Raw genomic sequence first — 56,139 nt, 5'->3', positions numbered from 1 at the left:
CTCAGTCGTGAACAATATTGCTCCGGTCATCACCATCGATGGGCCAAGCGGCTCGGGCAAAGGCACCGTAGCCGGGATTCTGGCCAAGCGTCTGGGCTGGAACCTGCTGGATTCCGGTGCGCTGTATCGCCTGCTGGCGTTTGCTGCGCACAACCATGGTGTTGACCTGACCAATGAAGAGCTGCTGAAGAAACTGGCCGCTCATCTGGATGTGCAGTTCATCGCGGCGACCGACGGTCAACTGCAACGCATCATTCTGGAAGGTGACGAAGTCAGCGATGTCATCCGCACTGAAAGCGTCGGTTCCGGCGCTTCTCAGGTGGCTGCATTGCCGGCCGTGCGCGAGGCGCTGCTGCAGCGCCAGCGTGCTTTTCAGGAGTCGCCGGGGCTGGTGGCCGATGGTCGCGACATGGGCACGGTGGTATTTCCGAATGCGCCCTTGAAGATTTTCCTGACCGCCAGTGCCGAGGAGCGGGCGCGCCGTCGATATTTGCAGTTGAAGGGCAAAGTCGAGGGTGTTAGTCTGTCGAGTCTGCTAGATGAGATCCGTGCGCGCGACGAGCGTGATACCCAGCGAGCGGTGGCCCCGCTCAAGCCGGCGGCCGACGCCATACAGCTGGATTCCACGGAGTTGTCCATCGATCAGGTGCTGGAACGCATCATGAGCGAGATCGCCATTCGCGATATCGCCGGGTGACCAGGAAGGCCGCAGGGGACCAGTCATAGTCCTGCGGTGGCTTCCTTTAAATGAAACTGACCCGCATCGTCTGGGATGTGGAGACGGGCGTATTTTTCGCCCTAATCAACAGGAATTAAAATGAGCGAAAGCTTTGCGGAACTCTTTGAAGAAAGCCTAAAGACCCTGAACCTTCAGGCAGGCTCCATCATCACCGGTGTTATCGTTGATATCGATTACCAGGCTCGCTGGGTAACCGTTCACGCTGGCCTGAAGTCCGAAGCACTGATCCCGCTGGAGCAGTTCTACAACGACGCTGGCGAACTGAACATCAACGTCGGTGACGAAGTTCACGTTGCGCTGGACTCGGTTGAAGATGGTTTCGGTGAAACCAAGCTGTCCCGTGAAAAAGCCAAGCGCGCTGAATGCTGGATCGTTCTGGAAGCAGCCTTCGCAGCTGAGGAAGTGGTCAAGGGCGTTATCAACGGTAAGGTTAAAGGCGGCTTCACTGTCGACGTTAACGGCATCCGTGCGTTCCTGCCAGGTTCCCTGGTTGACGTCCGTCCAGTGCGCGACACCACGCACCTGGAAGGCAAAGAGCTGGAATTCAAGGTCATCAAGCTGGACCAGAAGCGCAACAACGTTGTCGTTTCCCGTCGCAGCGTCCTGGAAGCCGAGAACTCCGCCGAGCGTGAAGCTCTGCTGGAATCCCTGCAGGAAGGTCAGCAAGTCAAAGGTATCGTCAAAAACCTCACCGATTACGGCGCATTCGTCGATCTGGGTGGCGTGGACGGCCTGCTGCACATCACCGACATGGCCTGGAAGCGCATCAAGCATCCTTCCGAGATCGTCAACGTTGGTGACGAAATCGATGTCAAGGTTCTGAAATACGATCGCGAACGCAACCGTGTTTCCTTGGGCCTGAAACAACTGGGCGAAGATCCATGGGTTGCTATCAAAGCCCGTTACCCAGAAGGCACTCGTGTTACCGCTCGTGTAACCAACCTGACCGACTACGGCTGCTTCGCTGAGCTGGAAGAAGGCGTTGAAGGTCTGGTACACGTTTCGGAAATGGACTGGACCAACAAGAACATCCACCCTTCGAAAGTCGTACAAGTCGGCGACGAAGTGGAAGTCATGGTTCTGGACATCGACGAAGAGCGTCGTCGTATCTCCCTGGGCATCAAGCAGTGCAAGTCGAACCCATGGGAAGACTTCTCTGGCCAGTTCAACAAGGGCGACAAGATCTCCGGCACCATCAAGTCGATCACCGATTTCGGTATCTTCATTGGTCTGGACGGCGGCATCGACGGTCTGGTTCACCTGTCCGACATCTCCTGGAACGAAGTGGGCGAAGAAGCCGTACGTCGTTTCAAGAAGGGCGACGAGCTGGACACCGTTATCCTGTCGGTTGACCCGGAGCGTGAGCGTATCTCCCTGGGTATCAAGCAACTGGAAAGCGATCCGTTCTCCGAGTACGTCTCGGTTAACGACAAAGGCGCAATCGTTACTGGCACCGTGAAAGAAGTTGACGCCAAAGGCGCCATCATCGTTCTGGCCGATGACATCGAAGCGACTCTGAAAGCCTCCGAAATCAGCCGTGACCGCGTTGAAGACGCGCGCAACGTTCTGAAAGAAGGCCAGCAAGTAGAAGCCAAGATCATCAGCGTTGATCGTAAGAGCCGCGTAATTCAGCTGTCGATCAAATCGAAAGACGATGCTGAAGAGAAAGAAGCCATCCAGAGCCTGAAAGCAGCTCCGGAAGGCGAAGCAGCAGACACCACCATGGCGGCACTGCTGCGTCAAGCAATGGCCAAACAGAACTGAGTTCTGTCTGATCATTAAAAAGGGCGACTTCGGTCGCCCTTTTTTGTGCCTTCGATTTGGTAAGCCTCGCTCTCTGGTTATACGGGTGAAACCATTTCCTTTGCCGGGCGGTCTGTTTCTTTAATCGGATCAATCGTCTATTCGCGTCTAGGCTTAGTCTGAAGATCGCAGTAGTCGGGCAGGCGCCTGGCATAAGGATGTGAATGAACAAGTTTATAGTTCTGTTGGGTATGTTGGTGTTGGCAGGCTGTACGACTAGCGCCAAGACTCATGCGGTGCGCGGAGTCAGCGGTATCGAGGTTGACTGCTCCGGCTTGGGTTCGGGCTGGGAGAGGTGTCAGAAGCGCGCAGCCAAGGAATGCAAGGGGGCGGGTTACAAGGTGATCACGCGATCTGATGATGCGCGGGATGAGGATGAGTTTCCCTTTGGTTTCAATCCTGCCGGCTATGTCACTCGAACCATGCTGGTGATTTGTCGGTGAGTGAGCGTTGGCGTGCATGCGATCCGATGCCCTGAAAATGGGCGTTTCGGCGAGCGGAAAGATATGTCAAGCCCTGGGCTGTTCAAAATCTTCCGGGCGTGCTAAAACCTTTCAAGCGCTGATCTAGCTGCTTGAAAAAGAAGGGAAAAATATGACGAAGTCGGAGTTGATCGAACGAATTGTCACCCATCAGGGGCTGCTCTCATCCAAGGATGTTGAGCTGGCCATCAAGACCATGCTCGAGCAAATGTCCCAGTGCCTTGCCACAGGTGATCGTATCGAGATCCGTGGCTTTGGCAGCTTCTCCTTGCACTATCGTGCGCCGCGAGTCGGCCGCAACCCGAAGACAGGGCAGTCTGTCAGTCTTGACGGAAAGTTCGTTCCCCATTTCAAGCCAGGCAAAGAGCTTCGGGATCGAGTGAATGAGGAAGAGGATGAATAGTAGATATGACCAGGGAAGCAGTTTATGACTAATCTCAAACGAATCCTCTTGGGAGGATTTCTACTGCTGCTGGTTCTGGTAATCCTGGCATTTGTACTTGAAAATCAGCAAACAGTATCCCTGCTGTTTCTCGGTTGGGAAGCACCTCATTTACCCGCTTCTGTCGTAATGTTGGCGGCACTCTTGGTCGGTATGATCATAGGTCCTCTGTTACGTCTGTTATTGGGTCGTGCTCTACGCGCTCGGCGCAAACCTTCGATTTAGATTTTTTAAGTTTCCTGAGCAGAATGAAAGAGGGGAAGCCATGGCTTCCCCTCAATTGTTTCTGCAACAAAATACTAAATCACCACTGGCTTATTCCTTGCCTCCAGCATTGAACTTCACTGCCAGCGCTGCTAATGGCACATAAGCAATCAGAACCCCCAGCAGACCGTCCAGGTAACCGTTAGCCACCAATAGCGCAATCGGCAACAGCCAGCAAAGATTGATCGCGGCAACGCCCAGCGTGACGGGCAGGTGCTTTTTGTATTTTCGAGAAGCGAATTGATAAGCATGGCTACGGTGAGCTTCGTAGACTTTTTCTCCCCGTAGCAGCCGGCGGAACAAAGTCCAGGTTGCATCGACGATAAACACGCCCAGCAGAATCAGCCAGCTCCACAGCAATTGTGGTGCGGCCCAGGCAGCCTGCAGGGAGAGGACGCCCAGAGTGATCCCGAGGAAGCCGCTACCAGCGTCCCCCATGAAGATGCGAGCTGTCGGGAAGTTCCAATACAAAAAACCGGACACTGCGAAGGCAAGCAGAAGCGGGAGGAGGGCCAATACACCATTGCCCGTCAGCCAATAAAGCAACGTTGCACCCAGGCAAACAAAAATCGCCTCGACGCTGGCAATGCCATCAATACCATCCATGAAGTTATACAGGTTCAGCAGCCAGACCAGATAAAACGCGGCCAATACATTGCCAACCCAACCCAGGTCAAATACGAATCCGAAGACCGTCAGGGGTGGTAAGCCGCCTATCCAGTAAAGTGCCCAAATGGCTGCAATGAAATGACCCAGCAAGCGCCAGCGGGCGACGATATGGCCGTGATCATCCAGAAAGCCCAGTACTGCGATGCCGACACCTGCCCCCATCAATGCCCACATCGTCGGCAAGGTGATGGCACCCATGCTTGTCGCCAATATCAGTGCGACCAGAAAGCTCACAACGATCGCAACGCCGCCACCTCTTGGGGTGGGGACGGCGTGGGAGCTTCGGGCGTTGGGCACGTCTATAAGGCTTTTAGCCAGCGCATATTGCCGTAGGGCTCCGGTCAGAAACAGTGCAACGACGGCGCAAGCCGGTAATAACCACCACATATTCATTTGATTCGCAGGTCCAGAAAGTGTTTAGCCGTTTTACGCAGCGCCTCATCGACAGAGACGGGCGGGGTCCAGTTCAAAAGGGTACGTGTTTTTTCAATATCTACCTGAAGTGAACCGCACAGTCGTTGGGCCAGGGCTTGCTTGCCCAGCATCGATGCCCCGGTTTCAAGTACCCAGCCGGGGATTGGCAGCATTCGGACAGGTTTGCCCAACGCAGCGCCCATGCGCCGAAGAAGCATGGTAGTCGATAGGTCTTCGCCATCGCTGACCATGAAAGTCTGGTTCGCAGCAGCAGGATGGACTACGCAAGTCGCAATCAGGTCAGTGAGATTGTCCAGTGCGACGAGGCTGCGGCGGTTGTGAAGTGCGCCGAATGGCAGCGGCACGCCTTTGTGGAGCCAGCGCATCATGCTGAGAAAGTTGGCCTGTACGCCTGGCCCATAAACCAGTACGGGACGGATGATGACTACTTCCATCCCGGTTTCTGTGGAAAGCGCACGTAGTCCCTGTTCGGCCTCAAGTTTTGAAATCCCATAGGGATCAAGAGGCACAGGTTGGCTTTCAGCGCTGTAAGGGTTGCCTGGGGTTGTGCTCTCGCCGTTGACTTTCACTGAGCTGATGAAGATGAATCTTCGGATGCCTGCTTCAGCCGATTGCCGGGCGAGATTCAACGTGCCCTCGACATTGGTCTTGCGGTATTCGGCAAGAGGGTCGGATGACTCGTCGCTCATGACATGCACGCGGGCAGCCGAATGGATGACGACATCATGTCCGCTCAGCACCGACATCCAGTTCTGCTCGCTGGACAGATCGCTGATCAGCGCCTGAGTTGCACGGGAGTCGAGCTCATTCGAGTTTTTGCGAACGGCAGCGGTAACCTCATGACCCTGCTCCAGCAGCAGAGGTGTCAGGCCGCGTCCCACAAAGCCCGTTGCGCCTGTAAGTAGAATTCGCATGATCAGGAAACTTCCGATGTGGAGATTACATCTACAGCCATGTCGCGCATGATATTCGCTCTGGAGAACCGATCGATAAAGGCCGCGCGTGGGGTCGTGGAGATCGTCAGTCTTTCGAAGGATTCGACCGCCGCATCGACATCACAAGGTGCAAATACCGATGCATTTTCGATGTGCTCGGTCACAAACTCTGCCGCGTAGCCTGCAATGCCCGCCCAGATCGGTTTTCCCAGGGCAGCATATTCGAACAGCTTGGACGGCAATACTTTACGAAATGCATCGTAGTCATTCAGGTGCAGAAACAATATGTCCGCTGATTGGTAGACGCCGATCAGTTCGTCGCGTTTGACCGGGCTCAGCAGGTCGACATTGTTGCACTTGGACGCATTGATGGCGTCTTTCAATGCAGCCAGTCGGCCGCCATCACCGATTACCTTGAATCGCACCTTTCCTTCAAGGCGTTTTGCCAGTTGAGGGATGATGTTGTGAAGGCCCTGACCTTCCCCGAAGTTTCCTGCGTACACCACATCCAGAATGCGGTCCTGGTTGTCTTCGGTGTTCACAATCGGCAGGTTGAGGAATTCGTCATCGATACCGTTGGTAAACAGCGAATACTTCTGGTCCGGGTATCTGGATTTGAAGTAAGGAAGAAAGCCTGCTGAGACCAGGTTGACTTTGCGCGCCGACTTTATCGTGAAGCGTTCGAGCAACGAGAGGATCGGTTTGATGAACCGCACCATCTTCCCGGATAGAACGTCCTTGATGGTGTCCACGAAAATGTCACGGATGTCGAGGTACAGTGGTGTTTTCTTGCTGCGGGCAATGACGGCTCCAAGTGTTGCGGTCATCAGGCGTGAAGACGTTGCATAAACAAGGTCGTAGTGCTTGCCGCGAGCGAAGTTGCGCACATGTCTGGCGTAGACCAGAAACGCTTTTGCCTGATCGACCATCCCGCTTTTGTGAGCGGGCAGGGCGATACGGCGTATGGTCAGGCGCGGATGTTCTTCAAGCTCGGGCGCTTCGCTGCTGAATGAGCTGTAGCGATTGGGCAGTGTCGTGATCAGTTCGATATGGGCATCAGCCGGCAATTTATCCAGCAATGCCTTTACCAGTGCCGTGGTGCGGAATGAGCCGGCGGACAGATCCGGCTGATAATAAAAACTCAGGACTAAAAGTTTCAAATAAGCCTCACCACGTTACGCGGGTAATAAGTGTGTCTGACGATAGTTCGACAACGATGCATTGGTTCGCCACGGACTTGCCGAACTCCGGGTGCCAGGTTGTGTTCGCAATGCTGATGCATGCCGCGCCCGAGATGGAGACAGAGACTGTCTCTCCAGAAGCCAGGGTGATTGTCAGGCCGTTGTCATTCTGAGTCACTGACGCCTCGGGGTGCAGGTGGAATCTTGCGATCGACTTGTCAAAGGCGCCCGTTACCGAATCGTTGATCTGTAGCGTGTTCCTGGTGGCGTTCCACTCCCGCGTGTGAAGGTTCTTGCCCTTCAGGCGCTGGTAGCCGTCATGTGAGCAAACGATGCGAACGGATTCACCGGTGCTCTCGAAGGTGCTCAGGCTGACGCGGGCGCGGCGGGCGACCCTGAAGCCGGCCCAGACCTCCGAGGAGTTTTCGCCATCGATCTCTACGGTGTTATGAGCGGCGGTACTGCGTTGACGATGACGCTCGCTGTCCTCGCCGTATTGCGATGTGCCGGAGTTAACGAATACTCGCTGCCCGAATACGCTCAACTCGAAGCTCAACGTATCTGCGTGAGTATGGCCGGGCTGATAAACGGGAGCGACTTGTGCAAAGTTCAAGAGTGCTTTGCTGCCCTCACCGAACGCTATGTGCGCAAACCCGCTTTCGGCATGGCAAATGGCACCGATCGAAGAAGTGTCCGCTGCGTCTGCCGTTGGCTGGCAACCCAGCAAGGCGGCATAACCTTCGATGTCGCGCAGGGCAGGAGCAATGCCGAAGGCGCAATCATTGAAGAAGGGGATTTCGCCATCAGGATGCTGCATGCTGCGCAGCCAGATGATTCCTTGCTCGATCACTCGGCGCCACTCGGGTGCACGGCTTTTCAGTGCGTCGATTTTGGCATTGAGTGCCAGATTGAGCAGGTCGCACATGTCCCAAAGCAACGAGGCGTGGTACATGGGCGACAGTTCGAAATGCGCCCCATCTGTCAGGAATTGCTCCTTCACCTCTCTGTCCAGAATCTTCAGTCCGGTTTTCAGCCAGTTCTCGGCCTCCCCGGTCTGCAGAAAGCTGCCCGCGAAAACCAGCGCCTTGCCATTCACGAACAAGTGATTTGCGAGGATGTGATATTCAATCCGTTGTGACAGTGCGTGTGTCTGCACTGCCAGGCTTTCCAGCCAGCGCTGATCCAGATGCGGCTGCATTTGCAACCACTTGACCAGGTTAACGATCCTGAGGGACAGCGTATAAGGTTCCCAGCCACAGCCGGCGAACGGCGGGTTGGCCGTGATCCAGCTGTTGACCAGATCCGTTTCCGACAGGGATGAATCATGTTCCTGGCGGGCGGTCAGGTGATCCAGATAATGCAGATTGTATTGCCAGATCTTTGGCAGCGCCTCGTTGTGCCATTCGATGGCCGCCTTGCTGCCCATGAAGTCGAACTGCCCGTCTTCGGTTATGCGCGATGAATTCCAGCGAGGTGGATTGGCCAGATCAAAGGACGGGTTCTTGCTCGCCGGTGTTGCGGCATACGGTTTGATCTTGGCAAAACGATAGTAGATTCGATAGAGAATCTGCTCCGGTCGCAGCACTTTGGCAGTGTGGTAGAGCTTTGTGAGCCGGGCTATCCGTGCGTTGCGCATATGAGTCACTGATTCAAATGGTTGATTCGTTGTAATGTATTTTCGAGCTACTCAAGCGAAGTTGAATTTGAGCCAGCGTTCAAAATACAGAAGTTGCCAGAGTTTGTAGGTGTTATTGGCGACACCGGAAAAGTGACTCTTTATCAGCCGCTCAACTTCCTCGCGATTGAGGAATTGATAGATTCGCTGGAATTCAGATGCCAGGCGTTCCGCACCCAGGCGCAGAATGATCCCGTCCAGAGGAGGGTTGAACCCGGTTTTCGGACGGTTGACCAGCGTGGAGGGGAGCAGGCTTTTCAAGAGCGTCTTGAGCGGTGCTTTAGGCGCGCCGTCTTTCAACAGATCGGCACTGGAGGTTGCGAACCCGTTGGCAACGACGCGCTCATCCAGCAACGGCACTCTGAGTTCGATGCTTGCCAGCATGCTTGCCTTGTCGGAAACGCCCAGGTTGTGACTCAGGAACCCGGTCATGTCGAAATGCTGTGCGCATTTCACTTTATCGTCCACATCGCCTTTGTACTGGGTCAGCACATTGTCCAGGCGCTGTTTGTACGTGTTTTCCAGTGTCGAGTAGTTGGAGAAGAAATTGCTGAGTTCCTGTTTTGAGAAATAGCCGAGCATCCGCGAATACGCCAGCGGCCAATAACTTTCCTGGGCGTACGAGACGAGTCGCTCGAACTTCTTGTCGAGTTTTTTCGGGAAAAGATTGAGCTTCAGCAACGATTTGAGCAGCGGGTAGACCGCGCGGATCAGATTGTGGTGCTTGAGGACCTTGTATCGGGGGTATCCGGCAAACGCTTCGTCGCCACCCATTCCGCTGAGCATTACGGTATATCCGCTCTTCCTGGCCTCGTCGGACAGTCGATAGGTGGCCCAGAACGTATAATCCGACACTAGCTCTTCAGTATTTTTGGCGACGAAGTCGATGGATTCAAACGGATTGTCGTTCGCGTCGAGAATTTCGGTAACTTTAAGTTCTTTGCCCAAGTGCTTGGCGATCTCGGCAGAAAACTTCATGTCCACCGCGGAGTCTTCGGTTTCTTCGTATTTCGCGAAAAACAGGTCCGCAGCTCCTGTGTAGTTCGCAAGAATGCTGGAGTCGGCGCCGCCGCTGAAGAACACCCCTACCGGAACATCAGCTTCCAATTGACGGGTGACCGCAGACTCGATGGTGTCGGCAATGGACCGTTGAGTATTGAAGTTGATGATGTCCTGGTAGCGTACGGTTGTACGGGCACCGGTGGTCAGGTCAAATTCGATATAGGTTCCCGGCTGTACTTTCTTGATTGCCTTGTAACCGGTGTTGGGCTCGTAGATGAACCCATTGTTGAAGAACTCGAACACGTCATCGTTATCGATCTCAGCAACAACCTCTGGATAGCTTTTCAGACCGCGTATTTCCGAGCAGGCATAAAAACCATTGGCGCTTGAATAGTAATAAACCGGCTTGATGCCCACGACATCTCTGACCAGAAAGAACTTCCTGGCATTCTCGTCAAGAATGACCAGCGAAAACATTCCTTGCAGTTGCTTGAATGCCTGTTCCTTGTATTCGACATACAGCTTCAGGATGACTTCGGTATCGGACGTGCCGTTGAAGGTATAACCCTTCTTGACAAGGTCGTCCCTCAACTCGTGATGGTTGAAGACTTCGCCGTTGAAAATGATGCTGATGCCATTCCCGGCATGCATGGGCTGGCTGCCGGCGGCTGTCAGATCCAGAATGCTCAGTCGGTTGTGACCGAGTCCTATCTGGAAGTCCGCAACGGTAGTGAAGTATGTTCCAGAGGCATCCGGTCCACGATGTTTTGTGACGGCAAGACTCGCTTCCAACTGGAGGTTGGTGTCGGACGCGGACTGCTTAACACAAAAGAAACTTAAACCGCACATTATGCCTTGAGCTCCATATTTTCTTGATTGGCGGTGTTTTGCACAGGCGACGACGGTGAGGGTGAAGCCTCGCCTGTATCAACACTCTTCCTGTCGTTTTGAACTTTCGGCGCTCGCGAGAGCGCTTGGGTGAGAATCAGGCCCCAGGCTGTAGCGAGCAGCAAGTTGAAGGTGATCAGGCGGAAAACGGCGAAAAACAAGCCGTAGATGGCCATGGTCAATACCACGGATCGCAGTATCGTCCAGTGGGCTGGCTCGACTCTGAGCGAGGTCACTCGAAGGACAATCGGGCCCAGCAGGACCAGCGCATAAGTAATGATTCCCAGCAGGCCACCGACCATCAAGGTATAGAGCGGCCAGTTGTGAATATAAGCGACCCATTGGGTAAACGATTCCCCGCTGGATGTTTCCCAGCGCATTTCGTGTTTGATGCCCAGTCCGTTACCCGCTACCGGGTGCGACTTAAACATGTCCCATGCAATGCCATACTCTACAACGCGCGAAGAGACGTTGAAGTCGGCATTTTCCTTTGTTGGAACGATGGGTTGCAACATGCCATCGTCGCCGGCTTTTGATTCTTCACTTGGCTTCCAGTTAACGATTGTCTCTATGCCAGACTCGATCAGCAGGCTCATCCTGCCGAGCCAGATCTGCTGCATGCCTGTAGCGAAAATGAACAGCAGCGCGCAGATGCCCAGAGCGGTGGCGCTCACCATCAATTTTTTTCGCAGTTGGGCGTGAAACACAAAAACGAAGGCGGAAAAAAGCATCATCACCAGCAGTGCGCTCAACAGCATGCTGCGGGTGAAAGTGATCAGTACGGCGGTCATGCAAAGCAGAGACATCAAGGCACCGACAGCGGTGATCTGCTTTTGCCGCGACAGGATGCAAGTGACAAATCCGGCCGCCATTCCCACGGGCAGCAGACTGTCGGTCGCTTGCGCCAGAACCATGGTTATACGGTCGCGCATGGGGCCGATAGCATTGGCATTGTGCAAGGCGGCTTCTTTTGTAAGTTTGATGGCCTGAGCGTCTGCAGGGTCGATCCAGTAGGGTCTCCAGATGCCTTGGTAGAAGTAGTAAAAAACGATATATCCGGCGGTCAGAAAGACCAGCGTCGCTACTGAGCCGCCTACCCAGTGAATACGCGTTTGATCCTGACTGACCAATATGCAGACAGGGATCAATGCGTAGATGAACAGGAAGGGAATGACGCCCCTCACCCAGTCGGCGAGGGGAACGTGATTGTGCATGGCAACTGCCAGGTTGGTGCCCAATATAAGGAGACCGACCAGCAGGGGAGCTGCGAATACCTTCAGTGCATCTTTTAACGTGTACGTGCGCAGGAGCTGCAGCAGGCTGCCTGCAAAAACGGTGGCCAGCAATGCTGCAAATGATAGCTCCTGCAGGCCCAGTGAGGGTGGCGCCGGACGCATGGCAAATGCCATTGGAAAGAGCGCCAGCAAACCGTGCCAAGGCGATTTCAGTGCCATGAGAATAAGGAGAAGAACGCCGGCGGTACCGATGTAGAACGCAGCGCCAGGATCTTGTGAAAGAAGAATGGCAGTGCCCGCGCCGGCAGCAATCGCGCAACTGTTTTTATTAAAATATGATTCTTTCATCATTATTCTCCGGCCATCTTCCGCGGACGAATTGCTTTGAAATCAGCAGATGTCTGGCCAACAATTCGAGCGGGAATTCCAACAACCACGGAGTTGTCTGGTACGTCCTTCAGTACGACGGCGGACGCGCCAATCTGGCAGTTGTTCCCGATCTTGATGTCGCCGATTATTCTTGCGCCTGCACTGATATAGCAGTTGTCGCCAATCACGGGGCACTTGTTTATTTCGCTGGATGCAAAGCCTTCCGCCGCACCGATCGTGATGCCCTGGCCCAGCACGCAGCCGCTACCGATCCTGGCGTTTGCGTGAAGCACAACGCCGATGGCGCCATAAGCGAAGATCGAGCCTTTGCCAATGCTTGCCGAAACGGGGACATACGAATTGAAGATCAGGAAAATGAAATTTCGAATGAGCATCGGAATAACCGGGATCTTTCGTTGATAGAACCAGTGTCCAATACGATAAAGCGTGACTGCGTTCATTCTCAAAACCTCAATTTACGGAAATCTGCCAGGCGCAGACGGAGAGTCCAGGTTGCGATGATCAACAGGGAGCACATATAGAAAATGCCCCAGATCAGGCTGACGTTGGCCATGACTATAGAAAGGGGGGAAAGTATTGCCACCCAGAAAATCACCGGAAGCTGGATGCCGGGGCGACAGAACAGGTGCAGTGTCAGCAGGTAAGCGGAGAACCCCAGTGCATAGAATACTTTTGCGGCCTCAAGTCCCTGCACGAAAAAGACCATGCAGACCACAGCGATACAACCCAGTGATACGTTTATCGCGATGACCCTGCGGTGAAATCCCGAGGCAATGAGATATCGCTCCGTCACCACCGCCCAGTAGAGAACCGGCAAGCAGGGGAGCAGGGCCAGATAGCCCGAATATTTGGGAAAGAGCCACGATACGAAATAACCGAACAACCCCACGAGCGCGAAGTACATCACGGCGATCGACATGATGATCCGGTATTGCTCCTGGCGCTGCCCTCCGGATATGAACGAAACAAATACTGCCCTGACGTTGATGGGGAAAAGACTGGTTGCGGATTGAATGATCGACACAATCACGCGAAACAGTCCCAGCTCACGAACCGGCAGGATCTTCGAGAGTATGTAAGGTAGTATGTTGGTGAACAGGTTGAAGAACAGCGTGATGGAGATCATGCGCGGCAGAAGGGTAATGACCTGCCAGAGCGTTGAGCCCAGCTGCTTGCCAAGCGGTAGTTTTGCTCCGTGAGTAAACAGCGCAACCAGTGCCAGCAGACAAGGGATCAGGTTGGTCAGGCACAGGATGTCCACGATGCTCAGCGGCCAGATGTTCTGATGGCTGACAAACAGGGCGGCGAAGAAAACCCCCAGAAACAGAATCAGATACCCGACGATCCAGCGGTAGAGTCGCAGTCCGAAAAGTGACAGCAGGCAGGCTGAACTAAGCAGCATGACGCTGAGCAGCAAGGGATTGCCCAGATCCGTCAACTGACTTAGTCCGCTGAAGAGCAGGAAGATCAGGCTTGCCATAAATAAGGAAGTGACAAGGATGTGTTCAGGTTCAACGCTTGCAAGAAGTTGTTCGTTGATGATGTCCAGCAGTTTCTGAAATAAAAAAACCAGCACGTTGGCTTTGATGAACTCGCCATAGGCTTCAAGTCCATATAAACCAGGAATAACAAAGTTTACTACCAGGCCACTAATCAGTGTCAGCGCCTGAATCAGCAGATTGACCATGTCTCAACCTTCTTCAATCTCATCATGACTAATTCGAGCACATGATCATCGGAGTTTTCATCGAAGCAACGAAGTGCGCAGGACCCGGTGACTCATGGAGACACCTGGTCCTGCGCTCAGTTTCGATAAGTGGTCAGTTCCAGATACCGCGCGTATCGACTCGCTCTGCACGCGCCAGGCTGCTTTGCGGGATCGACTTGAATTGCTTGTGGTCGACAAGCAGAACAATCACATCTGCTTGAGCCAGTGCGCTGTCGATATCGCAGAGAGTGACTTTGCCTTCCATGTTGGCAGGCAATTGATCGATATTGGGTTCGACGGCCAGTACCTTGCCCGGATGAGCATCGGCAATTTTCAAAGTGATTGCCTTGGACGGGCTTTCACGCAGGTCGTCGATATCCGGTTTGAAGGCCAATCCGAAGCAGGCGACTGTAACGTCCTTGGCCGTCTTGTCCGGGTTTGCCTGCAGGTGCTTGCCGATGGCTTGCTGGACCTGGTCGATCACCCATTGCGGCTTGCTGTCGTTCACTTCACGAGCTGTGCGGATCAGGCGCGCCTGCTCCGGAGTCTTGCTGACAATGAACCATGGGTCCACGGCGATGCAGTGGCCACCGACACCCGGGCCGGGTTGCAGAATGTTCACTCGTGGGTGGTGATTGGCCAGACGGATCAATTCCCAGACGCTGATACCCAGCTTGTCGCATATGATCGAAAGCTCGTTCGCAAATGCAATATTCACGTCACGGAAGCTGTTTTCGGTCAGTTTGCACATTTCGGCGGTGCGGGCGTCCGTGATGATGCACTCGCCTTCAACGAAAGTTTTGTACAGTTGCACGGCAGCTGCGGAGCATTTCGATGTCATGCCGCCAATGATGCGATCGTTCTCGATCAGTTCACGCAGTACGTGACCCGGCAGAACGCGCTCGGGGCAGTGTGCGATACGAATGTCGGACTCTTCGCCATGGGTTTGCGGGAAGGTCAGGTCCGGGCGGGCCTCTGCCAGCCACGCGGACATCTGTTCGGTCGCACCCACTGGAGAAGTGGACTCGAGAATGACCAGATCGCCTTTCTTCAGAACCGGAGCGATGGATTTGCTGGCGGATTCGATGTAGGCAAGATCGGGCTCATAGTCGCCTTTGAAAGGCGTAGGAACGGCGATCATGAACGCATCTGCCGGTTCGGCGACGGTGGTGGCCCGCAGGAAACCTTCGGTCACGGCTGCGTGGACGACGATATCCAGGTCTGGTTCGACGATATGGATTTCACCGCGATTGATCGTTTCGACAGCGCGGGGGTTTACATCGACGCCAATCACCTTTTTCTTGCGGGCGGCGAAAACGGCTGCCGTTGGCAGTCCAATGTAGCCGAGACCGACCACAGAAACAGTTTCAAAGCTCATACGTTGGCCTTATTGGATTTTGGAAAGAGTTTCGAGAATGCGAGCACAAGCCTTCCCATCACCGTAGGGATTGTGAGCGTAGCTCATCTGCTCGTAGGCATCAGAGTCAGTCAGCAGGCGGCTCAAGTTGCTTGTAATTGCGTCTACGGCAGTACCGACAAGTTTTACGGTACCTGCCTCAACAGCTTCCGGGCGCTCCGTTGTATCACGCATCACCAGGACCGGCTTGCCGAGCGAGGGGGCTTCCTCTTGAATGCCGCCCGAGTCGCTGAGGATCAGGTAAGAGCGATTCATCAGCCAGACAAACGGCAAGTATTCCAGAGGCTCGATCAGGTGGATGTTTCCGATGCCTGCCAGAAGACGATTCACAGGCTCCCGTACATTCGGATTCAGATGCACAGGGTAGACAATCTCGACGTCCGGAAAGGCTTTCGCGGTAGTGGCCAGTGCCTTGCAGATGTTCTCGAAGCCGTCGCCGAAGCTTTCACGGCGGTGGCCGGTGACGAGGATTACTCGCTTGCCTTCACCGATGAACGAAAACTGCTCGTGGAAAGCCTGTTGCAGAGAGGCTGTGTTGCTGACGCGTGAAACAACGTCCAGCAGGGCGTCGATGACCGTGTTCCCGGTCACGTGAATCGAAGCTTCCGCTACGCCTTCCTTGAGCAGGTTTTGTCTGGAGGTCTCGGTAGGAGCGAAGTGGACCGCTGCCAGTGCGCCGGTAAGTTTGCGGTTAGCCTCTTCCGGCCAAGGCGAATAGAGATTGCCGGTACGCAACCCCGCCTCGACATGAGCAACCGGGATCTGCTGGTAGTAGGCCGCCAGTGTCGTTGCAAACGTGGTTGCCGTATCGCCATGTACCAGAACGATATCCGGCTTGTATTCGGCAAAGACCTTTTTCATGCTTTGCAGGATTGCCGTGGTGACGTCGGTCAGATCCTGGCCCGGCTTCATGATGTTCAGATCAAAGTCGGGCTTGATCTCGAACAGATCCAGTACCTGGTCGAGCATCTGGCGATGCTGACCGGTCACGCACACTTTGGCTTCGAAGCGTTCGTCGGCAGCAAGGCTCAGCGCCAGGGGAGCCATTTTGATCGCTTCAGGGCGCGTGCCGAACACACATAACGTTTTCAAAGTCATCACAACACCGCTATTGAAAATAAATGAAATTTACCGCGTGTACATGCCGTACCACTTGTCCGCAGAGGGACGATTGGATAACTCACTGAGCCGTTCTTCCTTGGTTTAGCCTAATGACGCGTAATTCAACCGGCATGCTGAAGCCCGCAGGTCTTATATAGGTTCATCGGGTTTATTGATGTTCTGTACATGTTGCGCTCAAGGGGTAATGGGCTTTCTGGTCGGGATTGATTCGTTTCCGGCATCTTGCACTGTCTGACGTATCTTATCGTTACCCAGGAAGCCGCTATTGCACGCAGGGCAGAGTCATGCCTTGAGCAGCGTGGTCGATCGACCGTCGGGACGCTTGTCCAGGAGGAGACCCGAGAGCATGCGCAGTTTGCCCTCATGAGCGCGCGAGCGCGTTTTTCCCATGAATAGTCGCTCGCAGGGAGCCTGTGTAATTCCTTTGGCGTAATCGACATTGTCGAGAGACATCTTTGTCATCAGGGGCAACCGCTCAGTTTGTGTTAACCGTGCATGTCTTGGGAATTGAAATGAATCAGCGCGTCTGGAAGCCGCTGTTAGTCGGTATCGAACGTGCCGCATGTAAATGCGACGCCGATTATAGCCTTCTTTGCGCGACGCTTTCCAAGGTTGTGGCGTTGCGGATCGCGGTCTCTCGTTTTTGCTGTCCATCAGGCTTCAAGAGGTCTGAAGCCATGAAGGGACGTCGAATGTATCGGTTTCGGTACGTTGTATCGATCACTCTCGTCCTTGAAGTGACATGCGGCTGATGCCGACCTGACGATCGGTACCTCTGGCAGTCAATGCAATGCATTGGCCGAATACTGGCGGTTTTTGATTTTCTGCCATGACTGTCGGCAATCAGCGGCAGGCCATTTTTATCCAGACAGAGGGTTTTAAAGGGATTTTTGCCAGAACCTAGGTATCATGACGCCGACACAAAGACCCATACAAGGAGCGAAGGACAAAAGCTTCGGGGTCGAAGCATTGTGTATCTGAGCGTTTCAATTTTGAGTCTATGGGCAATAGTTTTTCTCGGTTTCAGGAGCTTGAAGGGGTGTTTGATACGTTTATGGATAATATCAGAGCAGTTTTGTTAGCCCTTCCTCGCCGACGCAAGCGGGTCTTGCAGGTAATTGCCGATGTTTTTCTGGTCTGGCTTTCTCTGTGGATGGCGTTTGTCGTACGTCTGGGAATAGACGAACTCAACAGTCCCATTCAACAGCACCTCTGGTTGTTTTTCAGCGCCCCCGTAGTGGCTATTCCCCTCTTCATTCGATTCGGCATGTATCGCGCGGTCATGCGTTATGTCGGTAACGACGCACTGATCGCTATCGTTAAAGCGGTGACGCTTTCCTCGCTTATTCTCGGCGTAGTGGTCTACTGGTACAGCAATCATCAAACCATCGTGCCCAGATCCATCATTTTCAATTACTGGTGGCTCAGTCTTGTGATGATCGGCGGCCTGCGCGTTGCGATGCGACAGTATTTTTCCGGCGACTGGTTTGTCGCGGCTCAACACGTTCCATTTGCCAATATCGACGATGGCTTGCCACGGGTCGCTGTCTATGGCGCCGGCGCAGCAGGCAACCAGTTGGTCGCTGCCTTGCGCATGGGGCGTGCGATGCGTCCGGTAGCGTTCATCGATGACGATGGCAGTATTGCCAGCCGTGTGATTGCAGGCTTGCAGGTTTTCAAGCCCAAGCATATTCAGCAAATGATCGATACGACTGGCGCTCAGGAAATTCTGTTGGCGATCCCTTCCGCCAACCGCGGCCGGCGTCGTGAGATTCTCAGTTATCTTGAAAAGTTTCCCCTGCACGTTCGCAGTGTTCCGGGATTCATGGATTTGGCCAGCGGACGCGTCAAGGTCGATGATATCCAGGAGGTGGATATCGCGGATCTGCTGGGGCGCGATGCCGTGCCCGCCCAGGATGATCTGCTGGAGCACTGCATCACTCGCCAGGTCGTCATGGTAACGGGCGCCGGTGGATCAATCGGCTCTGAACTGTGCCGTCAGATTCTTGAGTTGCAGCCGACCACTCTTTTGTTGTTCGAACACAGCGAGTTCAATCTCTACAGTATTCTTTCCGAGCTGGAGCAGAGGATCTCTCGCGAATCCCTGTCTGTGAAACTGCTTCCGATCCTCGGTTCCGTCCGGGATGAAAACAAGCTGCTCGACGTGATGAAAACCTGGCATGTCGATACGGTTTACCATGCCGCAGCCTACAAACATGTACCGATGGTCGAACACAACATCGCCGAGGGCGTGTTGAACAACGCCATTGGCACCCTAAACACCGCGCAGGCTGCCTTGCAGGCGGGTGTTGCCAATTTCGTGCTCATCTCTACAGACAAGGCCGTACGCCCAACCAACGTGATGGGGAGCACCAAGCGCCTTGCGGAACTGACGCTGCAGGCACTCAGTCGTGAGAAAGCCCCGGTGCTGTTCGGTGATGAGGCGTGCGTGTCTCAAGTCAACAAGACCCGTTTCACCATGGTGAGATTCGGTAACGTACTGGGCTCCTCCGGTTCGGTGATCCCGCTTTTTCACAAGCAGATCAAGTCGGGTGGGCCGCTCACCGTTACGCACCCGAAGATCACACGCTACTTCATGACAATCCCTGAAGCTGCCCAATTGGTCATCCAGGCGGGTTCGATGGGGCAAGGGGGGGATGTCTTCGTCCTCGACATGGGAGAGCCGGTGAAGATCGTTGAGCTGGCGGAGAAGATGATTCACCTGTCTGGTCTCAGCGTGCGTTCGGAAAGAAACCCGCACGGTGATATCGATATCGAGTTTTCCGGCCTGCGTCCGGGAGAAAAGCTCTACGAAGAATTGCTGATCGGCGACAACGTGTCAGCGACCTCTCATCCAATGATCATGACTGCCAACGAAGACTATCTGGACTGGGATCTGCTCAAGGAAAAACTGAATCAGTTGCTGGTTGCGATCGAGCGGGACGACTACTCGCGAGTCCGTCAGCTCCTGCGTGAGACGGTCAGTGGCTATTCTCCGGATGGTGAAATCGTCGATTGGATTTATCAGCAGCGCCGTCTGGAACCCTGATTGTTTCACATCTGGTAACGAACGCATTTTTGACAGGCGCCAGGGATGACCTAGGTTTGGAGAGCAGCTACGGAAAAGCTGCTTTCCCAACTTGATCTCATGGAGCGTCACCTATGCGTACCGGCTTTTTCTACTCCCTGGTATTTGCCCTTCTCACCAGCACCTCGATCGCCGTGATTGCTGCGCCAGCAGTAGCTCCGAACGTGGATGGAACACCGCTGGTCATCGACGTCAATGCTACGTCGCAAAACCTGAAAGTCGATCTCAACAACGCCGATGCGGCCACTCTGCAGAAGGAACTGGCAGGCGTGGGCGAGGCCAAGGCGAAAGCGATTGTTGCTTATCGTGAAACAAACGGGCCGTTCGCGTCCGTGGATGAATTGCTGGAAGTGAAGGGGATCGGCAAGGCGATCCTGGATCGCAATCGCGACAAGCTGGAAGTGAACTAAGCTGATTGTTCAACGCCAAGGGGCCGGTCATTGACCGGCCCTTTTTGCTTCCCGCTTCCTTCAAGCGTCGCAAGAGGGCGACAGCCTTTCCGTCGGAAAATAGAAAATTACGGCTATCATATTGGTTTAAGATTATGCCTATAATAATTTCAGTAGCCACTGAAGCCCTCTGCTTTTCAGCGGTCGCTCATTCCTCACGCATTCCAGGAGTATCGTCATGAATTCCCCGAAATCCCAAGGCACGGCGCTGGTCACTGGCGCTTCTTCCGGCATTGGTGCGGTGTATGCCGAGCGGTTGGCGGCACGTGGTTTTGATCTGTTGCTGGTGGCTCGCGATCAGGAGCGCCTGGAGTCCGCGGCCAGCAAACTGCGAGACGCCCATGGCGTACAGGTCGAAGTCCTGAAGGCCGATCTGACGCAAAAGGATGAAGTGCTCAAGCTTGAGCAGCGTCTGCGCAGCGACTCCAGCATTAGTCTGCTGGTCAACAATGCGGGGGTAGCGGTCAACGGATTGCTGGCGAACGCCGACCCGGACGAGCTGGAAAAACTGATTCAGTTGAACGTGACGACCCTGACCCGGCTGGCAGCCGCAGCCGCCTCGGCGTTCACCCGCGCCGGGCGCGGCACGATCATCAACATTGCGTCGGTGGTTGCCCTGTTTCCTGAGCGTTTCAATGCCACCTACAGTGCCAGCAAGGCTTATGTGTTGAGCCTCACCCAAACGCTTAATGCGGAACTGGAAGGCACCGGGGTCAAGGTGCAAGCGGTATTGCCCGGTGTGACCCGCACCGAAATCTGGGAACGCTCCGGATTCGATGCCAGCGGCATTCCAGCGGAAATGGTCATGGAGGCGGGTGAGATGGTCGATGCCGCGCTGTCCGGTCTGGATCAGGGCGAGCTCGTCACGATTCCTTCGTTGCCCGATGCGGGCGAGTGGCAAGCCTTCGTTGCCGCCCGTCATGTGATGGCGCCCAATCTGTCCCACAGTTCAGCGGCCAGCCGTTACAAGTAAAAGTCTTTTGAGTCACGAGAGGTCAACCCGATATGGATCAGCGTCGAGTAGTTGTCACGGGTATGGGCCTGGTATCGCCCTTGGGAAGCGGCGTCGAAGTCGTCTGGCAGCGCCTGCTGGCCGGGCATTCGGGTTTGCGAAACTTGCCGGAAGCGGTGATTGCCGATCTGCCGACCCGGGTTGGCGGTGTGGTGCCGACGATGGAGGAGGACGCCGAAGCAGGTTTCGATCCGGATCGCGCCACGCCGCCCAAAGAGCAGAAGAAAATGGACCGTTTCATTCTGTTCGCGATGGAGGCTGCGCGTCAGGCGCTTGAACAGGCCGGCTGGCACCCGACCGAGCCCCACGCTCAGGAGCGCACGGCCACCATCATCGGCTCCGGTGTCGGCGGCTTCGGCGCGATCGCCGATGCGGTGCGCACCACTGACAGCCGAGGCCCGCGACGCTTGTCGCCGTTCACCATTCCCTCGTTTCTGGTCAACCTTGCGGCGGGGCATGTCTCGATCCAGCATGGTCTGAAGGGGCCGCTTGGTGCACCGGTCACCGCGTGTGCCGCCGGTGTGCAGGCGATCGGTGACGCGGCGCGGCTAATTCGTGCCGGTGAGGCCGATATTGCAGTGTGCGGCGGTGCCGAGGCATCAATCGATCGAGTCAGCCTCGCCGGATTTGCGGCGGCGCGGGCCTTGTCCAGCGGCTACAACGACACGCCTGAACGCGCTTCACGCCCGTTCGACAGCGGCAGGGATGGTTTCGTGATGGGCGAGGGGGCCGGGCTGCTGGTGATCGAGTCGCTGGAGCACGCACTGGCGCGCGGCGCACAGCCGTTGGTCGAACTGGTCGGCTATGGCACCAGCGCCGATGCCTATCACCTGACCGCCGGGCCGGAAGACGGTAGCGGTGCGCGACGGGCGATGACTCTCGCGCTGGCCCAGGCCGGTATCACGCCGGATCAGGTGCAGCATCTGAACGCCCATGCGACTTCGACGCCGGTGGGCGACCTCGGTGAACTGGCGGCGATCAAGTCGGTGTTTGGAACGCAAAACTCCATCGCCGTGACCTCGACCAAATCCGCGACGGGGCATTTGCTCGGTGCGGCGGGAGGTCTGGAGGCGATCTTCACGCTGTTGGCGATCCGCGATCAGATCGTTCCGCCGACTCTCAACCTGGAAAATCCCGATCCGGCCAGCGAAGGCGTGGACATCGTCCACGGTCAGGCGCGGTCGATGCCGATCGAGTATGCGTTGTCCAACGGGTTCGGCTTCGGCGGGGTCAATGCCAGTGTGCTATTCAAGCGCTGGCAGGCTTAGTCTTCCGAGCGTTTGAGGTGTTCGCGGGTGACGTCGAGGATCTGTTGCGCAAAATCGGCATCCGCAACACTGCGTGATAGCAGGAGCGCCCCTACCAGCGTTGACATGATGACGATGCTGCGTTGGGCGGCGTTATCGCCTTCGAGCGTGCTCTGGATCTGATCCAGGCGAGCCTTGAGCACTTCATCGCTGGTCGGGCTCGGCTGGCCACGTAGCCCCAGTTCCGAAGAAATGGTCAACAGCGGGCAGCCTTCATGAGGAGAGGTCTGATGCCATTCGGAGAGGTACGTATCGATGAAGGCTTCCAGTGGTTTTTCCTGGGCGAACAGCTCCTCGCACAAGCCCGCAACCTGATCGCCAGCCGCTTGCAGGGCTTTTTCAACCAACTCGTCCTTCGATTTGAAATGCGAATAAAAGCCGCCATGGGTCAGGCCCAGCGCCTTCATCAAAGGTTGCAGACCCGTCGCACCAATGCCGTCCTTGCGAAACCGCTCGGACGCTTCCTTGATAATGCGCTGATGGGTCTGGGCTTTATGATCCTGCGAGTAACGCATTTAAACTCTCCGCAACAAGAGCGCCATCTTAACCAATGCAAATTGAATGGTGACTGTACTTCTACTTCTAAAAAAACTGTCGGTGACTCCGACATGTTCGTAACAGCCATCAACGGTTGGCACGGATAGTGGTTGCAGCTTGCAAAGTTGCCATCACTTGAGGAGCAGGAGAAATCATGTACAAAGACTACCCGGCCGCCTATCAGGTCAGCAAAGGCTCGGCGTTACAGGTCAATACACCTTTCTACGAACGGATTCGCGACCGCAAGGACGGTCGCACGCTGATCGAACAATTCGAAGTGCCGATCCGCACCGGGCGTGCCTGGCACGTGCCGGCGGGGCATGTGTTTCGTGTCACCACACCGGTCGGGCCTCAGGTGGGCGATTTCAATGTGTGGAACGCACACGATCCGCGCGAGCGGATGTGGGCGGCGCGCACCCGGCAACTGCAGGGCGCGCATGTCAGCACCCATGACCGGTTATGGTCTAACCTGCCTTTTCTGCGACCTCTGGTGACCATCACCGATGACAGCCTGGCCGACTATGGCATCGACGAGCACGGTGGGCGCCTGCACGATCTGCTCGGCACGCGCTGCGATCCCTATGTGAACAAAATGCTCACTGGCGAGGATTTTCATCATCACTGCCATTCCAACCTGACCCGCGCCGTACTTCCGCACGGTCTGACCGAATTCGATGTGCATGACGTGCTGAACATCTTTCAGTGCACCGGCCTGAATCACGATGACCTGTATTTCATGAAGGCCTGCCCGGCGCAGAAGGGCGACTACCTGGAGTTCTTCGCCGAAATCGACTTGCTGTGCGCGCTGTCGACCTGTCCGGGTGGTGACTTGTCTTTGGCGATGTGGGGACCGGACGCGCAGGACCCGCTGACCGTATGCCGCCCGCTCGGTGTGGAAATCTATCGTCTGGACGATGCGCTGCTCGAAGGGTGGAGCCAGCCGGAGCGTGCGGCGTACAAAGGCCTGCATGGCTTGCACATTGCCAAGGCCGAGTGGGAAAAATAATCGCCACAAAAAACAAACCCCGCCGATTCAGGCGGGGTTTTTCGTTCAGCGGTCCTGCGCGTCCTTGATGTCCGCTTCGGCATTGCGTTCAGCGACGCGCTTGCGTTGTTCATCGGTCAGTTCGACCTTGTTGGCGGTGTCACGCAACATCATCAGACCGCCGACGATCGAGCCGATTGCAACGACCAGAATCAACCAGGCATACCAGGGCATAACGGCTCTCCTTAAGGGCAGGTCGACGGGCGAGGGTTTCGTCGTGCAACGCTGCATACCACTTTGAGCGAAGTGCATTCGCAGTGGTTCCATTCTAGGCCGGTTATGCCCGTCGCGGTTTACAGTCCGGTGAGCATGGCGTCTGCCGGGGCGTTGGCGCGCAATTGGCCGGTCAACAGGAAGTAGCCGAAACCGACTGCCATGAAGCCGAGGAAGATCAGCCCGATCAACGCATTGAACCAGGCCATCGCCACCAGGCACACCACGGCCAGCACCAATGCAATCAGCGGAATCAGCGGGTAGCACGGCGCGCGGAAGGTGCGTTCCAGATTCGGTTCTGATTTACGCAGTTTGAACAGGCTGAGCATGCTCATGATGTACATCACGATCGCACCGAACACCGCCATGGTGATCATCGCGGCAGTGAGGGTCATGCCACCGAGGTTGATCAGGCCGTCGCTGTAGATCGCGGCGATGCCGATCACGCCGCCGGCGATGATGGCGCGGTGCGGGGTCTGAAAGCGCGACAGCTTCGCCAGCGAAGCGGGCAGGTAACCGGCGCGGGCGAGGGCGAAGAACTGCCGCGAGTAGCCAAGAATGATCCCGTGGAAACTCGCCACCAGCCCAAACAGACCGATCCAGACCAGCATGTGCAGCCAGCCGGAGTTGTCGCCGACCACGGTTTTCATCGCTTGTGGCAACGGGTCGTTGATGTTCGACAGGGTGCGCCAGTCGCCGACACCTCCGGCGAAGAACATCACGCCCATCGCCAGCAGCACCAATGTCAGAATGCCGCTGATGTAGGCCTTGGGAATTGTGCGTTTCGGGTCCTTGGCTTCTTCGGCGGCCATGGCCGCGCCTTCAATGGCGAGGAAGAACCAGATTGCGAACGGAATCGCCGCGAACATCCCGGCAATCGCCGGTGCACCGAAGATGTCCGAGCCGGCCCAGCCATTGAGCGCGAAGTTGCTGAAACTGAAGGCCGGGGCGACCACGCCCATGAACACCAGCAACTCGGCGACGGCCAGGACGCAGACGATCAACTCGAAAGTCGCGGCCAGTTTCACACCGAGAATGTTCAGACCCATGAACACGATGTACGCGCCGACCGCCGCGTGTTTCGGGTCGAGGGCCGGAAACTGCACGTTCAGGTACGCGCCAATCGCCAAGGCAATCGCCGGCGGGGCGAAGACGAATTCGATCAGCGTCGCCAGTCCGGCGATCAATCCGCCTTTTTCACCGAAAGCCCGGCGACTGTAGGCAAACGGCCCGCCCGCGTGGGGGATCGCCGTGGTCAGTTCGGTGAAGCTGAAGATGAAACAGGTGTACATGGTCGCGACCATGAACGAGGTCACCAGAAAGCCCAGTGTTCCCGCGACGCCCCAGCCATAACTCCAGCCGAAATATTCCCCGGAAATCACCAGCCCCACAGCAATGCCCCACAGGTGCAACGTGCCCAGCGTGGGTTTGAGTTGTGTGTTCATGCGTTTGCTCCCTGAACGGTTTGGAAAGCTCGGGGAAGGGCGTGTGCAGTGGGCGTGCCATTTTGTATTGGCGGGTCGTAATGGGCTGAAAGCTGTCGTATCGGGGATGTTCGCGGCGCAATGCCGACAAAATTGTGCGCCAGTTGGGTGCGATGTTGTCTGTGCTGCCGTCTTCGCGGGCAAGCCCGCTCCCACAGGTGTCAGCGGTGCCTGGACGCGCGCATTTCAAATTGTGGGAGCGAGCCTGCTCGCGAAGAGGCCCGTCCACACGACGCAAAACTCACCTGTAACGCCCGCGTAAACCCACTCTTTACGCTTTCTTTATGCCCCGCGCGCACCCTCGCTCTCGTTCCTTTACAGCCTCCTTTCCGACAATGCCTCCACACGCGGCAATACGCCGTAACACGGAGATCTTCCATGAGCGTTCTGGACGGGGTGTCACTGCTATTGGCAGTGGGGCTGTTCATTTATCTGTTGGTTGCGCTGTTGCGCGCGGACCGGACTTAGGAGCGGCTATGCACAGTTATGACTATTGGCTGATCCTCGCATTCTTCGCGGTGGTCTTGCTGCCGGCGCCGTTCCTCGGGCGCTTCTACTACAAGGTAATGGAGGGCCAGCGCACTTGGCTGACGCCGATTCTCGGCCCGGTCGAGCGCGGCTGTTACCGCATTGCCGGCGTTAACCCGCAGGATGAACAGAGCTGGCAGAAGTACACGCTGGCGCTGCTGGCGTTCAACCTCGCCGGTTTCCTGCTGCTGTTCGCGATCCTGCTGTTTCAGGATCACCTGCCGCTGAACCCGCAAAACCTGCCGGGCCAGGAGTGGACCCTCGCGTTCAACACCGCCGTCAGTTTCATGACCAACACCAACTGGCAGGCCTACAGCGGCGAAGCGTCGCTCAGCTACCTGAGCCAGATGGTCGGCCTCACCGTGCAGAACTTCGTCAGCGCCGCTACCGGCCTCGCCGTGCTGGTTGCGCTGTGCCGTGGCATCGGGCGCAAGTCCACCAAGACTCTCGGCAACTTCTGGGTCGACATGACCCGCGCCACCCTCTACGGCCTGCTGCCGCTGTGCCTGCTGCTGGCGCTGTATCTGGTGTGGCAGGGCGTGCCCCAAACCTTCGCCCAATATGTGAATGCAGTGACGATGCAGGGCGTTGATCAGGTGATCCCGCTCGGCCCGGCCGCCAGCCAGATTGCGATCAAGCAACTGGGCACCAACGGCGGCGGCTTCTTCGGCGTCAACTCGGCACATCCGTTCGAGAACCCGACCGCGTGGAGCAACCTGTTCGAAGTCGCCTCGATCATCCTGATCCCGGTGGCGCTGGTTTTCACCTTCGGCCACTACGTGAAGGACCTGCGCCAGAGCCGCGCCATTATTGGTTGCATGCTCGCGCTGTTCATCATCGGCGGCGCCACTTCGCTGTGGGCCGAATATCAACCTAACCCTGCCTTGAACAACGTCGCAGTCGAGCAAACCGCGCCGCTGGAAGGCAAGGAAGCACGCTTCGGCACCACCGCCACCGTGCTCTGGTCGGTGACCACCACCGCGGCGTCGAACGGTTCGGTCAACGGCATGCATGACAGCCTCAACCCGCTCAGCGGCATGGTCGCGCTGGTCAACATGATGGTCGGCGAAGTGATCTTCGGCGGCGTCGGCGCGGGGCTCTACGGCATGTTGCTGAACGTGCTGATCGCGGTGTTCCTCGCCGGTCTGATGATTGGTCGCACCCCGGAATACCTCGGCAAGAAACTCCAGGCCCGTGAAGTACAGCTGCTGGTGGTGACCCTGCTGGTGATGCCGGTCGGCGTGCTGGTGCTCGGCGCGATCGCTGCGAGCCTGCCCGGCCCGGTGGCGGCCGTGAGCAACCCCGGTCCGCACGGTTTCAGTCAATTGCTCTACGCCTACACCTCGGCCAGTGCCAACAACGGTTCGGCGTTCGGCGGCTTCGGCGCCAACACCGCGTTCCACAACCTGATGCTGGGCTTGGGCATGTTGATCGGCCGCTTCGGTTACATCCTTCCGGTACTGGCCCTGGCCGGCAGCCTGGCGATGAAGAAAACCGCACCGATCGGCCAGAACAGCTTCCCGACCCACGGCCCGCTGTTCGTGACCCTGCTGACCGTGACCATTTTGCTGGTGGGCGGCCTGACCTTCTTGCCGACCCTGGCGCTCGGCCCGATTGCCGAACACCTGAGCATGGGCTTCTAAGGAATCCATCATGAATATGCATGTTCCAGCTTCAAAACCAGCGACAGCTGCCAAGTCGGCTGAAGCTCCTAAAACCGCGATCAGCGCCCTGTGGCGTCCGGCGCTGGTGCAAGCGTTCGTCAAGCTCGACCCGCGCCAGTTGCAACGCTCGCCGGTGATGCTGGTGGTCGAACTGACGGCCATCCTGACCACCGTGCTGTGCTTCATTCCCGACAGCAGCGTGCCGACCTTCGTTGCCGCGCAAATTGCCCTGTGGCTGTGGTTCACCGTGCTGTTCGCCAACTTCGCCGAAGCGCTGGCCGAAGGTCGCGGCAAGGCCCGCGCCGACAGCCTCAAGGCCGGCAGCGAGGGCCTCAGCGCCCGACGCAAACTGGCCAACGGCAGCTTCCAGGTCGTACCGGCCACCAGCCTGCGCAAGGGCGATGTGGTGCGCGTCGAAGCGGGGGAGATGATCCCCGGTGACGGCGAGGTCATCGAAGGCATCGCGGCGGTCAACGAAGCGGCGATCACCGGTGAATCGGCGCCAGTGATTCGCGAGTCCGGTGGCGACCGTTCCGCCGTCACCGGCAACACCCGGCTGGTGTCCGACTGGCTGCTGGTGAAGATCACCGCCAACCCCGGTGAATCGACCCTCGACCGGATGATCGCGCTGGTCGAAGGTGCCAAACGCCAGAAGACCCCGAACGAAGTGGCGCTGGACATCCTGCTGATCGGCCTGACCCTGATCTTCCTGCTGGTGGTCGTGACCCTGCAGCCGTTCGCCCACTTCGCCAACGGCAGCCTGCCGCTGGTGTTCCTGGTGGCGTTATTGGTCACGCTGATTCCGACCACCATCGGCGGCCTGCTGTCGGCGATCGGGATTGCCGGGATGGATCGTCTGGTGCGCCTGAACGTGATCGCCAAGTCCGGTCGCGCGGTGGAAGCGGCGGGTGACGTGCACGTGTTGCTGCTGGACAAGACCGGCACCATCACTTTCGGTAACCGTCGTTGCAGTGCGGTATATGCCGCGCCGGGCGTGAATGCCCGTGAGCTGGCCGAAGGCGCACTGTTCGCTTCGCTGGCCGACGAAACCGCCGAAGGCAAGTCCATCGTCGAGTACCTGCGCGGCACCAATCCACAGCCGGAACCTTCGCCGGAAACTCTGACCGCCGTACCGTTCAGTGCTGAAACCCGCTTGTCCGGTGTCGACTATCAGGGCCGTGTATTCCGTAAGGGCGCGGTGGATTCGCTGTTGGCGTTCCTCGGTCAACAACGCAAGGATCTGGCCCCGGCGCTGTCCCGGGAAATCGACAAGATTGCCCAGAGCGGCGGCACGCCGTTGCTGGTTTGCGCCGACGGCAAACTGCTCGGTGCGATCCACCTGAAAGACGTGGTCAAGCCGGGCATCCGCGAGCGTTTTGCCGAGCTGCGCAAACTGGGGATTCGCACGGTGATGGTTACCGGTGACAACCCGCTGACCGCTGCCGCGATCGCCGCTGAAGCAGGCGTCGACGACGTGCTGGCCGAGGCCACACCGGAGAAAAAACTCGCCCGTATCCGTCACGAGCAGAACGACGGTCGTCTGGTCGCGATGTGCGGCGACGGCGCCAACGACGCCCCGGCGCTGGCCCAGGCTGACGTTGGCATGGCGATGAACGACGGCACCCAAGCCGCGCGCGAAGCGGCCAACATGGTCGACCTCGACAGCGACCCGACCAAGTTGCTGGACGTGGTGCAGATCGGCAAGGAATTGCTGGTGACTCGCGGTGCGCTGACGACCTTTTCCATCGCCAACGACGTGGCCAAGTACTTTGCGATCCTGCCGGCGTTGTTCGCCGCGATCTACCCGCAACTGGGCGTGCTGAACATCATGCATTTGAGCAGCCCGCAGAGCGCGATTCTGTCGGCCATCGTTTTCAACGCCCTGATCATCGTGGTGCTGATCCCGCTGGCCCTGCGCGGCGTGCGGGTGCAGGCGGCGAGTGCGGCGGCGCTGCTGCGTCGCAATCTGCTGATCTATGGCCTGGGCGGGATTCTGGTGCCGTTCGTGGGGATCAAGGCGATCGACATGCTGTTGACGGCGTTGCATCTGGTTTGAACCTGAACAGCGGTGTGCCGGGCACACCGCTTCAAGCACGAATTCGAGGATTTTGAAATGTCCACAATGTTACGTCCGGCCCTGAGCCTGCTGGTGCTGATGACCCTGATGACCGGCGTTGCCTATCCGCTGGTAGTCACGGGCGTCGCGCAAGTCGCCTTCCCCGAGCAGGCCAACGGCAGCCTGGTGCGCGACGCCGAAGGCAAGGTGCGCGGCTCGTCGCTGATCGCCCAGGATTTTGTCGGCGATGCCTGGTTCCATCCGCGTCCATCAGCCGGTGCCTTTGCCACCGTGTCGAGCAGTGCGAGCAACCTGTCGCCAAGCAATCCGGCGCTGGCCACTCGGGTGATCGATGACGCCAACAAACTGCAGGTGCCCGGCCAGGGCCCGGTGCCGCTGGCGCTGGTGACCACCTCCGGCAGTGGCCTCGATCCGCACTTGCCACCGGCGGCGATTGCCTATCAACTGGCGCGTGTTGCGGCAGCGCGCAATCTGCCGGTGGCGACCTTGCAGCAGTTGCTCGACGCGCACATTGAACAGCCTCTGGTGGGTCCGCCGGTGGTGAATGTGCTGGCGCTGAACATGGCGCTGGAAAAGCTGTGAATCGCGATCACATCAGGAAGAGAGAGCTTCAAGCATGAGTGACTCCGGCCGCGCCGACGCGCTGTTAGCAGAACTGCCCCGCGACGGACGCGGCCGGCTCAAGGTTTTTCTCGGCGCAGCGCCGGGTGTGGGCAAGACTTACGCAATGCTGCAGGCGGCCCATACCCAGTTGCGCCAAGGCGTGAAAGTCATTGCCGGCGTGGTCGAAACCCACGGCCGCGCCGAAACCGAAGCGCTGCTTGGCGGCTTGCCGCAGTTGCCGCTGGTGCGCTCGGAATATCGCGGCGTGACGCTTGAAGAAATGGACCTCGACGGCCTGCTCGCGGCCAAGCCGAAACTGGTGCTGGTCGACGAACTCGCCCACAGTAACGCCCCCGGCAGCCGCCACGCCAAACGCTGGCAGGACATTCAGGAACTGCTTGCCGCCGGCATCGACGTGTACACCACGGTCAACGTCCAGCACCTGGAAAGTCTCAACGATCAGGTGCGCGGCATCACCGGTGTGCAAGTGCGCGAAACCCTGCCGGACTGGGTGTTGCAGGAAGCCTACGAACTGCTGCTGATCGACCTGCCACCCCGCGAACTGCTCGAGCGCCTGCGCGAAGGCAAGGTCTACGTGCCGGAGCAGGCACGCGCCGCGATCGATGCATTTTTTACCCAGACCAACCTCACCGCGCTGCGCGAACTGGCGATGCAGACCGCTGCCGCGCAGGTCGATAACGATCTCGCCCAAGGCTATCGCCAGCTCGGTCAAGCCGCGCCGGCGGTACGTGGGCGCTTGCTGGTCGGCGTCGATGGCGATGCCCAGGCGGAACGGCTGGTGCGTCACGCCAGTCGCGTTGCCCAGCGCCGACATTTGCCGTGGAGTCTGGTGCACGTCGACAACGGCAGCGTGCGTGACGAGCAATCGCGCCTGCGCCTGCAAAGCGCCCAGCAACTGGCCGAACGCCTCGGCGGCGAAGTGGTCCTGCTGCGGGCCGGTGAAGTGGCGAAAACCCTGATCCAGCATGCGGCGGAACGTCGGGCGAGTCTGGTGCTGGTCGGCCAGTCGCGGCGGCGTCTGCGCAGGCGTCTGTTCGGTGGTGGGCTGGCGGCGCGTTTGCTGCGTCAGGCCCATGGTCTGGAAATCAACGTGCTGGACAGTGATCAGGAACAGCATCAACCGCGCCCGCGTGTAGCGCCGACGCTGGTGTGGTTCGACTATGCGCTGGCGCTGGTGGCGACAATTCTGGCCAGTGCGCTGGCGTGGGCGGTGTCCAGCGTGCTGCCGCTGCCGAACATCTCACTGGTGTTTCTTGCGGCGGTGTTGCTGGTGGCGGTGCGCAGCAGTCTCGGCCCGGCGCTGGCTTGTGCGGCGCTGTCGTTTCTGACCTATGACTTTCTGTTCATTCCGCCGAATTTCTCCTTCAGCATCCAGCGCGAAGAAGACGTGCTGACCTTGCTGTTCTTCCTGCTGATGGCGGCGCTCACCGGCAACTTAGCAGCGCGTCAGCGTCGGCAATTGCAGGCGCTGCGCGATACCCAGGAAGAGACCACCGAACTGCTCGACCTGTCGCGCAAACTCACCGCCGCCACCGACCGTCAGGCCGTGGTCAGCGCCGCAGCCCAGCACCTCAATGGCTGGAGCGATCTGCAACTGTGCCTGCTTAATCGCGACGGGCAGGGCGGCTGGAAAGTCGAAACCGGCGGGCCGCTGCAATTCACTGAATCCGAACGCGCCGCCGCCGACTGGGCGTGGCAACACGATCAGCCGGCGGGCATGGGCACCGGCACGTTGCCGTTCGGCCGCTGGTGGTGGTGGCCGCTGTCGGTGGAGGACGGGCCGCTGGCGTTGCTCGGTGTGTGCGCCAAAGAGGGCCAGACCCTGAGCGGCCAGCGTCGTCGTTTGCTGACGGCGTTGAGCCAGCCTTTGGCTCAAGCATTGGCCCGTGCGCAACTGGCCGATGACCTGGAAGCCGCACGTCTGCACGGCGAAACCGAACAACTGCGCAGTGCCTTGCTGGCCTCGGTGTCCCACGATTTGCGCACGCCGCTGACCTCGATGCGCGGCAGCATCGACAGCCTGCTGGCCCTCGGTGAAGCGATCCCGCTGGAGGATCGCCGCGAGTTGCTCGAAGGCACCCGCGATGAAGCCGAACGTCTCGACCGCTACATCCAGAACCTGCTGGACATGACCCGTCTCGGCCACGGCGCCCTGAAGCTGGCGCGGGATTGGGTGTCGCCGGCGGACATCGTCGGTAGTGCGCTCAATCGTTTGCGAGCCGTATTGTCGTCGTTGCAAGTGAGCACTGATGTACCGGCCGAGTTGCCGCTGCTGTATGTGCATGCCGCGCTGATCGAGCAGGCGCTGGTCAACGTGCTGGAAAACGCCGCCCGATTCTCGCCGTCCCAAGGCCGTCTGCAATTGCGCGCCGGAGCGGATGACAGCGAGGTGTTTTTCTCGGTGAGCGATGAAGGGCCGGGGATTCCGGTGGATGAGCGGGCGAAGATTTTCGACATGTTCTACACCGCCGCCCGAGGTGACCGGGGCGGGCAGGGCACGGGGCTGGGGCTGGCGATCTGTCAGGGCATGGTCGGCGCCCATGGCGGGCGGATCAGTGTCGGCGATGGCATCGACGGACGCGGCACTTGCATCACCCTGCACCTGCCCTTGCAGACGCAACCGGGGATGGACGGTGAAGCCTGATCCGCGCTGCGCTACTCTCTTGCCACTCTTTTGTGTTGATGTGAATTCATGAGCCAGACCGCGACCATTTTGGTCATCGATGACGAACCGCAGATCCGCAAGTTCCTGCGCATCAGCCTCGCTTCCCAGGGCTACAAAGTGCTGGAGGCCGGCACCGGTGCCGAGGGCCTGGCCCAGGCGGCGCTCAACAAACCGGATCTGCTGGTGCTCGACCTTGGCCTGCCGGACATGGACGGCCAGCAAGTGCTGCGCGAGTTTCGCGAATGGGCCACGGCGCCGGTGCTGGTGCTGTCGGTGCGCGCCAGTGAAGGGCAGAAAGTCCAGGCGCTGGATGGCGGCGCCAATGACTACGTGACCAAGCCGTTCGGCATTCAGGAGTTTCTTGCCCGGGTGCGCGCGTTGCTGCGTCAGGCACCGGCAGGCGAGGCGCAGCAGGCCGCGTTGAATTTCGGCCCGCTGACCGTGGACCTGGCGTATCGCCGGGTACTGCTCGACGGCGTCGAGGTCGCTCTGACCCGCAAGGAATACGCAGTGCTGGCGCAACTGGCGCGGCATCCGGGGCGGGTGATCACCCAGCAGCAATTGCTCAAGGACATCTGGGGCCCGACCCACACCGAGGACAGCCACTACCTGCGGATCGTGGTCGGGCATCTGCGGCAGAAGCTGGCAGACGATCCGACCCGGCCCCGGTTCATCGTGACCGAGGCCGGCGTCGGTTATCGCTTGTTGAGTGAGAGCAGCCTTTAGTTCTGCTCGCTCTCGTAGCGGTCGAGGGTATCCCGGGCAATCTCGCGACCCAGCGCGATCAGCTCCGGCGCCTTGTAGAACTCGAAGAACCGGCACACCCGTTTCGGCACGTTGATCAGGATGTCCGGCGGATACCCGGCGATCTTGTACTGCGCCAGCGAGGTCTGCATCACCTCGAAACTCTGGTTGATCAGATCGAGCAATGACGCCGGCCCGACGTTATCGATGATGAACGATCCGGTGGCGGATTTCGGTGCGCCGTCGCGCTCAGGGGCGGCGGCCGGTTGCTGGGTTTCCGGCTCGGCGCCTTCGACCCACGGATTGATGTCCGCCGCTTCGGCACGCAGCGCTTCCTGTTCCAGCATCAGCAGTTGCTCGGCCTGTTTGCGGCGGAACGGCATCTTCGAGCCCAACGAATTGATCAGGCTGTCGAAGCGCGTGCGGAACGCGGCGGGGCGCTGGATCACCGGCAATTTGTAATGACGCTGGTTGGTCGAGTTGAGATTGACCGCGATGATCAGGTCGCAGTGGCTCGACACCACCGGCACGATCGGCAACGGGTTGAGAATGCCGCCGTCCACCAGCATCCGGTTGCCCTGCATCACCGGGGTGAACAGGCTGGGAATCGCTGCCGAGGCGCGCATCGCCTGATGCAGGCAGCCTTCCTGGAACCAGATTTCCTGTTGATTGGTGAGGTCGGCGGCTACGGCGGTGTAGGGGATGCGCAGGTCTTCGATGTTGATCTCGCCGACGATCTTGCGAATCTGGCCGAAGACTTTTTCGCCACGGATCGCACCGAGTCGGAAACTCACATCCACCAGGCGCAGCACGTCGAGGTAATCCAGGCTTTCGATCCAGTTGCGGTACTCGTCAAGCTTGCCGGCGGCGTAGATTCCGCCGACCACGGCCCCCATTGAACAGCCGGCAATACAACTGATGTCATAGCCCCGTCGTTCGATTTCTTCAATGACCCCGATATGGGCATAGCCCCGGGCGCCACCGGAGCCCAGCACCAGTGCGACACGCTTTTTCATCCAACTTCCTCCCGACAAGGTTGCACAATGCACCCATCGAGGGCCGGGCTTCAATCGCCGGGGTCGCTCGGGGCGGCGATGGCGTCGTTTTTTCGATACTTCATGACCCGTCGGCGTTATCTTTTGCAGAGCGGTGCAAATGCGGGACGCAAGGCACTTTTTCGCTGGCGCACCGTCTTACCTGCACGACTGTTGACCAATCTTCGAGGTGTGAGTGATGAAAGCCTGGATCTGTGTGCCGTTGATGGCGCTGGCATTGGCCGGTTGCGCCGGCAAGACCGCTTACCGCGACAGCTGCGGCAGCCAGCTGGACGCGGCGTGGCATGAATTGGATCTGGCTAAGGCCGAAGGTTTTGCCGGCACCGTCAGCTATTCCAAGGCGTTGTCGCTGTTGACGGCGGCCAAGACCCAGCAGCAATTCGAAGGGTTTGAAGGCTGCACCAAGAAAGCCGAAAAGGCACGTTTCTACATTCGCGAATCCCGCGCCGGGCGCTAAGCTGCTGACGTGGCGCAAGGGCAGGTCCCTTGCGCAGGTGCACACTCATGCAGCGCCATTGAATTCAGGAGCAAGTAATGTCTGCGTTGGTCGATCGGTTGGTGGCTCATGTCTTGAGCCTGGAAGTCAGGCTGCTGGGCTGTCAGGCCCGTTTGACCGCTCGAACCGACCCTGAAACACTGCACGATCTGCGCACCACCGTGCGGCGCTTGCGCAGTCTGCTGCGACCGTTGCGCGGCTTGCCCGGTGTCGAGCAACTGGAAAGCGCGGCGGCCAGCGTCGGGCAACTGACCACGCCGTGGCGCGATCGCGAGGTGTTGGCAGCCTGGCTGATCAAACACGATCAGCCCGAAGCCGCGCAGCGCCGCATGGCGCAGATGGCCGAGGCGTACCCGACGCTGGCGGCCAGCGCCGAAGTGGCGTCGCTGTTGATGATCCTCGACGCCTTTCCGCGTTTTCTGCGCGCGTCCCAGCGCCAGGGATTGCTCAAGCGCCTGGACAAACGCATCGAAAAACGTCTGGGCAAACAATGGAAGAACCTCGACGTGGCGCTGCACGACCCGGCCCATGACCGTCATCGCCTGCGCCTGCTGATCAAGCGCGTGCGTTACGGCATCGAGGCCTATCCTGAACTGGATCGTTTGCCCGAAGCCGCATTAACCCGTTTGAAGTCCGCACAAGGCGCCCTCGGTGACTGGCACGATTGCTGGCAATGGCTGGCCCGCGCCGAGCTGGAGCCGGATCTTCAACCCTGCGTCGCCACTTGGCAGGCGACCATGGCCAAGGCCGAAATCAAGGCCGACCGGGTGCTGGAAAAACTCAGCGCAGCCTGCTTCAAGTCCTGAAACGCGCTGGCGCGCAGCATCGCTGTCTTATCTGTCAGTCTCTTTGACCGGAATGGACGCTGCGCCGCTCTCCCGCGCTGGTTAAGATCCGGTCATTCCCTTTTTCGTGTCCGAGGTTTCCATGCGCTTTTGCGATCTGATCGATGCTGTCCGTCGTCAACCGGAGGTCACGATTCCGGCGGAGTGGGGGCAGGGCCGGGCCAGTTTTGGCGGATTGGTGGCCGCGCTGCAATTTGAAGTGATGCGCACCAAGGTTCCGACCGATCGGCCGGTGCGTTCGCTGGCGATCACCTTTGTCGGCCCGGTCGAGCCAGAAGTGCCGGTGAGCTTTGAAGTCGAAGTACTGCGCGAAGGCAAAGCGGTCAGCCAGGTGCTGGGGCGCGCTGTGCAGAACGGTCAGGTGGTGACGATGGTGCAAGGCAGCTTCGGGGCTTCGCGGTCGTCGGAAGTGGCGGTTGAAGCCTATCCGGCACCGGAGATGAAACACTGGGATGACTGCCAGGAACTGCCGTATATCAAGGGCGTAACCCCCGAGTTCATGCGCCATCTGGCGATGCGCTGGAGTGTCGGCGGCATGCCGTTCACCGGCAATCAATCGCGGCTGATGGGCGGCTGGGTGCGTTTGCGTGGGGATGTGAAGGAAGAGCCGGTCAACGAAGCGCACCTGCTGGCGCTGGTCGATGCTTGGCCGCCCGCGCTGTTGCCGTATCTGAAGAAGCCGGCACCGGGCAGCACGCTGACCTGGACCATCGAATTCGTTCAGCCGTTACGGGATTTGAGTACGCTGGATTTTTGCCAATACCTGGCGGACATCGAGTATGCGGCTGACGGTTACGGGCATGTCGCCGCCAAGCTGTGGAGCGCGAAGGGTGAACTGATTGCCATGAGTCGGCAGACGGTGACGATCTTCGCCTGACTCAATGGCGGCGATGGCGTTCACGCCAGGCGCGAAACCAGCCGCCACTGAGGAAGAACCGCGGAAACGTCAGGAACTGCTCGACCAGCAGACGCGAGACGGCGTCCTTGCGATCACTGAACGGCTCGGAGGCTTGCGCCTCCAGGCTGTGACCGTGACGCTGCAGACCCAGCGCCGCAATGACGCCAATCACGCCGATCGCCACGCTGGCCAGACTCAGGCTGAACACGCCCGAGACGATCAACAGAAACGCGACGATGAACAGCGGCACGGCAATCAGGTGCAGCACCAGATTGGTCGGGTGCTGATGGTTGTTCGGGTACGCGCGCCATTGCCACGCGGGAAGGTTGGGGTGACGTTTGCCCATGTTGCTGCTCCTCGATCCATGTTCGTTCGGTACATGGTTGAAGAATAGGCCGGGGCAGCGAGGGCGGCGAATCAAGGTTGGCTATTGAAGTGATAGGAACAATGGCCATTCTTGATGTTGCCCCCTAGAGCTTCAATTGGCCGATCGCCTTGTTCAATTCCCCGGCCAGTGTCGCCAACTCGTTACTGGTGGTCGCCGAATCCACGGTCTGTTGTACGGTGTTTTCGGTGACATCGCGAATGCTCACCACGGCGCGGTTCATCTCTTCGGCCACCTGACTTTGCTGCTCCGCCGCCACCGCAATCTGCGTGTTGCTCTCGCGCATCTGCGCTACCGCCCCGGTGATTTCCGCCAGCGCTTCGCCGGCTTCTTGCGCCTGCTGCACGCAGTCGTCGGCCTTGTACGAACTCTCCTGCATGAAGTCCACCGCGTCGCGGGTGCCGGCCTGCAACGCCGAGACCATGGTGGTGATTTCATCGGTGGAGGTCTGCACGCGTTTTGCGAGGTTGCGCACCTCGTCGGCGACCACCGCAAACCCGCGACCCATCTCCCCGGCGCGCGCCGCTTCGATGGCGGCGTTGAGTGCGAGCAGATTGGTTTGTTCGGCGATGCTGTGGATCACGCTGACCACGCCGTTGATCTTTTGGCTGTCCTCGGCCAGACGCTGGATCATCTCGGCAGTCTGTTGCACGCCGCTCGACAGCCCGGCAATCGAAGTCTGCACCCGGCTCACCACTTGCTGGCCACTGCCGGCCAGGCCGTCGGCGGTCTGCGACAGGTCGCGAGTGGCGCCGGCGTGCTGGGCGATGTGGTAGACGGTGGCGGTCATTTCGTTGATCGCCGTGGCGGCCTGATCGGTTTCGCTCTGCTGGCCGAGCATGCCGTGACGCACTTCGTTCATGCTCGACGCCAGTCGCGCGGCACCGACGTCGAGTTGCCGCGCGGTGTTGGCCACTGTGGTCACTACTCGCTGATAACCGGCCTGCATCGCATTGAACGCGTTGGCCATCTGACCGACTTCATCCTTGCAGGCCAGCGGCACCCGGGCGGCGAGGTCGCCGGTTTTCTCCACGTGCAGCATCACGTCCTTGAGGGTGTTGAGTTGGCTGAGCAGGAAACGGATCAACAACTGTGAAGCGCCAAGCATCGCCAGCATCAGGATGAACACCGCCACCGCGTAGTTGGCGAAGCGTTCGCTGAACACCTGACTGAGGCTTGGGGCATAGGCGATCACGGCGACCTGCTGACCATCGGCACGGCTGAAGACCTCGGCGCCGAGCAGCGGGTTTTCACCGAACAACGGCAAGTGACTGATCTCGATCCAGCCGTTGCTGTCGGTGATCTCCAGCAGCGGTTGATCGTTGAGGCGCGGCGCTTCGCCGCGTTTGAAAGTCAGCACTTGATCGGATTTGGGCAGCGCCTGCCCGGCCGGCCAGGCCTTGAGCAATTGCGCCTGGGCCTGGGCCGAAGTTTGCGCGGCGTGGCTGCGGGCCTGTTGTTCGAGCTGCACGGCGTACAGCACCAGCAACAGGGTGGTGACAAAGGCGACCGCGTTGACCGCCCAGAATTTGTATTTCAGCGAGATATTGCTAAGCCAGGCACCCATGGAGGTCTTCTCTGATAGCGGAAACAGTTTTGGCAAGGTGCCATTATTGTGCCGCTACGCAGGTGTCCGGATCTTGATGTGCATCAACAAGTGATGCATTGGCCTCGGCTAGGGCAGGGTAGGTAAACCGTAGAAAGCACGTGCGCAAGCGGTGGTGTGGGCCGCCAGGTCTGCTTCGGTCTCGCCTCGATGCAACGCCACTTCACGCAGCACTTCGGTCAGATACGCCGGCTCGTTGCGGCCGTTTTTCGGCTTCGGCCGCAACGTGCGCGGCAGCAGGTACGGTGCATCGCTTTCCAGCATCAGGCGACCGCGCTTGATCTCCTTCACCAGCGGATGCAAATGGGTGCCGCGACGCTCGTCGCAGATCCAGCCGGTGATGCCGATGTGCAGATCCAGATCGAGGTAGCTGAACAGGGCTTTCTGCTCGCCGGTGAAGCAATGCACCACGGCGGCGGGCAAGCGGTCGCGGAAGTCACGGAGGATGTCCAGCAGGCGCTGGCTCGCATCACGCTCGTGCAGGAACACCGGCAATTGCAGTTCGGCAGCCAGCGCCAGATGTTCTTCGAGGACTTTTTCCTGTTGCGGGCGCGGCGAGAAATCGCGGTTGAAATCCAGCCCGCATTCGCCCACCGCCACCACGTTCGATTCCTGCAACAGACTGCGCAGACGCCGTGCGCTGTCGGCATTCCAGTCGCTGGCCGAATGCGGGTGAATGCCGGCGGTGGCAAACAGTCGCTGACCGTCCGGATCCAGTTGCCGGCACAGCTCCAGCGCCTGTTCGCTGCCCTCGACGCTGGTGCCGGTCAGCACCAGTTGGCAGACCCCGGCCGCGTAGGCGCGGTCGAGCACGGCCTGGTGTTTGTCGGCGAAACTGGGGTTGGTCAGGTTGACGCCGATATCGATGAGTTGCATGGTGCTACCTCGGGCCGAAGGCCGGAAAGCATATCAGAGCTGTAGATTTATAAGAAAAGCCAAGAACTACAACGGCTTATGGCTGTCTGTTGAGGCCGCGTAGCAGGCCGGGTTGGCAGGATTGCCATCACTGTGCCAGTCTCTCGCACTTTATCAGCGCTCCAGGCGCTCTGTTTTCGTCGGTGTTTTGCGACCGCTCAGCGGTGAAAACGCCCCGTATTCTTTCCGGAGAGTGGATGGTTCGTCCCTCGGTTTTGCTCCTGCTGTGTGGTTCGTTGCTGCTGCCGATGACGGCGGTCGCGCGGCTGCCCGGGCCGCTGCAAGCCGTGCCGGCCGCCAAGGTTCGCGACCTGACCGAAATCCGCAGCAGCCGCGTGTTGCGAGTGTTGGTCAACCAGAGCCGCAACAGCTCCGGCGAAGTCCAGGGCCAGGCGATCGGCATCGAATACCACCGGCTGCGCGCCTTCGAGCAATACCTCAATGGCCACGCTCGCGACGGCCAGGAAATCACCCTCAAGATCATCCCCAAAGCCAAGGATCAACTGCTCGGCGCGCTACAGCGTGGCGAAGGCGATCTTGTTGCGCCAGGCGAACTGCTCGAGCTGCAACCGGGCCACGCGGTCGCCAGCAGCGAGCCGATTGCCAGCAACGTGCCGCTGGTGCTGGTCGGCATCAAGGGTGAAAAACGCTACACCAAGGTCGAGCAACTGGCCGGCAAAACCCTGGCGCTGCCCACCGGCAGTGCGGCGGGGGAGGCGGTCAGTCAGCTCAACCAGAAACTGGCGCTGCACAAATTGGCGCCGATCAAGATCGAATGGGTCGATCCGACGCTGGCGGTCGAGGACGTGCTGGAGATGGTTCAGGGCGGGATCTTCCACTTGACCATCGTCGAGCAACCGATTGCCGAGCGGTGGGGCAAGATCCTGCCCAAGCTGCGTTTCGACCGTCAGGTGATGATCAGCGAACCGGGCGAGGAATACTGGTTCGTGCGCCGTGATGCGTCGATGTTGCGGGCCAGCATCGACCGCTTCCTGACCGGCTACAAAAAACCGTCGAACGAAGATGCGGCGTTCCTGCGGATCTACCGCCGTCTCTATCAGGTGCACTATCCGTTGGCCAAGGCTGACCGCCAGCGCCTGGAGAAACTGCGCCCGACCCTGCAGAAGCACGCCGAAGCGCAAAACATGGATTGGCTCAACCTGGCGGCGCTGGCCTTCAAGGAGTCGGCGCTACAGCCCAACGCGCGCAACGGCAGCGGCCCGACCGGGCTGATGCAGATCACGCCGTCCGCCGCGCAGCGAGTCGGCGTCAACAATATCCAGAATCTCGATGCGAATGTGCAGGCCGGGGCCAAGTATCTGGCGATGATCCGCCGCAAGTTCTTCAACAGCCCGAAACTCAACGAGCGCGAGCGCATGGCGTTCACCCTGGCCGCCTACAACATCGGCCCGGAACGGGTGCAAGGCATGCGTGCCGAGGCGCGGCGTCGCGGCCTGAATCCCAACCAATGGTTCTTCCAGGTCGAGCGCATCGCCATGGAGCAGGTGGGAATGGGCGCCGTCAGCTATGTTAATAGCGTGAACAAGTATTACTTGGCGTTCGACCGGGAGCGGGAGTCGTTGGAGCCCGGGGGGCAGAAAGTGGTTTCACGCAAATGATCAAAAAAGTTGATTATTATGGCGGAATTTTTGCGCTTTTAACATGAAATTAACTGATTAATATAGCGGCCAACCAACAAGCACTTCTGACAACAAGGAAACGCAACATGAGCTCTCTGATCAACAAGGTTCTGTTCACCCGCGCCGGCTACGGTCTGACCATTCTGCGCATTGCCGTCGGCGTGATCTTCGCCGCCCACGGCTCGCAGAAACTCTTCGGCCTGTTCGGTGGCTACGGCCTGGCGGGCACTGCGCAATACATGGAAAGCATCGGCCTGACCCCGGGTTACCTGATGGCCACCTTGGCCGGCGGTACCGAGTTCTTCGCCGGTCTGGCGCTGATCATCGGCCTGCTGGTTCGCCCGGCGGCACTGGGCCTGACCTTCCTGTCGCTGGTGGCGATCTTCACCGTGCACATCAGCAACGGTCTGTTCATGGCCAACAACGGTTACGAGTTCGCTCTGGCCCTGCTCGGCGGTAGCCTCGCGGTGCTGATCGAAGGCGCCGGCAAGCTCTCGGTGGATCGCGCCATCGCCGGTTGAAGGCTCTGTCTCAAGCAAAAGGCCCGCATTGTGCGGGCCTTTTTTGTTGCGGCTGATTCTTGACACTGGCCGGTCACGTTCTCTAGGATGCCGCTCATGCGCCGATTTAAACAGCTACTTGCGGGGCGCCAGGTGACTATTCTTCAGTTGCCGTCAGAAGCCGGAACAGGGCTTCGAAATACCGCTAAAGCGCTGGTTCGGTGTTGCCTCTCACCTGCCATGCAGACTTTTGAGGCAGAGACACGACACGATGAATGCACTACGCCCTCCAGCACGTCCCGCGCCGATCACGGCACACATCACCCAGCGCAATCCGAAAATCCTGCTTGGCGGCAAACATCAGCCGACGCTGTTGCGTTATCTCGATGGCTGGCCACGCCGCAGCGGCGGTCCTGCCGCATTCCTGATCCAGTTTGTCGAAGACGGTGAGTCGCTGGCGCGTTTTGCCGATGACAGTTTCGATCTGGCCGTCATTCAGGCCCCAAGCCTTGAAGAGGCGCCGGAAATGATTCGCCAACTGACCCGCGTCGCGCGTCAGGGCCTGATCACCCGGCGCTGAGCGTCAGGCATATTCGATCGCCACGATGTAGACGAACTGTTCGCCGGTCGGCGTCTGTACCCGCACTTCAGCATCCAGCGCCTTGCCGATCAGGGCGCGGGCCAGCGGTGAGTCGATGCTGATCAGGCCGAGTTTCAGGTCCAGTTCGTCCGGGCCGACGATGCGATAGCGCGATTGTTTGCCGTCCTCGTCTTCGATGGTCACCCACGCGCCGAAGTAGACCTTGTTCGGATCGCTCGGTTTTTCGCTGACCACTTTCAACGCCTCAAGGCGTTTGGTGAGAAAACGCACGCGACTGTCGATCTCGCGCAGCATTTTCTTGCCGTAGGTGTACTCGGCATTTTCCGAACGATCACCCTGAGCCGCCGCTTCGCTGACCGATTGCGTCACCTGCGGGCGGCGCACGTGCCAAAGCTCATGGAATTCGGCGCGCATCCGCGCTTCACCTTCGGGGGTGATCAGCGCGGTGCCGGCGGTGCGGGGAGGGCGATAACGGCTCATGGCAACTTCTTTTGATTAAGACGGCTGGAGTCTATCAACCCTCGCGCAACACTGTCAGCGGGCTGGCGTTCAGCGCACGCCGCGTGCCGAACACCCCGGCGCCACCGATCAGCGCCGCGCCGATCAACGGCAACAGCAGCAACCACGGATGGGGATGCCATGGCAGGTCGAAGGCAAAGCGATACAGCACCAGACTCACCACTTCCGAACCGATCGCCGCGAGCAATCCGCTGACCGCGCCGAGCAAGCCGAACTCGATCCGTCGCGCCTTGATCAGCAACTGCCGCTCGGCCCCCAGCGCACGCAACAGCGCACCCTGGCGAATGCGCTCATCCAGGGTTGCCTGCAAACCGGAAAACAGCACCGCCATCCCCGCCGCCAACACAAACAACAACACATACTCCACCGCCAGGGTGACCTGGGCAAGGATGCTGCGCAGCTGTTCGAGCAAGGCTTCGACCTGCAGGATGGTCACTGCCGGGAATGCTCGGGACAGCTCGACAATCTGCTGATCGTGACCGGGTGCCAGATAGAAGCTGGTCAGGTAGGTCGCCGGCAGATCCTTCAGGGTGCCGGGCTGGAAGATCATGAAGAAGTTCGGCTGGAAGTTGTCCCAGTTGATCTCCCGCAAACTGGTGACCTTCGCTTCGCGATTGACCCCGCCGACGCTGAACACCATGTGATCGCCCAGCTTGAGCTTGAGGCTTTCGGCCACCTTGCCTTCCACCGATACGCCCGGAACGTCATCCGAAGGTTGCCCGGTCCACCACGAACCGGCGGTGATCTTGTTGCCCGCCGGCAGATCCGCCGCCCAGGTCAGGCTCAGGTCGCGCTGGATCGCGCGGTCGCCGGCCGAATCCTTGCTGACGATCTGCTGCACCGCTTCGCCATTGATGCTGATCAGCCGTCCCGGTACCACCGGATACAACGGCGCGGCCTGGGCCGAGACATTGATCAGGTGATCGGTGAAGGCCTGTTTGTCGGCCGGCAGGATGTTCAGGGCGAAATAGTTGGGGGCGTTCTTCGGCAACTGGTTTTGCCAGGTGTCGAGCAGTTCACCGCGCAGCAGTGCAATCAACGCCATGGACAGCAGAATCAGCCCGAAGGCCAATGACTGGCCAGCCGCCGCCAAAGGATGGCGCAACAACTGACCCAGCCCGAGACGCCACGGCAAGGACGCGCGCGCAAGCAGGCGACGCAGGCTTTGCAGCAGCAACAGCAGCAAGCCGCCGAGCACCAGCGCGGCGACCACACCGCCGCCGAGCAGGGCGAACGTCAGCAGCAGGTCCAGACTCAGGCGCCACATGATCAACCCGAGCGCGCCGAGTGCCGCGCCATAGACCATCCAGGTGCTCGATGGAATCGGCAGCATGTCCCGACGCAATACCCGCAGCGGCGGCACGCGGCCCAGCGCGGCGAGCGGTGGCAGGGCGAAACCGGCCAGCGCCACCAGCCCGGTGCCGATTCCGGCCAGTGCCGGCAACAAGGCACCCGGCGGTACGTCGGTCGGTAGCAGATCATGCAGCAGCGCGAACAATCCCAATTGCGCGAGCCAGCCGAGCAGGGCGCCGCTGAGGCTGGCGAGCAGGCCGAGCACCGTCAGTTGCAGACTGAACAGCACCAGGGTTTCCAGGCGCGACAAGCCCAGGCAACGCAGCAGGGCGCTGGCATCGAAACGCCGGCTGGCGAAGCGGTTCGCCGATAGCGCCACCGCGACACCGGCCAGAAGCACGGCAACCAGACTGGCCATGTTCAGATAGCGTTCGGCCTTGCCCAGTGCACCGCCGATCTGCCGGTTGCCATCGCGGGCATCCTGAATCCGCTGGTTGGCGGCGAGTCCCGGTTTGATTAGCTGGCGATAGGTTTCCAGCGCCTGCGGCTCTCCGCGCCACAGTTCTCGGTAACTCACCCGGCTGCCGGGTTGCACCACGCCGGTCGCGGCGAGGTCGTCGAGGTTGATCAGCACCCGTGGCGTCAGGCTGTAGAAGTTGCCGGCGCGATCCGGTTCGTAGGTCAGCACTCGCGTCAGTTTCAACGTCTTCATGCCGACGTCGATGCTGTCGCCGATCTTCAGGTCCAGCGCCGTCAGCAGGCGCGCTTCGACCCAGGCTTCACCGGGCTGCGGCTCGCCTCCCGTTTTTTCTGTCGCGTAAGGGGCGAGAGCGCTTTTCAGCTCGCCGCGCAGCGGATAGGCGCGGTCGACCGCTTTGATGCTGGAGAGCTGAATGCCGTTGTCCGTGGCGATGACGCTGGAAAACTCCACCACCTGCGCATGATCCAGACGCAGCTCGGTGCCGCTCCGGATCTGTTCCAGCCGGGCCGGCGAACTGCCTTCGAGCGACAGGTCGGCGCCTAAAAACTCGGTGGCGCGCAGCATCATCGCGCCGTTGAGGCGGGCACCGAAATAGCCGATCGCGGTACTCGCCGCGACTGCCACGACCAAGGCGAAAAACAGTACCCGCAGTTCACCGGCGCGGGCATCGCGCATCAGTTGGCGCAGGGCGAGACTGAACAGACGCAACAGCGGCAGACGTGCCATCAAGGCTCCAGAGGGGCGACCAACAGGCCGGCTTCAAGACGGATCAGACGCCGGCAACGATGGGCCAGGCGTTCGTCGTGGGTCACCAGCACCAGGGTGGTGCCGCGTTCCTTGTTCAATTCGAACAGCAAGTCGCTGATGCGCTCGCCGGTGTGGCTGTCGAGGTTGCCGGTGGGTTCGTCGGCGAACAGCACGTCCGGCTCGGCGGCGAACGCCCGGGCAATCGCCACGCGCTGCTGCTCACCACCGGAGAGCTGGCGTGGCGAGTGAGTCAGGCGCTGGCCAAGGCCGACCCGTTGCAGCAATTCGGTGGCGCGGCTTCGAGCGTCTTTGCGGCCGTCGAGCTCCAGCGGCAGCATGACGTTTTCCAGCGCGTTGAGGCTGTCCAGCAGCTGGAACGACTGAAAGACGAAGCCTACGTGTTCGGCGCGAATGCGCGCGCGCTGGTCTTCGTCGAGATTGCTCAGGCCTTGCCCGGCGAGCGTCACTTCGCCGCTGCTCGGCAGATCAAGGCCGGCGAGCAGACCGAGCAGGGTGGATTTGCCGGAACCGGACGCGCCGACGATGGCCAGGCTGTCGCCCTTGTTCAGTTCCAGGCTGAGTTCGTGCAGGATGGTCAGTTCACCTTCCGCGCTGGGAACCACTTTGCTAAGGTTCTTCGCGGTGAGAATGCTTGCGCCCATGGAGAATCCGATGCGTGTGTGGTTTTTGAGTGCTGGCCTGGCCTTGATGTGCATGGCCCAGAACGCAGCGGCGGGTACAGTCCTGATCGTTGGCGATAGTATCAGCGCCGGTTTCGGACTGGATACCCGGCTGGGGTGGGTGTCGTTGCTCGAACAGCGGCTCAAGACCGAAGGTTTTGACGACAAAGTGGTCAATGCATCCATCAGTGGCGACACCAGTGCCGGAGGCCAAGCGCGGCTGCCGGCGCTGCTTGCAGAGCACAAACCGGAACTGGTGATCCTCGAATTGGGCGGCAACGATGGCCTGCGCGGAATGCCGCCGACGCAATTGCAACAAAATCTTGCTTCGATGATCGACAGCTCCCGCCAAAGCGGTGCCAAGGTGTTGTTGCTCGGCATGCAGTTGCCACCCAACTACGGCAAGCGTTACACGGATGCCTTTGCCGAGGTCTACGGCAAGCTCGCCGAGGAGAAAAAAATCCCGCTGGTGCCGTTTTTCCTCGACGGTGTGGGCGGGCATCCGGACTTGATGCAGGCCGACGGTCTGCACCCGGCGGCCGGGGCTCAGGGCAAGTTGCTGGAAAATGTCTGGCCGACGCTAAAACCGCTGTTATGAGGCTTTTCTAGCGGCAGGCTTTCGGCTAATGTGGCGCCCCCTAATTTGGAGCCCCCGATGCCGCGTTCTGCCTGGTCCCTGTTCGCCTACCAACTGATCGAGCCTGACGAACAGCTGGATCTGTTCGCCTGCCAGGAAGTGCGAGTGCATCTGGTGACCCGTCAACTGGAGCTCGGTGGCTCGGCTGACCGAACCCTGTGCGGCAGTCTGCTGCCGGCGCAACCGCGCTGGTCGAGCGTGGATCGCCGGGTGTTCCAGGATCAGCGCCTGTGTTCGCTGTGCCGGGCGATCCTCGAATCGCAGAAGCGCGGCACCTCGCCGATCTGGCCCGAGTTGCGATTCGAGCTTTAAGCGCAGGCATCTTCCGAATGCAGTCCGGGCGGGCGGCAGCTTCAATCATGAAGAGTTTGCCAGCCCATCGGCGCATCTCCCCGAATTCTCTGGACGCGGTGTACAATCGCGTTCTTATTACCCTTGTCGATCTTGCGAAGGATTCTCCGGATGTTGCCGCGTTTTCCTGCCGTCACCCGCTGCCTGTCTCTTGCCGCCCTGTGTGTGGCCGGTCCCGTTGCCGCACTGGAGTTTCCCCTGCCACCACCCGGTGAAGACATCATCGGCCAGGTGCAGGTGATCAAGGCCAAGTACGAAGACACCTTTGCCGATCTGGGCACCACCTACGATCTGGGCTATTCGGAAATGGTCGCGGCCAACCCGGGTGTCGATGCCTGGTTGCCGGGCGCCGGCACCGAAGTGGTATTGCCGACCCGTTTCATCCTGCCGCCAGGTCCGCGTGAAGGCATCGTGATCAACCTGGCTGAATATCGCCTCTACTACTACCCGAAAGGCCGGAACGTGGTGTACACCTTCCCGCTGGGTATCGGCCGTGAAGGCTGGGGCTCGCCAATCGCTCACACCACGATTACCGCCAAGACGCCGAATCCGACCTGGACGCCGCCTGCCTCGATCAAGGCCGAGCACGCTGCCGACGGTGATCCGCTGCCGAACGTGGTGCCGGCCGGTCCTGACAACCCGCTGGGGCCGTTCAAGTTCACCCTGGGCACGCCGGGCTACCTGATCCACGGTTCGAACAAGAAGTTCGGCATCGGCATGCGCACCAGCCACGGCTGCTTCCGCATGTTCAACAACAACGTGCTGGAAATGGCCGGCATGGTGCCGGTGGGGACTTCGGTGCGGATTCTCAACGACGCGTACAAGTTCGGTCGCAGTGGCGGCAAGATCTACCTGGAAGCGCACACGCCGATCGACGACAAGGGCAACCCGTCGGTGGTCGACAAGCACACCGCCGTGATCAACGCGATGCTCAAGCGTGAAGACATCACCAACAACCTGCGCATGGACTGGGATGTGGTGCGTGATGTGGTGGCGGCTGAAGATGGCCTGCCAACCGAAATCGGCACGCCGAATACTTCGGCACCGATGGTCTCCAGCGCACCGATCGACCTGCAGCAATAAGCTGAAAGACAAAACCCGCCGAGGCTTGCGCAGCGGCGGGTTTTTTATTGCCCGCAGAAAACTGCAGGCACAAAAAAGCCGACCCAAAAAATGGGTCGGCTTGATAACAATCCCGAAGGACTATTACTTGCGGCTAGCTTTTTCCAGCATGCGCAGAGCACGCTCGTTAGCTTCGTCAGCAGTCTGTTGTGCTTTTTGAGCAGCAGCCAGAGCTTCATCAGCTTTACGGTAAGCTTCGTCTGCACGAGCCTGGGAGCGAGCAGCTGCGTCTTCAGTAGCGGTCAGACGTGCTTCGGTTTCTTTCGATGCGCTGCTGCAACCGGTAGCCAGAACTGCGGCCAGAGCCAGAGCAGAGAATTTCAGAACGTTGTTCATCGTGTTCCCCTTCAAGGACTTTCAATTAAGTGGCTGTCTCCTCCGATTGAGGAAATAGCCGGCGTACATACTACCCATTACTTGTAGTAAGTAAACTGACGTGAGGCAAGAAGCAAAAAAAATTGTAGGCGTTGATTCTTTTTCGAGCAACTTTTAACTGGGCTGTATAAAAAATATCCAGCTGTAAGGCGCGAGATGAGCGAGTTATTGAGAAAAAGTTCCCGTTGTCGTGCGCTGTTTTGCAGGTAACGGCTAAAGTGCGTCTATATGGATTCGTCCACACTTTTGTTGCGAATTTGCGCAGCGCCTCGCATATCTTTGTCCATGTTGAGGTGACTTTAAAACGGGGGGCTCGTCTTAAGTCTCAACATCCGGCGATGTTCAGCCTTTTGGCTCGGGAAGATTGTCTCCCGAACCCGCCCTGAGTCCACCGGAACTGCCCCCCGTCAATCTGCGTGATGACGAGCGTACCTTGAGCATTTTCGCCAATGGTGCCTACTATTTGATACGTGCTCGGGTTGCGCGAGATCGGTGCAGTTCTTCTCGGTGTCCATCAGGCACGGGGTGGCGTAGATGTTCCTTCGCCGGGAAAACATCGGTAAGGTAGGGGTCAGAATTCGAGACCCGCGAGGAGTAGTGATGAGCGAGGCGTTGTCCATCCACCATGACCAGGCTGGTCATCAGTTCGAGACCAATGTGGACGGTCATCGTGCCTACCTGACCTATATGGATCTGGGGAAACAGACCCTGGATATCTACCGCACCTTCGTGCCCAACGCGTTGCGTGGCCGAGGCATCGCGGCAGCCCTGACCGAACGGGCGTTGCAGTACGCCGATGAAATGGGCTACACGGTCATTCCATCGTGCTCCTACGTGGAGCGCTACATGGAGCGTCACCAGCGGCGCACCGCCAAGATCTGACTGACCTCACCGCACACACAAAAACGCCGGGCAATGCCCGGCGTTTTTTTATGCCTGCGAAACGGCTGTCAGCCGCGCTGACGTTTCGGCAGGACATCCTTGAGTTTGGCGTGCATGCTGCGCAAGGTGTTTTCGGTAGCGGACCAGTCGATGCAGGCATCGGTGATCGACACGCCGTATTGCAGGTCGGCGAGGTCTTTCGGGATCGCCTGGCAGCCCCAGTTCAGGTGACTCTCGACCATCAGGCCGATGATCGACTGGTTGCCTTCGAGAATCTGGTTGGCGACGTTCTCCATCACCAGCGGTTGCAGGGCCGGATCCTTGTTGGAGTTGGCGTGGCTGCAATCGACCATGATGTTCGGCTTGATCTTGGCCTTGTTCAGCGCCTGCTCGCACAGGGCGACGCTGACCGAATCGTAGTTCGGCTTGCCGTTGCCACCGCGCAGCACCACGTGACCGTAGGCGTTGCCCTTGGTGGTGACGATCGACACGCCACCTTCCTGGTTGATGCCCAGGAAACGGTGCGGGCTGGAAACCGACTGCAAGGCGTTGATCGCCACGGTCAGGCCGCCGTCGGTGCCGTTCTTGAAACCGACCGCCGAGGACAGGCCGGAAGCCATTTCTCGGTGGGTCTGGGATTCGGTGGTGCGTGCGCCGATGGCCGACCAGCTGATCAGGTCCTGCAGATACTGCGGGGAGATCGGGTCGAGGGCTTCGGTCGCGGTCGGCAGGCCTTTCTCGGCCAGGTCCAGCAGCAACTGGCGACCGATGTGCAGACCGTCCTGGATCTTGAACGAGTCATCCAGGTACGGGTCGTTGATCAGGCCTTTCCAGCCGACGGTGGTCCGTGGCTTTTCGAAATACACGCGCATGACCAGATACAGGGTGTCCGAGACTTCTGCCGCCAGCACCTTCAGGCGATCGGCATATTCGTGGGCAGCCTTGATGTCGTGGATCGAGCAGGGGCCGATCACCACGAACAGACGATGGTCGGTGCCATCGAGAATGTTGCGGATGACCTCGCGACCCTTGGTGACGGTGCGCAGGGCAGCGTCGCTCAGAGGGATATCACGCTTGAGCTGATCGGGAGTGATCAGGGTCTCGTTGGAAGCGACGTTCAGGTCGTTGATCGGTAAATCAGCCATCGGTTACTCGTCAGGTCACGGGTGCCGGCCGCCAGCGATCCCCGCGCGGCGGAGCACAGCGGATTTAAGCGCGTCGGGGAGCCGAACCTTATCGCGTTAGACGCCTGCTAGACAATGGGCAAGTAACTGTTCAGTCCAGCTATGGTTACGCGAAAGCCTTGCGAACGCTGTCGTGGGAGAACTCTTCGGCGTGTTGTTCGACCCATTGCAGGGCTCGCGCCTGGATATCCTGCAGGTCATCGTGGGCATCGTTGATTCGGCAATAGCGCTCGATCTGACACACCTGCTCACCCATTCGCGCGCTGAACAGCGTCTGCTCATCAGTGAATGCAATGCCGACCAGATAACCTTTTTTGCGACGCAGGCACCAGGCCACATAGCCCGGATAGGCGAAATCGGCATTGATGGTCGGCATGCGCACCTGCAAGGCGGTGCCATGGCGCCAGGCACGGTGGTAATTGCAAGCGATGCCGCCGAGGCTGATAGTGTGCAGCCGTTGACGCGAAATACACTCCGGTGTGAGCAAGGTCAGTTCAACGGGCACATCATCCGGATGAGGAATAAACCGTCCCATGAGCACAGACTCCCTGTGTCGGCCATTTGACATTGTTTCCCCCAGTATAGTGGTCGAATCGCAGCTGACCGATTTTGACGCCGACCAACGGCTGCTGGCGATGAACGGCGTTTCGCTGGTGATTTTCACCAGCGTTGGCTGCGCCAGTTGCCGCTATGCCCGCGAAGTGTTGCCGGGGCTCGATCTTGCCGTCGATCGCGTGTGCTGGATCGATGCCGGCGACAACGGCGGACTGGTCGAGCGTTATCAGGTCTTTCATTTGCCGGCGCTGTTTGTGGTGCGCGACGGCGAGTTCTTTGGGGCAGTGCACACGCGCCTGAATGTCGATGAGCTGAACGCAGCCGTGGCGCAGGCGCTGGGTCGAATTGCAGAGGAGTTGCCGTGATGGGAGCAGTGAACAAACCGGTGGTGGGGATTATCGGCACCGGCGCCATCGGAGGGTTTTACGGGGTGATGCTGGCCCGGGCCGGGTTCGATGTGCACTTTCTGTTGCGCAGTGAATTTTCCGCAGTCGCCGAGGGCGGCTTGCAGGTGGACAGCGCCGTGCATGGCGCCTTGACGCTGAACCCGGTGCAGGCCTATTCGTCGGCAGAAGACATGCCGCCCTGCGACTGGCTGCTGGTCGGCGCCAAGACCACCAGCAATGCCGGGCTGGCACCGTCGATCATTCAGGCGGCGAAACCCGACGCGAAAGTGCTGGTGCTGCAAAACGGCCTCGACGTCGAAGACAGCTTGCGTGCGTTGTTGCCCGACTCCCTGCATTTGCTGGGCGGTTTGTGCCTGATCTGCGTCCACCGCGAAGGGGCGGGGCAGATCACCCATCAGGCGCTGGGGGCGGTGAACGTCGGTTACCACAGCGGTCCGGCACCGGATGATGCGGCGCGCATGGCAATCGTCGAAGAGGGCGCCGGCCTGTTCCGCGCCGCCGGTCTCGATTCCCAGGCGATGCCGAACCTGCATCAGGCGCGCTGGCAGAAACTGGTTTGGAACATTCCCTACAACGGGCTTTCGGTGTTGCTCGGTGCCGGCACCACGCCGTTGATGGCCGACACTGACAGCCGCGCACTGATTCAGGCGCTGATGGCTGAAGTGGTGCAGGGCGCCAAGGCCTGCGGTCACGACATGCCGCCCGGTTACGCCGAATACCTGTTCATGATGACCGAGAAAATGCCCGACTATTGGCCGAGCATGTACCACGACTTTTTGCACAAGCGACCGCTGGAGCTCGAGGCGATCTACGCTCGTCCTTTGGCGGCGGCAAAAGCGGCAGGCTGCGAGTTGCCGCGAATCGAATCGTTGTATCGCACATTGAGCTTTATCGACCGGCGTAACGTTTAAACCGGTCGCACTGGGGGAAAGGCATGGCCAAGAACATCGATGACAAACTGGTGCTGGCGATCTCGTCCCGTGCCCTGTTCGACCTGAGCGAAAGCCACAAGGTGTATGAGTCGAGTGGCGTCGAAGCCTACCGGCAATATCAGATCGATCACGAAGACGAAATTCTCGCGCCGGGCGATGCCTTTCCGCTGGTGGAAAAACTGCTCAACCTCAACAGTCGCCTCGGCCGCGCCCGGGTCGAGGTGATTCTGGTGTCGCGCAACAGTGCTGATACCGGCCTGCGCGTCTTCAACTCCATTGGTCATTACGGCCTGGCGATTTCCCGCGCGGCGTTCGTCGGCGGGCGCAGTCCTTATCCGTATCTGAAGGCCTTTGGTTGCGATCTGTTTCTCTCCACCCATGCCGAAGATGTGCGCGCTGCGCTGGATGCCGGTTTCGCGGCGGCGACCATTCTGTCCGGCGGCGCCAGTCGTGCGGCCAGCGATGAGTTGCGCATCGCCTTCGACGGTGACGCCGTGCTGTTTTCCGACGAATCGGAGCGCGTCTATCAATCCGGTGGCCTCGAAACCTTCCAGGCCAAGGAGCGTGAATCCGCTCGCGAACCGTTGCGCGGCGGGCCATTCAAGGGCTTTCTCGCGGCGCTCAATCTGTTGCAGCGCGAGTTCTCCGATGAGGAGTGCCCGATCCGCACCGCGCTGGTCACTGCGCGTTCGGCGCCGGCCCATGAGCGGGTGATCCGCACACTGCGCGAGTGGGACATTCGTCTGGACGAGTCGCTGTTTCTCGGTGGCCTGACCAAATCGGCGTTCCTCGAAGCCTTCGCCGCCGACGTGTTTTTCGACGATCAGGCCGGCCACTGCGAGCTGGCCCGGGAAGTCGTGGCGACCGGTCACGTGCCCCACGGCATCAGCAACGAACCGGCGGTCTAAAGCCCACGTGGTTCAAGACGTTGCGTCGCACGCCGTAGTCGTCAAGGCACTGCTAAGCTGAATCAAATCTCCGCCATGTTGGCACGCGAGGAGGTCATATGATTCGTTCGATGCTGTATGCCACTGACCTCGGTCTGTACGCACCGTTAGTGATGCAGCATGCCCTGGCAATGGCGCGAACGTTCAATGCCGATCTGTACGTGGTGCACGCGGTGGAACCCATGGGGCTGTTTGCCGAATCGGTGTTGCAGAGCTATCTCGACGAACAGGCGTTGAACGAATTTCACAGTCAGGGTCTGAAAACCGTCATCGCCAATATCGAGCAGCGGGTGCTCGACAGTTTTCGTGAAGAACTGGGGGACGAGGGCGAGCAGGACTTGCAGCGGATACGCGCGGTGCGGGTGCTGCAGGGCGATCCGTCACAGGTGATTCTCGATCAGGTACAGAAACTCTCCGTCGATTTGCTGATCGTAGGAAGTCACAGCCACGGGGTCGGGGCGGAAACACCTTTGGGGCGAACGGCGGCCCGGCTGCTGCAATTGTCCAAGGTGCCGGTTTATCTGGTGCCGCTGGTGGAGCGTCGGCGTCGGGAGGATCGCTGAGGCAGGAATAATGGCACTTTGATAAAAAAGTTCTAGATTTATTCTTCAAACCATTAATATAGTTATATACCGTCGCTGATGCCCGTGGCGTCTACCTGCTTTGAGGGATTCATATGAAGCTTCAACAATTGCGCTACATCTGGGAAGTGGCGCACCACGACCTCAACGTTTCCGCTACAGCCCAAAGCCTCTACACCTCGCAACCGGGCATCAGTAAACAGATCCGCCTGCTGGAAGACGAACTGGGCGTCGAAGTGTTCGCCCGCAGCGGCAAGCACCTGACCCGCGTCACCCCAGCCGGCGAGCGCATCATCACCACCGCCGGCGAGATTCTGCGCAAGGTCGAAAGCATCAAACAGATCGCCCAGGAATTCTCCAACGAGAAGAAAGGCACCCTGTCGATCGCCACTACCCACACCCAGGCGCGTTATGCCCTGCCGCCGGTGATCAGCAACTTCATCAAGCAATACCCGGACGTGGCGCTGCACATGCACCAGGGATCGCCGATGCAGATCGCCGAGATGGCCGCTGACGGCACCGTCGATTTCGCCATTGCCACCGAAGCACTGGAGTTGTTCGGCGATCTGGTGATGATGCCGTGCTACCGCTGGAATCGTTGCGTGGTCGTGCCTCAGGGCCACCCGCTGACCAAGTTGCCGAAGCTGACCCTCGAAGCGCTGGCCGAATACCCGATCGTGACTTACGTGTTCGGTTTCACCGGCCGTTCGAAACTCGACGAAGCCTTCAGCCATCGCGGCCTGACGCCGAAAGTGGTGTTCACCGCGGCCGACGCCGACGTGATCAAAACCTACGTGCGCCTGGGCCTGGGCGTTGGCATCGTGGCGAAAATGGCGGTCGACACCAAACTGGATAACGATCTGGTGGTGCTCGATGCCAGCGAACTGTTCGAGTCCAGCGTGACCAAGATCGGTTTCCGTCGCGGTACTTTCCTGCGCGGCTTCATGTGCGACTTCATCGAGAAGTTCGCGCCGCACCTTACCCGCGAAGTCATGGCCAAGGCCATTCAGTGCCACAACAAGCAGGAACTGGAAGAACTGTTCGAAGGCGTCGAACTGCCGGTTCACTAAGCCCCTGTCTACAGCACCTCGGTGACAGCAAACTGTTGCCGGGTGCCTGCCACCAGAATCTCTACCTCGTCACCCTCGAATTTGCCCAGCAGGCTTTTGCCCAGCGGCGAGCGCGGGGTGATGACGGTAATCGGCTGACCCACCACGTCGACCTTCAAACCTGCCGCATCCGGCGCCAGAAACAGCCATTGTTCACGACCCTTTTCGTCTTCCAGACCGAGCAGGGCGCCGATTTCAATCCCCCGCTGATCGTCATACGCGCGCAGCGTCAGGTTCTGGCACAGCGCCAGTGACTGACGAATTTCCTCGACCCGTTTCGCCTGGCCCGCCGCCAGGTACGACGCCTCAAGACCCAGGGTGTCGTACTTGTTTTCGGCGATGTTCTCTTCGTGGGTCGCGGTTTCGTAGGCGGTTTGCGCCGCGCGCTCGGCGATGTCGAGATCGACGCGCAGCTTGTCGAGAATCAGTTGGTGAACAATCTGTTTATTCATGATCAATCGCAGAATTGCAGGACATTGGCGCGGCTTTTTTCGCTCGGGGCCGTCTGATCCTGTTGCAGCCAGAACTGGCATTTGGGGTTCGACAGATTACGTGTGCTGCCACGGGCCTGA

Annotated in this window: 57 protein-coding genes (2 of these 57 running past the window's edge); 32 read left to right on the top strand and 25 right to left on the bottom strand. The window is 59.1% G+C overall.

All coding sequences use genetic code 11. From position 1 onward, the window contains the following. The 6 genes from CAF74_RS00805 to CAF74_RS00780 all read left to right on the top strand — a co-directional run. Positions 1-11, top strand: the 3' portion of a protein-coding gene (locus CAF74_RS00805) for a bifunctional prephenate dehydrogenase/3-phosphoshikimate 1-carboxyvinyltransferase (RefSeq protein ID WP_256578340.1). The gene continues 2,197 nt to the left of window position 1, outside the view; 11 of the gene's 2,208 nt are visible here — the last part of the coding sequence; its start codon lies off the left edge, out of view; the stop codon is at positions 9-11. After that, entirely contained in the window at positions 8-697 is a 690-nt protein-coding gene (cmk, locus tag CAF74_RS00800) for a (d)CMP kinase (protein ID WP_085647507.1), read from the top strand. The genes CAF74_RS00805 and cmk overlap by 4 nt, the downstream gene beginning before the upstream one ends. A gap of 120 nt (positions 698-817) precedes the next feature. After that, on the top strand, positions 818-2,503 hold the full coding sequence (rpsA, locus tag CAF74_RS00795) for a 30S ribosomal protein S1 (protein WP_039770554.1): 1,686 nt from the start codon (positions 818-820) through the stop codon (positions 2,501-2,503). 203 nt (positions 2,504-2,706) lie between these two features. After that, positions 2,707-2,985 carry a hypothetical protein gene (locus tag CAF74_RS00790; RefSeq protein ID WP_085745007.1) on the top strand — a complete coding sequence of 93 codons (279 nt, stop codon included), beginning with the start codon at positions 2,707-2,709 and terminating at the stop codon, positions 2,983-2,985. A gap of 151 nt (positions 2,986-3,136) precedes the next feature. Then, positions 3,137-3,427 (top strand): integration host factor subunit beta, encoded by a 291-nt coding sequence (gene ihfB / locus CAF74_RS00785; protein ID WP_085745006.1) that lies wholly within the window; start codon positions 3,137-3,139, stop codon positions 3,425-3,427. A 24-nt stretch (positions 3,428-3,451) separates the two neighbouring features. Further along, positions 3,452-3,691: a LapA family protein gene (locus CAF74_RS00780; RefSeq protein ID WP_085745005.1), complete on the top strand. Its 240-nt coding sequence runs from the start codon at positions 3,452-3,454 to the stop codon at positions 3,689-3,691. A gap of 90 nt (positions 3,692-3,781) precedes the next feature. On the opposite strand, the gene CAF74_RS00775 is transcribed toward CAF74_RS00780, so the two are convergent. The 10 genes from CAF74_RS00775 to wecB form a co-directional block, all read right to left on the bottom strand. Continuing rightward, positions 3,782-4,792, bottom strand: a complete 1,011-nt coding sequence (locus CAF74_RS00775; RefSeq protein ID WP_085745004.1) for a glycosyltransferase family 4 protein — start codon at positions 4,790-4,792, stop codon at positions 3,782-3,784. Further along, the gene (locus tag CAF74_RS00770) at positions 4,789-5,748 is read right to left on the bottom strand and encodes an SDR family oxidoreductase (RefSeq protein WP_085745003.1); all 960 of its coding nucleotides are present in this window, start codon (positions 5,746-5,748) and stop codon (positions 4,789-4,791) included. Before CAF74_RS00770 ends, CAF74_RS00775 begins: the two co-directional genes overlap by 4 nt. Positions 5,749-5,750: 2 nt before the next feature. Further along, entirely contained in the window at positions 5,751-6,929 is a 1,179-nt protein-coding gene (locus CAF74_RS00765) for a glycosyltransferase family 4 protein (RefSeq protein WP_085745002.1), read from the bottom strand. Between the two features lie 7 nt (positions 6,930-6,936). Continuing rightward, positions 6,937-8,586 carry a heparinase II/III family protein gene (locus tag CAF74_RS00760; RefSeq protein WP_085745001.1) on the bottom strand — a complete coding sequence of 550 codons (1,650 nt, stop codon included), beginning with the start codon at positions 8,584-8,586 and terminating at the stop codon, positions 6,937-6,939. 51 nt (positions 8,587-8,637) lie between these two features. Beyond that, positions 8,638-10,476: an asparagine synthase (glutamine-hydrolyzing) gene (gene asnB / locus CAF74_RS00755; protein ID WP_085745000.1), complete on the bottom strand. Its 1,839-nt coding sequence runs from the start codon at positions 10,474-10,476 to the stop codon at positions 8,638-8,640. After that, complete coding sequence (locus tag CAF74_RS00750; protein ID WP_085744999.1) at positions 10,476-12,098, bottom strand: O-antigen ligase; 1,623 nt, start codon at positions 12,096-12,098, stop codon at positions 10,476-10,478. The genes asnB and CAF74_RS00750 overlap by 1 nt, the downstream gene beginning before the upstream one ends. 2 nt (positions 12,099-12,100) lie before the next feature. After that, positions 12,101-12,580, bottom strand: a complete 480-nt coding sequence (locus CAF74_RS00745; protein ID WP_085744998.1) for a serine O-acetyltransferase — start codon at positions 12,578-12,580, stop codon at positions 12,101-12,103. Positions 12,581-12,582: 2 nt separating this feature from the next. Next, positions 12,583-13,827, bottom strand: coding sequence for a hypothetical protein (locus CAF74_RS00740; RefSeq protein ID WP_085744997.1), 1,245 nt, complete (start codon positions 13,825-13,827; stop codon positions 12,583-12,585). 133 nt (positions 13,828-13,960) lie between these two features. After that, positions 13,961-15,226 (bottom strand): UDP-N-acetyl-D-mannosamine dehydrogenase, encoded by a 1,266-nt coding sequence (wecC, locus tag CAF74_RS00735; RefSeq protein ID WP_085744996.1) that lies wholly within the window; start codon positions 15,224-15,226, stop codon positions 13,961-13,963. Positions 15,227-15,235: 9 nt separating this feature from the next. After that, complete coding sequence (wecB, locus tag CAF74_RS00730) at positions 15,236-16,363, bottom strand: non-hydrolyzing UDP-N-acetylglucosamine 2-epimerase (protein WP_085744995.1); 1,128 nt, start codon at positions 16,361-16,363, stop codon at positions 15,236-15,238. Between the two features lie 1,078 nt (positions 16,364-17,441). Between wecB and CAF74_RS00720 the strand changes: the two genes are divergently transcribed. The 4 genes from CAF74_RS00720 (at position 17,442) to fabF (ending at position 22,204) form a co-directional block, all read left to right on the top strand. Next, positions 17,442-19,436 (top strand): nucleoside-diphosphate sugar epimerase/dehydratase, encoded by a 1,995-nt coding sequence (locus CAF74_RS00720; protein WP_085744993.1) that lies wholly within the window; start codon positions 17,442-17,444, stop codon positions 19,434-19,436. A gap of 113 nt (positions 19,437-19,549) precedes the next feature. Further along, positions 19,550-19,885 (top strand): helix-hairpin-helix domain-containing protein, encoded by a 336-nt coding sequence (locus CAF74_RS00715; RefSeq protein ID WP_085744992.1) that lies wholly within the window; start codon positions 19,550-19,552, stop codon positions 19,883-19,885. Positions 19,886-20,102: 217 nt separating this feature from the next. After that, entirely contained in the window at positions 20,103-20,897 is a 795-nt protein-coding gene (locus CAF74_RS00710) for an SDR family oxidoreductase (RefSeq protein ID WP_085744991.1), read from the top strand. Positions 20,898-20,929: 32 nt separating this feature from the next. Continuing rightward, complete coding sequence (fabF, locus tag CAF74_RS00705; RefSeq protein ID WP_085744990.1) at positions 20,930-22,204, top strand: beta-ketoacyl-ACP synthase II; 1,275 nt, start codon at positions 20,930-20,932, stop codon at positions 22,202-22,204. Here the strand turns inward: fabF and CAF74_RS00700 are convergent. Continuing rightward, entirely contained in the window at positions 22,201-22,758 is a 558-nt protein-coding gene (locus CAF74_RS00700; protein ID WP_085744989.1) for a TetR/AcrR family transcriptional regulator, read from the bottom strand. The two genes, fabF and CAF74_RS00700, sit on opposite strands and share 4 nt — an antisense overlap. Positions 22,759-22,934: 176 nt before the next feature. On the opposite strand from CAF74_RS00700, the gene CAF74_RS00695 reads away from it, so the two are divergent. Beyond that, positions 22,935-23,786, top strand: coding sequence for a DUF1989 domain-containing protein (locus CAF74_RS00695; RefSeq protein ID WP_085607190.1), 852 nt, complete (start codon positions 22,935-22,937; stop codon positions 23,784-23,786). A 45-nt stretch (positions 23,787-23,831) separates the two neighbouring features. Here the strand turns inward: CAF74_RS00695 and CAF74_RS00690 are convergent, their stop codons facing one another. Together CAF74_RS00690 and eat are read right to left on the bottom strand one after the other, a co-directional pair. Beyond that, entirely contained in the window at positions 23,832-23,999 is a 168-nt protein-coding gene (locus tag CAF74_RS00690; protein WP_007950938.1) for a DUF2897 family protein, read from the bottom strand. Between the two features lie 119 nt (positions 24,000-24,118). Next, positions 24,119-25,483, bottom strand: coding sequence for an ethanolamine permease (eat, locus tag CAF74_RS00685; protein WP_085607188.1), 1,365 nt, complete (start codon positions 25,481-25,483; stop codon positions 24,119-24,121). A gap of 417 nt (positions 25,484-25,900) precedes the next feature. Between eat and kdpF the strand changes: the two genes are divergently transcribed. From kdpF to CAF74_RS00655, 6 genes are read left to right on the top strand one after another with little or no spacing between them, the layout of a single operon-like run. Next, positions 25,901-25,990 carry a K(+)-transporting ATPase subunit F gene (kdpF, locus tag CAF74_RS00680; RefSeq protein WP_007950940.1) on the top strand — a complete coding sequence of 30 codons (90 nt, stop codon included), beginning with the start codon at positions 25,901-25,903 and terminating at the stop codon, positions 25,988-25,990. Between the two features lie 8 nt (positions 25,991-25,998). After that, complete coding sequence (gene kdpA / locus CAF74_RS00675; RefSeq protein ID WP_039770510.1) at positions 25,999-27,693, top strand: potassium-transporting ATPase subunit KdpA; 1,695 nt, start codon at positions 25,999-26,001, stop codon at positions 27,691-27,693. Positions 27,694-27,703: 10 nt separating this feature from the next. Continuing rightward, positions 27,704-29,770 (top strand): potassium-transporting ATPase subunit KdpB, encoded by a 2,067-nt coding sequence (gene kdpB / locus CAF74_RS00670; protein ID WP_085744988.1) that lies wholly within the window; start codon positions 27,704-27,706, stop codon positions 29,768-29,770. A gap of 57 nt (positions 29,771-29,827) precedes the next feature. Further along, positions 29,828-30,373, top strand: coding sequence for a potassium-transporting ATPase subunit KdpC (gene kdpC, locus CAF74_RS00665; protein WP_085744987.1), 546 nt, complete (start codon positions 29,828-29,830; stop codon positions 30,371-30,373). 34 nt (positions 30,374-30,407) lie between these two features. Beyond that, positions 30,408-33,059 (top strand): sensor histidine kinase KdpD, encoded by a 2,652-nt coding sequence (locus CAF74_RS00660; protein WP_085744986.1) that lies wholly within the window; start codon positions 30,408-30,410, stop codon positions 33,057-33,059. Positions 33,060-33,107: 48 nt separating this feature from the next. Then, entirely contained in the window at positions 33,108-33,806 is a 699-nt protein-coding gene (locus tag CAF74_RS00655) for a response regulator (RefSeq protein ID WP_039770498.1), read from the top strand. On the opposite strand, the gene CAF74_RS00650 is transcribed toward CAF74_RS00655, so the two are convergent. After that, positions 33,803-34,840, bottom strand: coding sequence for a patatin-like phospholipase family protein (locus tag CAF74_RS00650; protein WP_085607182.1), 1,038 nt, complete (start codon positions 34,838-34,840; stop codon positions 33,803-33,805). The genes CAF74_RS00655 and CAF74_RS00650 overlap by 4 nt on opposite strands. 217 nt (positions 34,841-35,057) lie before the next feature. On the opposite strand from CAF74_RS00650, the gene CAF74_RS00645 reads away from it, so the two are divergent. The 3 genes from CAF74_RS00645 (at position 35,058) to CAF74_RS00635 (ending at position 37,097) form a co-directional block, all read left to right on the top strand. Then, positions 35,058-35,336, top strand: a complete 279-nt coding sequence (locus CAF74_RS00645) for a hypothetical protein (RefSeq protein WP_007950948.1) — start codon at positions 35,058-35,060, stop codon at positions 35,334-35,336. Between the two features lie 77 nt (positions 35,337-35,413). Further along, positions 35,414-36,181: a CHAD domain-containing protein gene (locus CAF74_RS00640; RefSeq protein ID WP_085744985.1), complete on the top strand. Its 768-nt coding sequence runs from the start codon at positions 35,414-35,416 to the stop codon at positions 36,179-36,181. 121 nt (positions 36,182-36,302) lie between these two features. Then, positions 36,303-37,097 (top strand): acyl-CoA thioesterase II, encoded by a 795-nt coding sequence (locus CAF74_RS00635; protein ID WP_085744984.1) that lies wholly within the window; start codon positions 36,303-36,305, stop codon positions 37,095-37,097. 1 nt (position 37,098) lies between these two features. On the opposite strand, the gene CAF74_RS00630 is transcribed toward CAF74_RS00635, so the two are convergent. The 3 genes from CAF74_RS00630 to CAF74_RS00620 all read right to left on the bottom strand — a co-directional run bounded on the left by CAF74_RS00630 (position 37,099) and on the right by CAF74_RS00620 (position 39,985). Continuing rightward, positions 37,099-37,464 (bottom strand): Mpo1-like protein, encoded by a 366-nt coding sequence (locus CAF74_RS00630; RefSeq protein WP_085612198.1) that lies wholly within the window; start codon positions 37,462-37,464, stop codon positions 37,099-37,101. A 124-nt stretch (positions 37,465-37,588) separates the two neighbouring features. Beyond that, entirely contained in the window at positions 37,589-39,070 is a 1,482-nt protein-coding gene (locus CAF74_RS00625; RefSeq protein WP_085744983.1) for a methyl-accepting chemotaxis protein, read from the bottom strand. Between the two features lie 108 nt (positions 39,071-39,178). Then, a complete protein-coding gene (locus CAF74_RS00620) occupies positions 39,179-39,985 on the bottom strand; it encodes a TatD family hydrolase (protein WP_085744982.1) in 807 nt (268 codons plus the stop codon). Positions 39,986-40,221: 236 nt separating this feature from the next. Here CAF74_RS00620 and CAF74_RS00615 point away from each other — a divergent pair, with 236 nt between their 5' ends. The 3 genes from CAF74_RS00615 (at position 40,222) to CAF74_RS00605 (ending at position 42,744) form a co-directional block, all read left to right on the top strand. Continuing rightward, positions 40,222-41,643, top strand: coding sequence for a transglycosylase SLT domain-containing protein (locus tag CAF74_RS00615; RefSeq protein WP_085744981.1), 1,422 nt, complete (start codon positions 40,222-40,224; stop codon positions 41,641-41,643). A 107-nt stretch (positions 41,644-41,750) separates the two neighbouring features. Continuing rightward, entirely contained in the window at positions 41,751-42,185 is a 435-nt protein-coding gene (locus CAF74_RS00610) for a DoxX family protein (protein WP_007950955.1), read from the top strand. A 250-nt stretch (positions 42,186-42,435) separates the two neighbouring features. Further along, positions 42,436-42,744, top strand: coding sequence for a hypothetical protein (locus tag CAF74_RS00605; RefSeq protein ID WP_085607170.1), 309 nt, complete (start codon positions 42,436-42,438; stop codon positions 42,742-42,744). Positions 42,745-42,747: 3 nt separating this feature from the next. On the opposite strand, the gene greB is transcribed toward CAF74_RS00605, so the two are convergent. The 3 genes from greB to CAF74_RS00590 are packed head-to-tail and all read right to left on the bottom strand — an operon-like array spanning position 42,748 to position 46,467. Next, complete coding sequence (gene greB, locus CAF74_RS00600; RefSeq protein WP_085744980.1) at positions 42,748-43,245, bottom strand: transcription elongation factor GreB; 498 nt, start codon at positions 43,243-43,245, stop codon at positions 42,748-42,750. A gap of 34 nt (positions 43,246-43,279) precedes the next feature. After that, positions 43,280-45,784 carry an ABC transporter permease gene (locus CAF74_RS00595; protein WP_085744979.1) on the bottom strand — a complete coding sequence of 835 codons (2,505 nt, stop codon included), beginning with the start codon at positions 45,782-45,784 and terminating at the stop codon, positions 43,280-43,282. Next, positions 45,784-46,467: an ABC transporter ATP-binding protein gene (locus CAF74_RS00590; protein ID WP_007955651.1), complete on the bottom strand. Its 684-nt coding sequence runs from the start codon at positions 46,465-46,467 to the stop codon at positions 45,784-45,786. Before CAF74_RS00590 ends, CAF74_RS00595 begins: the two co-directional genes overlap by 1 nt. A gap of 10 nt (positions 46,468-46,477) precedes the next feature. On the opposite strand from CAF74_RS00590, the gene CAF74_RS00585 reads away from it, so the two are divergent. The 3 genes from CAF74_RS00585 to CAF74_RS00575 all read left to right on the top strand — a co-directional run bounded on the left by CAF74_RS00585 (position 46,478) and on the right by CAF74_RS00575 (position 48,556). Then, positions 46,478-47,083 (top strand): arylesterase, encoded by a 606-nt coding sequence (locus CAF74_RS00585; protein WP_007955652.1) that lies wholly within the window; start codon positions 46,478-46,480, stop codon positions 47,081-47,083. 57 nt (positions 47,084-47,140) lie between these two features. After that, entirely contained in the window at positions 47,141-47,434 is a 294-nt protein-coding gene (locus tag CAF74_RS00580; RefSeq protein ID WP_007955656.1) for a hypothetical protein, read from the top strand. Positions 47,435-47,584: 150 nt separating this feature from the next. Further along, on the top strand, positions 47,585-48,556 hold the full coding sequence (locus tag CAF74_RS00575) for a L,D-transpeptidase family protein (protein WP_085744978.1): 972 nt from the start codon (positions 47,585-47,587) through the stop codon (positions 48,554-48,556). Positions 48,557-48,679: 123 nt separating this feature from the next. Here the strand turns inward: CAF74_RS00575 and oprI are convergent, their stop codons facing one another. Continuing rightward, positions 48,680-48,931: an outer membrane lipoprotei OprI gene (oprI, locus tag CAF74_RS00570; RefSeq protein WP_003183784.1), complete on the bottom strand. Its 252-nt coding sequence runs from the start codon at positions 48,929-48,931 to the stop codon at positions 48,680-48,682. A gap of 639 nt (positions 48,932-49,570) precedes the next feature. On the opposite strand from oprI, the gene CAF74_RS00565 reads away from it, so the two are divergent. Beyond that, the gene (locus CAF74_RS00565) at positions 49,571-49,852 is read left to right on the top strand and encodes a GNAT family N-acetyltransferase (RefSeq protein ID WP_007955658.1); all 282 of its coding nucleotides are present in this window, start codon (positions 49,571-49,573) and stop codon (positions 49,850-49,852) included. Between the two features lie 68 nt (positions 49,853-49,920). On the opposite strand, the gene CAF74_RS00560 is transcribed toward CAF74_RS00565, so the two are convergent. Then, positions 49,921-50,997 (bottom strand): 3-deoxy-7-phosphoheptulonate synthase, encoded by a 1,077-nt coding sequence (locus CAF74_RS00560; RefSeq protein ID WP_011335309.1) that lies wholly within the window; start codon positions 50,995-50,997, stop codon positions 49,921-49,923. A gap of 145 nt (positions 50,998-51,142) precedes the next feature. Beyond that, complete coding sequence (locus CAF74_RS00555) at positions 51,143-51,571, bottom strand: PilZ domain-containing protein (protein WP_007955677.1); 429 nt, start codon at positions 51,569-51,571, stop codon at positions 51,143-51,145. On the opposite strand from CAF74_RS00555, the gene CAF74_RS00550 reads away from it, so the two are divergent. The 5 genes from CAF74_RS00550 (at position 51,570) to cysB (ending at position 55,528) form a co-directional block, all read left to right on the top strand. Continuing rightward, positions 51,570-51,956: a co-chaperone YbbN gene (locus CAF74_RS00550; RefSeq protein ID WP_085744977.1), complete on the top strand. Its 387-nt coding sequence runs from the start codon at positions 51,570-51,572 to the stop codon at positions 51,954-51,956. The genes CAF74_RS00555 and CAF74_RS00550 overlap by 2 nt on opposite strands. Further along, a complete protein-coding gene (locus CAF74_RS00545; RefSeq protein WP_176240460.1) occupies positions 51,953-52,909 on the top strand; it encodes a putative 2-dehydropantoate 2-reductase in 957 nt (318 codons plus the stop codon). The genes CAF74_RS00550 and CAF74_RS00545 overlap by 4 nt, the downstream gene beginning before the upstream one ends. Before the next feature lie 23 nt (positions 52,910-52,932). Beyond that, a complete protein-coding gene (locus CAF74_RS00540) occupies positions 52,933-53,838 on the top strand; it encodes a 5'-nucleotidase (RefSeq protein ID WP_085744975.1) in 906 nt (301 codons plus the stop codon). 98 nt (positions 53,839-53,936) lie between these two features. Then, complete coding sequence (locus CAF74_RS00535; protein ID WP_007955683.1) at positions 53,937-54,440, top strand: universal stress protein; 504 nt, start codon at positions 53,937-53,939, stop codon at positions 54,438-54,440. A gap of 113 nt (positions 54,441-54,553) precedes the next feature. Then, positions 54,554-55,528, top strand: a complete 975-nt coding sequence (cysB, locus tag CAF74_RS00530; protein WP_007955684.1) for an HTH-type transcriptional regulator CysB — start codon at positions 54,554-54,556, stop codon at positions 55,526-55,528. Positions 55,529-55,536: 8 nt separating this feature from the next. Here the strand turns inward: cysB and CAF74_RS00525 are convergent, their stop codons facing one another. Next, entirely contained in the window at positions 55,537-56,019 is a 483-nt protein-coding gene (locus CAF74_RS00525) for a GreA/GreB family elongation factor (protein WP_085744974.1), read from the bottom strand. Positions 56,020-56,021: 2 nt separating this feature from the next. Continuing rightward, positions 56,022-56,139: the 3' end of a hypothetical protein gene (locus CAF74_RS00520; RefSeq protein ID WP_039770468.1), read on the bottom strand. 290 nt of this gene lie beyond the right edge of the window; 118 of the gene's 408 nt are visible here — the last part of the coding sequence; the start codon falls outside the window, past its right edge; it ends in the stop codon at positions 56,022-56,024.

Source organism: Pseudomonas sp. R45(2017) (assembly GCF_002112305.1).
In the GTDB taxonomy this organism is placed as follows: domain Bacteria; phylum Pseudomonadota; class Gammaproteobacteria; order Pseudomonadales; family Pseudomonadaceae; genus Aquipseudomonas; species Aquipseudomonas paraglycinae.
Note: the sequence above shows the minus strand (reverse complement) of the source record. Positions and strands in the feature narration are given on the sequence as shown.

Bases quoted from the DNA above. Each gene is read 5' to 3' on its own strand.
- CAF74_RS00770 (WP_085745003.1), bottom strand. From the start codon at position 5,748: ATGCGAATTCTACTTACAGGCGCAACGGGCTTTGTGGGACGCGGCCTG.
- CAF74_RS00750 (WP_085744999.1), bottom strand. From the start codon at position 12,098: ATGAAAGAATCATATTTTAATAAAAACAGTTGCGCGATTGCTGCCGGC.
- CAF74_RS00640 (WP_085744985.1), top strand. From the start codon at position 35,414: ATGTCTGCGTTGGTCGATCGGTTGGTGGCTCATGTCTTGAGCCTGGAA.
- CAF74_RS00635 (WP_085744984.1), top strand. From the start codon at position 36,303: ATGCGCTTTTGCGATCTGATCGATGCTGTCCGTCGTCAACCGGAGGTC.
- kdpB (WP_085744988.1), top strand. From the start codon at position 27,704: ATGAATATGCATGTTCCAGCTTCAAAACCAGCGACAGCTGCCAAGTCG.
- cysB (WP_007955684.1), top strand. From the start codon at position 54,554: ATGAAGCTTCAACAATTGCGCTACATCTGGGAAGTGGCGCACCACGAC.
- CAF74_RS00555 (WP_007955677.1), bottom strand. From the start codon at position 51,571: ATGGGACGGTTTATTCCTCATCCGGATGATGTGCCCGTTGAACTGACC.
- CAF74_RS00535 (WP_007955683.1), top strand. From the start codon at position 53,937: ATGATTCGTTCGATGCTGTATGCCACTGACCTCGGTCTGTACGCACCG.
- greB (WP_085744980.1), bottom strand. From the start codon at position 43,245: ATGAGCCGTTATCGCCCTCCCCGCACCGCCGGCACCGCGCTGATCACC.
- CAF74_RS00560 (WP_011335309.1), bottom strand. From the start codon at position 50,997: ATGGCTGATTTACCGATCAACGACCTGAACGTCGCTTCCAACGAGACC.
- CAF74_RS00690 (WP_007950938.1), bottom strand. From the start codon at position 23,999: ATGCCCTGGTATGCCTGGTTGATTCTGGTCGTTGCAATCGGCTCGATC.
- CAF74_RS00630 (WP_085612198.1), bottom strand. From the start codon at position 37,464: ATGGGCAAACGTCACCCCAACCTTCCCGCGTGGCAATGGCGCGCGTAC.
- CAF74_RS00780 (WP_085745005.1), top strand. From the start codon at position 3,452: ATGACTAATCTCAAACGAATCCTCTTGGGAGGATTTCTACTGCTGCTG.
- CAF74_RS00695 (WP_085607190.1), top strand. From the start codon at position 22,935: ATGTACAAAGACTACCCGGCCGCCTATCAGGTCAGCAAAGGCTCGGCG.
- eat (WP_085607188.1), bottom strand. From the start codon at position 25,483: ATGAACACACAACTCAAACCCACGCTGGGCACGTTGCACCTGTGGGGC.
- CAF74_RS00740 (WP_085744997.1), bottom strand. From the start codon at position 13,827: ATGGTCAATCTGCTGATTCAGGCGCTGACACTGATTAGTGGCCTGGTA.
- CAF74_RS00650 (WP_085607182.1), bottom strand. From the start codon at position 34,840: ATGAAAAAGCGTGTCGCACTGGTGCTGGGCTCCGGTGGCGCCCGGGGC.
- asnB (WP_085745000.1), bottom strand. From the start codon at position 10,476: ATGTGCGGTTTAAGTTTCTTTTGTGTTAAGCAGTCCGCGTCCGACACC.
- kdpC (WP_085744987.1), top strand. From the start codon at position 29,828: ATGTCCACAATGTTACGTCCGGCCCTGAGCCTGCTGGTGCTGATGACC.
- CAF74_RS00590 (WP_007955651.1), bottom strand. From the start codon at position 46,467: ATGGGCGCAAGCATTCTCACCGCGAAGAACCTTAGCAAAGTGGTTCCC.
- CAF74_RS00700 (WP_085744989.1), bottom strand. From the start codon at position 22,758: ATGCGTTACTCGCAGGATCATAAAGCCCAGACCCATCAGCGCATTATC.
- CAF74_RS00550 (WP_085744977.1), top strand. From the start codon at position 51,570: ATGAGCACAGACTCCCTGTGTCGGCCATTTGACATTGTTTCCCCCAGT.
- kdpF (WP_007950940.1), top strand. From the start codon at position 25,901: ATGAGCGTTCTGGACGGGGTGTCACTGCTATTGGCAGTGGGGCTGTTC.
- CAF74_RS00620 (WP_085744982.1), bottom strand. From the start codon at position 39,985: ATGCAACTCATCGATATCGGCGTCAACCTGACCAACCCCAGTTTCGCC.
- CAF74_RS00710 (WP_085744991.1), top strand. From the start codon at position 20,103: ATGAATTCCCCGAAATCCCAAGGCACGGCGCTGGTCACTGGCGCTTCT.
- CAF74_RS00605 (WP_085607170.1), top strand. From the start codon at position 42,436: ATGAATGCACTACGCCCTCCAGCACGTCCCGCGCCGATCACGGCACAC.
- CAF74_RS00645 (WP_007950948.1), top strand. From the start codon at position 35,058: ATGAAAGCCTGGATCTGTGTGCCGTTGATGGCGCTGGCATTGGCCGGT.
- CAF74_RS00625 (WP_085744983.1), bottom strand. From the start codon at position 39,070: ATGGGTGCCTGGCTTAGCAATATCTCGCTGAAATACAAATTCTGGGCG.
- CAF74_RS00655 (WP_039770498.1), top strand. From the start codon at position 33,108: ATGAGCCAGACCGCGACCATTTTGGTCATCGATGACGAACCGCAGATC.
- CAF74_RS00610 (WP_007950955.1), top strand. From the start codon at position 41,751: ATGAGCTCTCTGATCAACAAGGTTCTGTTCACCCGCGCCGGCTACGGT.
- CAF74_RS00565 (WP_007955658.1), top strand. From the start codon at position 49,571: ATGAGCGAGGCGTTGTCCATCCACCATGACCAGGCTGGTCATCAGTTC.
- rpsA (WP_039770554.1), top strand. From the start codon at position 818: ATGAGCGAAAGCTTTGCGGAACTCTTTGAAGAAAGCCTAAAGACCCTG.
- wecB (WP_085744995.1), bottom strand. From the start codon at position 16,363: ATGACTTTGAAAACGTTATGTGTGTTCGGCACGCGCCCTGAAGCGATC.
- CAF74_RS00580 (WP_007955656.1), top strand. From the start codon at position 47,141: ATGCCGCGTTCTGCCTGGTCCCTGTTCGCCTACCAACTGATCGAGCCT.
- wecC (WP_085744996.1), bottom strand. From the start codon at position 15,226: ATGAGCTTTGAAACTGTTTCTGTGGTCGGTCTCGGCTACATTGGACTG.
- CAF74_RS00615 (WP_085744981.1), top strand. From the start codon at position 40,222: ATGGTTCGTCCCTCGGTTTTGCTCCTGCTGTGTGGTTCGTTGCTGCTG.
- CAF74_RS00720 (WP_085744993.1), top strand. From the start codon at position 17,442: ATGGATAATATCAGAGCAGTTTTGTTAGCCCTTCCTCGCCGACGCAAG.
- kdpA (WP_039770510.1), top strand. From the start codon at position 25,999: ATGCACAGTTATGACTATTGGCTGATCCTCGCATTCTTCGCGGTGGTC.
- oprI (WP_003183784.1), bottom strand. From the start codon at position 48,931: ATGAACAACGTTCTGAAATTCTCTGCTCTGGCTCTGGCCGCAGTTCTG.
- CAF74_RS00595 (WP_085744979.1), bottom strand. From the start codon at position 45,784: ATGGCACGTCTGCCGCTGTTGCGTCTGTTCAGTCTCGCCCTGCGCCAA.
- CAF74_RS00585 (WP_007955652.1), top strand. From the start codon at position 46,478: ATGCGTGTGTGGTTTTTGAGTGCTGGCCTGGCCTTGATGTGCATGGCC.
- CAF74_RS00775 (WP_085745004.1), bottom strand. From the start codon at position 4,792: ATGAATATGTGGTGGTTATTACCGGCTTGCGCCGTCGTTGCACTGTTT.
- CAF74_RS00745 (WP_085744998.1), bottom strand. From the start codon at position 12,580: ATGAACGCAGTCACGCTTTATCGTATTGGACACTGGTTCTATCAACGA.
- CAF74_RS00760 (WP_085745001.1), bottom strand. From the start codon at position 8,586: ATGCGCAACGCACGGATAGCCCGGCTCACAAAGCTCTACCACACTGCC.
- CAF74_RS00660 (WP_085744986.1), top strand. From the start codon at position 30,408: ATGAGTGACTCCGGCCGCGCCGACGCGCTGTTAGCAGAACTGCCCCGC.
- fabF (WP_085744990.1), top strand. From the start codon at position 20,930: ATGGATCAGCGTCGAGTAGTTGTCACGGGTATGGGCCTGGTATCGCCC.
- CAF74_RS00525 (WP_085744974.1), bottom strand. From the start codon at position 56,019: ATGAATAAACAGATTGTTCACCAACTGATTCTCGACAAGCTGCGCGTC.
- CAF74_RS00575 (WP_085744978.1), top strand. From the start codon at position 47,585: ATGTTGCCGCGTTTTCCTGCCGTCACCCGCTGCCTGTCTCTTGCCGCC.
- CAF74_RS00540 (WP_085744975.1), top strand. From the start codon at position 52,933: ATGGCCAAGAACATCGATGACAAACTGGTGCTGGCGATCTCGTCCCGT.
- CAF74_RS00715 (WP_085744992.1), top strand. From the start codon at position 19,550: ATGCGTACCGGCTTTTTCTACTCCCTGGTATTTGCCCTTCTCACCAGC.
- ihfB (WP_085745006.1), top strand. From the start codon at position 3,137: ATGACGAAGTCGGAGTTGATCGAACGAATTGTCACCCATCAGGGGCTG.
- CAF74_RS00790 (WP_085745007.1), top strand. From the start codon at position 2,707: ATGAACAAGTTTATAGTTCTGTTGGGTATGTTGGTGTTGGCAGGCTGT.